Here is a 53,656-nt window from a genome sequence, read left to right as displayed (position 1 = left end):
GGGCGGGTTGCGGCCGGTGATGGGTGCGGTGGGCGAGCGGGGTGGGGCGTCGGGCTTGGGTGAAGTGGGTTCGGGGTGTGCGGATTCGGACCCGATGGGCGCGTTGGCGGCCTTGGCGGGCCCGGGGGACGGGTCGCCGGTTGTAGACGTCCCGGCGGGTGCGGCGGTGCGGGTGTTGGGCTCGGAGGTGGCCGGCTCGCGCCCGGTGGATTCGGGCGCCCCGGATGCGGTTGGGCTCGGTGCGTCGGTGGTCCGGGCGGGTGCCTCGGATGGATCGCGGCCGGCCGGCGGCACGATGGGCGCGGTGGCCGAGGTGTCGGGCTCGGACCCGGCCGGCTCGAGGCCGGTGGATTCGGTGGCGACCGCAGGTGTGGTCCGGTCGGGTGCCTCGGCAGCCGGGACAGACGCTGTTGGCGAATGGGTCCCATCTGCCGAGACGAGACGACACCGAGCGGCTTCACCGCAGGTGGCCGTGATCGAACCGGCAGGGTTCGGGACTTCGCCAGGAGCATCAGGCGGGACAGCCGGGGCAGGCGGGCCGCTGCCGGTGGGCGGCTCGGCGGGTGTGGTCGGGCCGGGTGTGGTCGGGGCCGGTACGCCGATTCCGACCGCACGTGTCGCGCCCGAGCCCGCCATGTCTTCCGCCACCCCGAGCGGACCAGGCGTGATCTCACCTTGTGCGCCGGAGCCCACCGCGCCGGAGCCCACCGCGCCGGAATCCGCCATGCCCGCCTCCGCCCCCGGCGCACTCTCGGCCTCCGGCGCTCTCCCCATGCCCGGTGCTCTCTCGACGCCCGCTCGCGCATCCACCCCCGGTGCGCCCACCATGCCCGGCTCCGCCTCCGGGTCCGGGTCCGGCTCCGCGTCCGCGTCCGCGTCCGCGTCCGCGTCCGCGTCCGCGTCCGCGTCCGCCTCCGCCTCCGCCTCCGTCCCCGCGTCCGGCTCCGTCCCCGGCTCCGTCCCCGCCTCCGGCGCGCCCGCCCTTGCTGCGTCCTTGTTCGGCGCCCAAGCCACCTTGCCCACCCGCGGTGGACCGCCCTGCGCACCCGCGGCCGAGGGTGTCGGGTCGGGGGTGTTGCCGGTGGTCGGGGTGGGGGATGTCGCTTCCTTGCGGGAGTTGGCGACGCTGTTTGCCTGGGGGGCCGCCGACCCGGCGGATCCGCGTTGTGCCGGGCATTTGCACTGTCCGCCGTTGGCCGTCGCGGTGGCGGCGGATTTGGTTGCCTCCGTGCTCAATTGCTCGTTGGATTCCTGGGATCAGGGGCCGGTGGCCGGCGCGCTCGAGGTCGAGGTGGTCGCCGCCCTTGCCGGGCTGGTCGGGTTCGGGCCCGAGGTGGCCGGCGGGGTGATCACCAGTGGGGGGACCGAGTCGAATCTGATCGGGTTGATGTTGGCGCGGGATGCCGTAGGGGGTGGGGTCGGGCGGCGGCGGATCCTGTGTTCGGAGGCCGCGCACTTCTCCATTCGGCGCTGTGCCGGGCTGCTCGGGCTCGGGCACGATGCCGTGGTCACCGTGCCGACCGGGGCCGACCATCGGATGGACCCGGCTGCGCTGGCCGCCGCAGGCCGACGTGTGCTCGCGGGCAATGATCGGATCGCCGCGATCGTGGCCACCGCCGGCACCACCGACCTGGGCACGATCGAGCCGCTGCCGGAGATCGCCTCGGTGGCCCGCGAGTTGGACACGTGGTTGCACGTGGACGCGGCCTACGGCGGCGGCGCGTTGTTCTCCGATCGACTGGCGCCGCTGCTCGCCGGGTTGGCCCGGGCCCACTCGGTGGGGCTCGATCTGCACAAGCTCGGCTGGCAGCCGATCGCGGCCGGCGTCTTTTTGACCCGCGACGCGAAGTTGCTCGCCCCGCTCGCCCAGCGCGCCGCCTACCTGAATCCGGACGACGACCAACAGGCGGGCTACTTCAGCCTGTTGGGCAACTCGCCGCGAACCACCCGGCGGGCCGACGTACTCAAGATCGCGGTCACCCTGCGGGCACTCGGCCGGGCCGGCCTCGGCGCGCTGGTGGACCGCTGCCACGATCTGGCCCGACACGCGGCCGAGGCGATCCGGGCCGAGCCGTATCTGGAACTGGTCGCCGACCCGGTGCTCACCTCGGTGCTCTTCCGCTTCCTGCCCCGGGGGTCGTCGCCACAGGGTGCGGCCGAGCGGGCCGAGACGGACCGGGTCAACGCCGCGCTGCGCCGCCGGCTGCTCTGCGCGGGGCGCGCCGTGGTCGGCCGTACCGAACTGGGCGAGGGCCCCGGCGCGGTCCGCCTCAAGCTCACCCTGCTCAACCCGAACAGCACCGCCGCCGACCTCGCCGCCTTACTGGCGGCCGTGGTCGAGGCAGGACACGCCGAAGCAGGACACGCCGAAGCAGGACACGCCGAAGCAAGACCCGCCGAAGCAAGACCCGCCGAGACGGGGCGCGCGGAAGACCCCGTGCCCGGTTGACGCTCCGTCAACAATCCGCGATCCCGCGCGCCTCGCATATTTCGGATCAACACCGACGAACAATCGACACGGGTCGAAATCTCCACAACCAGAGAGCCATCCCAGCCACGGGCATCGACCACGGGTCGATCGACACCACACGGAGCAGCGATGACCATCGCGGGTCCCGATCCGTCCGCCGTGCGGACGGATCCCGACACGGACCACCTCGACGCGCCGGACACTCGGCACGCCGCCGACGGGGCGACGGTCGAATGCCTGCTCCGCTGCTGGGTGCGCGAACGTGCGCTGCCCAGGCCGGAGTCGAGCGTGCTGACCGTCGAGCTGCCCGGGATCGGCCGGGCCCTGACCGTGCCGGTGCGCTACTGGTCGCCCTCGGGGTGGCACCGCTTCGGCACCGCGCACCTGGTCGGCGCGGGCCCGCTGAACGCGGTCACGCTGGCCCTGATCCTGGGTGACGAGGCGAGCGCGGGCGGGACCCACGCCGGCGAGGCCGCCGGCGACACCGCGATCCGGGTGGCCGACTCGGTCACCCACGTCGAGCGCTACATCGCCTACCGGCGCGCCCACCCCGAGGATCCACCGGAGCGGGCGCCGTTTTTGGCCGCCGAGCAGTCCCTGGTGCTCGGTCACCCGCTGCACCCCACGCCCAAGAGCCGGGACCGACTCGACCCGGTCGAGGACGCCGCGTGGTCCCCGGAGTTGCGCGGGTCCTTCGCGCTGCACTGGTTCGCCGCGGACGCCGACCTGGTGGCCCAGGACAGCGCCCTGGACCGCGAAGCGGCCGACGTACTGGCCCAGTTCGCGGGGGAGTTGCGCGCCGAGGAGGGCACCGTCCTGGTGCCCGCCCACCCGTGGCAGGCCCGCGACCTGCCCGGCCGCCCGCATCTGCGCCCGCTGTTCGACGCCGGCCGGCTGCGCGCGCTCGGCCCGGCCGGCGCGCCCTGGCATCCCACGTCCTCGGTGCGCACCGTCTACCGGCCCGACGCCGAGGTGATGCTCAAACTCTCCCTGGGCCTGCGGATCACCAACTCGCGCCGGGAGAACCTGCCCAAGGAACTGCTGCGCGGGATCGAGGTGCACCGGCTGCTCCGCTCCGGCCTGGAGCACGAACTGCGGGCCGTGCACCCCACGTTCGACGTCGTCCGCGATCCGGCCTGGCTCTCCGTGGCCGCGCCGGAGCCGTTCCCGCGCCAGGACCGGCCCGCCGCCGGATTCGAACTGGTGCTGCGGGCCAACCCGTTCGAGCCGCACGAGCGGGTCTCGTGTGTGGCCGCGCTGGTCGCCGAACGTCCCGGGATCGGCCCCTCCCGGCTGGCCGGCCACGTACGCGCGCTGGCCGACCGTACCGGGCGCACGATCGCCTCGGTCGCCGAGGAGTGGTTCGAGCGCTATCTGGCCCTGGTCGCCGAGCCGGTGTTGTGGCTGGACCGGCACGCGGGCATCGCCCTGGAGGCACACCAGCAGAACACCCTGGTCCTGCTCGACGCCGACGGCCTGCCGAGCGGCGGGCGCTACCGGGACAACCAGGGCTACTACTTCCGCGCCTCGCGCACCGCGGACCTGGCCCGCCGACTGCCCGCGGCGGGCATGGCCAGCGACACGATCGTGCCGGACGAGGTGGTCGACGAGCGGCTCGTCTACTACCTGGGTGTGAACAATCTGCTCGGCCTGATCGGCGCGTTCGGCGCCCAGGGCCTGGTCGCGGAACACGTGTTGCTGACCCGGCTGCGCGCGCTGCTCGCGCGGTACGCGGCCGATTCCGGCGCGGCCCGCACACTGCTGACCGACCCGCGCCCGCGCTGCAAGGCCAACCTGCTGACCCGACTGCACGGACTCGACGAACTCGTCGGGCCGGTGGCGACCCAATCGATCTACGTGCACATCCGCAACCCGCTCGCCGACGCCCCCGCGTGAGCCCGGACCCAGGAGGTTTCGCCCCCGCATGAGCCCGTCATCCCTCTGGTCCCCCGAGACGTCGTCCGCCGAGATCCGGCCTGCCGACACCGCGCCCGCCGCGAGCGCGCTCGCCGAGGCACAGACGTTGCGCCTGAACACCCGGCACCTGCGCGCGGGATCGACCGGTCCGCTCGCCGAGGCGGCCCGCTGGGGCGTGCTCCCGCTGCCGGTGGGCCGGTTCTCCCTGCACGAGATCCACCCCAAGCGCGATCTTCCGCTGCTGCACGCGTGGATGAACGACCCGGAGGTGGCCCGCTGGTGGGAACTGACGGGGGACGAGGAGGTGGTGCGCCGGTATCTGGCCGGCCAAGCCGCGAGCTCGCACAGCAGCGCCTACCTGGGCTGCCTGGACGACGAACCGGTCGGCTACTGGGAGCTCTACCGCGCGGATCTGGACGAGTTGGCCCGCCACTACCCGGCGCGCCCGCACGACGTGGGGATCCATCTGCTGATCGGTCCCGCGGCCCGGCGCGGGCGCGGGATCGGCGCAGTGCTCCTGCGCGCGGTCACCGAACTGGTACTGCGCGCCGCCCCCGACACGATGCGCGTGGTGGCCGAGCCCGACGTGCGCAACCAGGCGTCGGTACGGGCCTTCGGCCGGGCCGGCTTCCGGCACCTGGGCGAGCTGGAACTCCCGGACAAGACCGCCGCGTTGATGATGCGCCCGCGCACCCCGCGGGAAGCGGGCGGCCGACCGTGACCGAACTCCTGCCCGCCCCGCGCCGCGCGGTCGACCCCGGCGCGGTGGTGTACGACCTGGTGGGCGTCGGCATCGGTCCGTTCAACCTGGCGTTGGCCGCGCTGGCGGACCGGATCGAGCCGCTGCGCACGCTGTTCCTGGACCGGGCGCCGGCGTTCAGTTGGCATCCGGGCCTGCTGCTCGACGGCACCACCCTCCAGGTACCGTTCCTGGCCGACCTGGTCACCCTGGTCGACCCGACCAGCCCGTGGTCCTTCCTGGCCTATCTGCGCGCGCACGACCGGCTGTTCCCGTTCTACTTCGCCGAGCGCCTGCATGTGCCCCGGCGCGAGTACGACCACTACCTCCGCTGGGTCGCCGAGGCACTGCCGGCCTGCCGCTTCGGCAGCGACGTGGTCGCGGTGTCCTGGGCGGACGGCCGGTACCGGGTCGAGTTCCGCGACCTGGCCACCGGCGAACGACACCACGCGTACGCGCGCCACGTGGTGCTCGGCATCGGCACCGCGCCGGTGGTGCCCGAGCCGTTCGCGGGCCTGCTCGGCGACACCGTGCTGCACGCGGCGAACTACCTCGACCACCGCGCCGACCTGACCGACGCCGAGGACGTCACGGTGCTCGGCTCGGGCCAGTCCGGCGCGGAGGTCTTCCTGGACCTGCTGCGCCGGCGCACCGGCCCGGGGCAGCGGTTGACCTGGCTGACCCGCTCGCCCGCGTTCGCCCCGATGGAATACTCCAAGCTCGGCCTGGAGCACTTCACCCCCGACTACACCCGCTACTTCCACGCGCTGCCCGAACCGGTCCGAGACCGCCTGGTGCCCGCGCAGTGGCAGCTCTACAAGGCGATCAGCGCGGAGACCATCGCGGCCATCCACGACGAGCTGTACGAGCGCGGCATCGCCGGCGGCCGGGTGCGCGCCACGCTGATGCCCGACGTGACGGTCGGCTCGGCCCGGGTGACCGGCGAGGGGGTGGAACTGGGCTGCCGGCACGGCGAACAGGACCGGGGATTCGTGGTGCGCACCGATCGGGTGGTGCTGGCCACCGGCTACGCGCCGCGCCATCCCGCGCTGCTCGATCCGCTCGAGGAGCTGATCGTGCGCGACGACGCGGGCCGGCCGCTGATCGACCTGGACCACCGCGTCGTACTCGCCGAGCACGTCACCGGCGGGCTGTACACACAAAACGCCGAACTGCACACGCACGGCGTGGGCACCCCCGATCTGGGCCTGGGCGCGCACCGGGCCGCGACCATCCTCAACTCCGTGTGCGGCGGCGCGGTCTACCGACTGCCCAACCGCACCGCGTTCACCACGTTCGGCCCGGCCGAGGGCGACCCCGAGTCCGTTCGCCGGCCGCACCGACGGAGCGCGACCGACCCCGCAGAGGTAGGAAATGTCGCATTCGAACCCGGCAGCGGGGCCCATCGAGGCCGAACTGCCACACCAGGGCGCGCGACCCGGCGCGGCTGAGCCCGCCGCAGGCATCCCCCGACCCGCCGCCGATCCGCGCACGTGGCGGCGGGTCAACCGGGACCTGATCGCCAAGTCGCTCGCCGAGTTCGCCTACGAGGAACTGCTCACCCCCGTCGCCGACGGGGACACCTACACCGTGGCCGGCTCCGGTGACGTGCGCTACCGCTTCCGGGCCCGGCGCGGCGCCTACGACGCGTGGCACGTGGACCCGGCGTCGGTGGTGCGCGAGTGGGAGGGCGGCGCCGATCCGGCCGAGGACATGCTCCAGTTCCTGCTCGACACGCACACCGTGATCGGGGTGAGCGGGGACACCGCGGGCCACCTGGTGCGCGAACTCACCGCGACGCTGGCCGCCGACGCGGCGATCGCGGCGGGCGCGGTGGACGCCGCGACGCTCGCCGACCTGGGCTACGCCGAGTTGGAGGGGCACCAGATCGGCCATCCGTGGATCGTGCCGAACAAGGGCCGGGTCGGCTTCTCGGCGAGCGACGCGCGCGTGTACGCCCCAGAGGCGCGTCGCCCGCTGCGGTTGCCGTGGCTCGCCGTGCACCGGGACCTGGCGGTCTTTCGGGCGGTCCCTGGACTGACCGAACAGCGGTTGTACGAAGAGCAGTTGGACCCCGCGACCCGCGAGCGCTTCGGCCGCGTCCCGGCTGCGCGCGGCCGGGCGCCGGAGGAGTTCGTCTGGCTGCCGGTGCACCCGTGGCAGTGGGACGAGACGATCGCCACGTTGTTCGCGCCGGAGCTGGCCGCCGGCCGGATCGTGCCGCTGGGCGAGGCCGAGGACCGCCATCTCGCGCAACAGTCCGTGCGTACCTTCCTGAACCTGGACCGACCCGCCCGGCGCAGCGTCAAACTCCCCCTGTCGGTGCTCAACACGCTGGTCTGGCGCGGCCTGCCCAGCGAACGCACACTGGCCGCGCCCGCGGTCACCGCATGGGTGCTCGGCCTGCGCGACGCGGACCCGTTCCTGCGCGACGAATGCCGGATGATCATGCTCGGCGAGACCGCGTCGGTGACCGTGCGGCACCCGGTCCTGGAGGAACTGCCGGGCGTGCCCTACCAATACCGCGAACTGCTCGGCGCGATCTGGCGCGAACCGCTGGCCCCCCGCCTGGACCCCGGCGAGCGCGCCCGTACCCTCGCCTCGCTGCTGCACGTGGACCCGGCGGGCCGGCCGTTCGTCGCCGAGCTGATCGAACGCTCCGGCCTGGCGCCCCGGGTGTGGCTGCGCCGGCTCTTCCACGCGCTGCTGCCACCGCTGCTGCACTGCCTGTACCGCTACGGCCTGGTGTTCTCCCCGCACGGGGAGAACACGATCGTGGTCTTCGACGAACACGACGTCCCGGCGCGGCTGGCGATCAAGGACTTCGTCGACGACGTGAACATCAGCGACCGGCCGCTGCCGGAGCTGGCCGACCTGCCCGCCGCGGCGGCCGCCGTGCTGCTGCGGGAACGGCCGGACTACCTGTGCCAGTTCATCCACGCCGCGCTGCTCGTGGGCCACCATCGTTACCTGGCCGATCTGGCGGTGACCCATCTGGGCATCCCACAGGAGGGGTTCTGGGCGCTGGTCCGCGAGGAGATCCTGGACCACCAGGCGGCGTTCCCCGAACTGCGGGACCGGCACGAGCTGTTCGACCTGCTCACCCCGCGCATCGACCGGCTGTGCCTGAACCGCAATCGGCTGCTCCTGGACGGCTATCGGGACCGCCCCACGCGCCCGCACGTGGGCGCGCACGGGACCGTGCCCAACGCGCTGCACCCGTGAGCGCGACGGCGCGTCGAGCCGGGGTCGCGGACAACCTGTCCGGTTTGCCGATGGTGTGATCCCCATCACGGTGCCAGAATGCGGCGGGTGACCGACGTCGCCGAAAACGCGAGGCAACCACTGAGGGTCGCCGCCGCACAGGCCCAGGCGCAGCCGGGCGACATCCCCGCGAATGTCGCCACGGCCGCGCAACTCGTGCGCTTTGCTTCCTCGGCCGGCGCCGATGTGGTCGTGTTGCCCGAGCTGTTCCTGTCGGGATACGACCTCGACCTGTTCCTACCGGACGTGAAACCGTGCGACATCGTGCCCGGCGACACCCGGCTCGGCGAACTCCAGGCGGCCTGCTACGCCACCCGCACGGTCGCGGTGGTGGGCGCGGCCGTGCGGCGCGCGGGTGGGCGGACCATCTCGCTGGTGGTGGTCGGCCGGGACGGCGACGCGCACGTGGCCTACGACCGACAACACCTGTGGCGCGAGGAACGTGAGCTGTTCCGCCCCGGCGACCACGGCTGCACGATCGAGATCGCGGGCTGGCGACTGGGCCTGGGCAGCGGCTACGACGTGAGCTTCCCCGAACACGCGCGCGCGGCGGTGCACGACGGTTGCGACGCCTACCTGTGTCCGGGCGTGTACACGCGCGGCGACAGCGAACACCGGCGCGACCTCTACTTCGCCGCCCGGGCCCTGGAGAACACCTGCTACATGGTCGTCGCCAACCACATCGGCGACACCGTGCTCGGGCCCGCGTGCGGACGCAGCGGGGTGTACGGCCCGGACGGGCGCGTGGTGATCGAGGCGGACGGCGAGCGGGTCGACGTGGTCGCCGCGACCTTGCAGGACATCGAACTCGACGCCGCGCGCGAGTGTTTGACGATGCTCGCGGACCTGACCGGCGCGCGCCGGGCAGGGGCGGGCGAGCGCCGCGAGACGATCAAGCTCGACTGAGTCCGGACCGGGCGAGGCCGGCCATCGGGTGCGGCAGGCCGTACCCTCGTCGGACCACCGCGACCTACCGACGGGTAATGGCGGCGGGAACGACGAGAGGGGAGCGCACATGCGCACGACTCGCAGGGCGATCGCGGGGCTGGCCGCGCTGACGGCGCTCGTCGCGCTGTCCGCGTGCTCGGACGACTCGGGTGGCTCGGAGAAGTCCGCCGGCAAGTCGGCCGGCACGTCCGCCGGCCCGAACGCCGCCGGATCGCCCGCGCCGGCCGGCGGCAAGGCGGCGCCGTACGTGCCGCCCGCCTCGGCGAGCGGGGCCACCTACGTCGCGCTCGGCGACTCGTACGCGGCCGGCGTGAAGATACCGGCGATCGTGCCCGACGCGCCGCCCGGCTGCAGTCGCTCGGAGAGCAACTACGCGCACCTGGTCGCCAAGCAGAAGAACATCGCCGGCTTCGTCGACGTCACCTGCGGCGGCGCCCGCACCCCGGACATGACCGCCGGTCAGCAGACCAAGGGCTCGCCGCCGGCGCAGTTCGACGCGCTGCGCCCGGACACCGCGCTGGTCACCCTCGGCATCGGCGGCAACGACATCGGCTTCTCCGAGATCGTCGCGATGTGCGTGATCCAGAGCCACAGCACCACCTCCACCCAGCCGTGCACCGACAAATACGCCGCCGGCGGCAACGACGAGATCGCCAAGCGGATCGCGGACACCGCGCCGAAGATCGCCGCCACCCTGACCGGGATCAAGGAGCGCTCGCCCAAGGCCCGGATCCTGGTCGTCGGCTACCCGACGATCCTGCCGGAGAGCGGCCCCTCGTGCCCGGCCCAGGTGCCGGTCGCCGACGGCGACCTGCCCTACCTGCGCAAGGTGGTGCCCGCGCTGAACGAGATGATCGCCAAGGAGGCGGCCAAGCAGGGCGCGGAATACGTGGACACCTACACCGGCTCGGCCGGCCACGATGTGTGCAAGCCGGTCGGTACCAAGTGGATCGAGGGGATCAAGCCCGAGTCGCCCGGCGACCGGGTGCACCCCAACGCGCTCGGCCAGGAGGGCATGGCCAAGGCGGTGCTGGCCAAGCTCGGCTGATTTTGACAACCCCTCGGAAAACCCCGGGGAGAAGCCGGACGAAGCGGTCCGCGCGGTCGGTGATGTCGGTCGGAGCATCTAGGCTTGTCGCCCGATGAGCGACTCCGACCGTCCCGCGCTGACCGAACTCCTGCACGCCGCCGTCACCGCCGTCGGCGGTGCCGAGCGACCCGGCCAGGTCTCCATGGCCGAGGCCGTCTCCGGCGCCGTGGCCCGTGGCGAACACCTGCTCGTCCAGGCCGGCACCGGCACCGGCAAGTCCCTGGCCTACCTGGTGCCCGCGCTCGCCGTGCACCGCCACGTGGTGGTGGCCACCGCGACCCTGGCGCTGCAGCGCCAACTGGTCGAGCGCGACCTGCCGCGCACGGTCGAGGCGCTGCGCCCGCTGCTGCGCCGCACGCCGAGCTTCGCCACGCTCAAGGGCCGCGGCAACTACCTGTGCCTGCACCGCCTGCACGACGGGCCGCCGGACGAGGGCGAGGTGCTCTTCGATCCGACACCGACCAGCAAACTCGGCCAGGACGTGGTCCGACTGCGGGACTGGGCCGACGAGACCGAGACGGGCGATCGCGACGACCTGAGCCCCGGGGTCAACGACCGGGCCTGGGCCCAGGTGTCGGTGTCCTCGCGGGAGTGCCTGGGCGCCTCGCGCTGCCCCTACGGGGACGACTGCTTCGCCGAGGCCGCGCGCGAGCGGGCCAAGCAGGCCGACATCGTGGTCACCAACCACGCGCTGCTCGCGATCGACGCGTTGGAGGACGCGCCGGTGTTGCCCGAGCACGAGTTGCTGATCGTGGACGAGGCGCACGAGTTCGCGAGCCGGGCCACCGGCGTGGCCACCGCCGAGCTGAGCCTGAGCGCGGTCGACCGGGCCGCCCGGCGCGCCGGCAAGCTGGCCAACGAGGGTGCCGTGGACAATCTGGACGCCGCCTCGGAGGCGTTCAAGCAGACCATGGAGGGCCGGGAGAGCGGCCGGCTGCGCGAGGTGGACCCGGACCTGGGCTGGACGGTGACCGCGCTGCGCGACGCGAGCCGGGGCGTGATCACCTCGCTGGGCGAGGTCCGGGACAAGTCGCTGAGCAACGAGGACGCAGCCCGCCGGCAGGCGCTGGCCGGCGTCGAGCACATCCACGACACGTGCGAGCGGATCCTGCGCGACTCGCCGCACGACGTGATCTGGCTGGAGCGCAACGAGCGCACCGGCGCGGCGCTGCGGGTGGCCCCGATCGCGATGGCCGGGCTGCTGCGCGAGGCGCTGTTCGGGGATCGCACGGTGGTGCTCACCTCGGCCACGCTCAAGCTCGGCGGCGACTTCCGGGGGGTGGCGAGCAGTCTGGGGCTGACCGCCGAGGGGCTGCTGACCGACGATCCGGCGCCGGTGCCGACGGAGCCGGCCGTACACCCGGGCGAGGACGAGGAGGCGGCCGATCGGGCCGATCCGGATGCCGACGCCGAGCTCGCGCTGTGGCGCGGCCTGGACGTGGGCTCGCCGTTCGACTACCCCAGGCAGGGCATTCTCTACGTCGCCCGGCACCTGTCGCCGCCCGGGCGCGACGGGATGAGCACCGGCACGCTCGACGAGTTGGCCGAGCTGATCGAGGCCGCGGGCGGCCGGGCGCTGGGCCTGTTCTCCTCGCGGCGCGGCGCGGAGGCGGCCACCGAGGCGCTGCGCGAGCGGCTCGACGTGCCGATCCTGTGCCAGGGCGACGACTCGCTGGCCGAGTTGTTGCGCCGATTCGCCGCCGAGCCGCGCACGTGCCTGTTCGGCACGTTGTCGCTGTGGCAGGGGGTGGATGTGCCCGGGCCCTCGTGTCAGCTGGTGATCATGGACCGGATCCCGTTCCCGCGGCCCGACGATCCGTTGATGAGCGCGCGGGCGCAGTCGGTGCAGGAGAACGGCGGCAACGGCTTCATGGCGGTGTCCGCGACGCATGCCGCGCTGCTGATGGCGCAGGGTGCCGGGCGGCTGATCCGGGCGATGGACGACCGGGGGGTGGTCGCGGTGCTCGACCCGCGCCTGGCCACCGCCCGCTACGGCGGCTTCTTCCGGGCCTCGATGCCGGCGCTGTGGTACACCGAGGACCGCAATCAGGTGCGCCGCTCGCTGGCCGCGATCGACACCGACGAGCCGGCCTGACCCGGTTTCGGGTCGCGGAAACGACACGGGCGGTCGTCCGGCACCTTCACGCCGAACGACCGCCCGCGGCCGGTATCTCGCCGTCCGCGCCCATCTCAGACCCGGCGCATGACGGCCACCACGCGGCCCAGGATGGTCGCCTCGTCCCCCGGAATGGGCTCGTAGGCGGGGTTGTGCGGCATCAGCCAGCGATGCCCGTCCCGGTGCCGCAGCCGCTTGACGGTGGCCTCGCCGTCGAGCATCGCCGCGACGATGTCGCCGTTCTCGGCGACCGGCTGGCGGCGGACCGCGACGTAGTCGCCGTCCATGATCGCCGCCTCGATCATCGAGTCGCCGCTGACCTTGAGCAGGAACACGTCGCCGTCGCCGACGAGCTGACGCGGCAGCGGGAACACGTCCTCGATGGACTGCTCGGCCAGTATCGGCCCACCGGCCGCGATCCGGCCGACCACCGGTACATAGGACGCGGCCTGCGAGCCGCGCTCGGCGTGCGGCCCGGCCGGTGCCAACGGGCGACCGCCGTCGGGCGAACGCACCTCGTAGGCGCGCGGGCGATGCGGATCACGACGCAAATAGCCCTTGCGTTCGAGGGCCATCAGTTGATGCGCGACGGAGGAAGTGCTCGACAGGCCGACCGCCTCGCCGATCTCGCGCATGCTCGGCGGATATCCGCGCGACTCCACGGATGTGCGGATCACTTCCAGGACGCGCGTCTGGCGCGGCGTCAGCCCCCCCGCCGGACGCCGCGTCGACGTGCCCTGGACCTGCGCGTTCTCGGTGCCCGGGGCGGGCGCCGGGGCTGGCACGGTGGGGCTGTGCGGGTGTTTCGCGGGGAGAGTTTCGGTGCGGATTCCGGGGTGGATGGCTCCGGTGGCTTCTCCGGTCACGGCTGGCCCTTTCGACGGATTGCTCGCACGTGGAGAACGGTAGTCGGGTTCGAAAGGTTGCGCCAAACACACGTTCGAGTGAATTTAGGCCAATCCGGTGGCGATCATTCGGTTCCCGCTGTAGTAATCGTACATACATTCGAATTCAGTCCGGGAAAACCCATCGTCATCCGCGCGTCACCCGTCTGCCACGGGTGCCCGAAATGCCGCTTTGGCCGCTCGCGCGGCGCGACACGCGGCCGGCCGAGTCAATTTTCGCCGACCGCCGGGCGGTGACCTGCGGGGATGACGAGAGGTCACCGAAGGCTCTCCGAGTGTCTGCGAGTCGGCTTGCAGCGGTCCGGGTCGCGGTCTACCGTAGCCACTACATCTTGTGGTCGAGGGCATTGAAGTAGCCCACAAGTTGTGGTTGCCGTATATACCATATTCCCGGAGCGCACCGGACGGGCCCCTTCGTGGCGGCCCTCGGGGCGAGGGCGCGGCAACGATCGGGCACGCTTCGCCGCACCGCGCGCGACGCGCACGAGCGATCCGGGCAACACGAGCACCGCGCACGACCTGCGTCTGAACGAGGGGGAGAGGGAACGGCATGCACTGCCCCTTCTGTCGGCGAGCGGACAGCCGCGTCGTGGACAGCCGGACCACCGACGACGGCGCCGCGATCCGACGCCGCCGCTCGTGTCCCGACTGTGGACGGCGCTTCACCACGATCGAGACCGCCTCGCTCACGGTGATCAAGCGCAGCGGCGTCACCGAGCCCTTCAGTCGGGACAAGGTCATCGCCGGCGTGCGCAAGGCGTGCCAGGGCCGCCCGGTCACCGGCGACGCGCTGGCCCTGCTCGGCCAGCGGGTCGAGGAGGCCGTGCGGGCCACCGGGTGCGCCGAGTTGAGCACCCACGACGTGGGCCTGACGATATTGGGCCCACTGCGGGAACTCGACGAGGTCGCCTACCTGCGGTTCGCGTCCGTATACCGGGCCTTCGAGTCCCTGGAGGACTTCGAGGCCGAGGTCGCGCTGCTGCGCGCCGGTCGCGGCGACCCGGCAACGCCCTCGGTGCCCGCGGACGCGGCGGAAGTTCCCGCCGCGGACTGACCGCGAAGCACCACCCATCGCAATTTCGCAGCACATCAATTCGGTAGCACACGAACGACGGACCACCCGACCGGTCGGCCGGACCATCCCCTCGGGATGCCCCGGCCTGCCCACGGCGTTGTTCAAAAGAGGAGACGGTATGACAGAGACGACGAGCGGATCGGCACGCGGTTCCGGCCGGTCACGACCCGGCAAGGGCCTGCGGATCGAGCGCGTGTACACGACCCCCGGGGTCCACCCTTACGACGAGGTGACCTGGGAGCGTCGTGACGTCGTCATGACCAACTGGCGCGACGGCTCGATCAACTTCGAGCAGCGCGGCGTCGAGTTCCCCGACTCCTGGTCGGTGAACGCGGTCAACATCGTCACGAGCAAGTACTTCCGCGGTGCGGTGGGCACGCCGCAGCGCGAGTGGAGCCTGAAGCAGCTGATCGACCGGGTCGTCAAGACCTACCGCAAGTCCGGCGAGGAGAACGGCTACTTCGCCGGCCCCGCCGACGCGGAGATCTTCGAGCACGAGCTGGCGTACGCCCTGCTGCACCAGATCTTCAGCTTCAACTCGCCGGTCTGGTTCAACGTCGGCACCGCGCAGAAGCAGCAGGTCAGCGCGTGCTTCATCCTGTCCGTCGACGACTCGATGGACTCGATTCTGGACTGGTACAAGGAAGAGGGGCTGATCTTCAAGGGCGGCTCGGGAGCCGGCCTGAACCTGTCCCGGATCCGCTCCAGCAAGGAACTGCTCACCTCGGGCGGCAACGCCTCGGGCCCGGTCTCCTTCATGCGCGGCGCGGACGCCTCCGCCGGCACCATCAAGTCCGGCGGCGCCACCCGCCGGGCGGCCAAGATGGTCGTCCTCGACGTCGACCACCCCGACATCGAGGACTTCATCGCCACCAAGGTCAAGGAGGAGGAGAAGATCCGCGCGCTGCGCGACGCGGGCTTCGACATGGACCTCGGTGGCGCCGACATCGCGTCGGTGCAGTACCAGAACGCGAACAACTCGGTTCGGGTCTCCGACGAGTTCATGACCGCGGTCGAGGATGGCCGGGAGTTCGGCCTGCGCGCCCGGCTCACCGGTGACGTGCTCGAGACGGTCGACGCCAAGGGCCTGTTCCGCAAGATGGCCGAGGCCGCGTGGGCCTGCGCCGACCCGGGCATCCAGTACGACGACGAGATCAACAAGTGGCACACGTGCCCGGAGTCGGGCCGGATCACCGCGTCCAACCCGTGCTCGGAATACATGCACCTGGACAACTCGTCCTGCAACCTCGCGTCGCTGAACCTGATGAAGTTCCTGCGCGAGGACGACACGTTCGACGCGGTCAACTTCGCCAAGGTCGTCGAGCTGGTCATCACCGCGATGGACATCTCGATCTGCTTCGCCGACTTCCCCACCGAGAAGATCGGCGAGACCACCCGCGCGTTCCGCCAGCTGGGCATCGGCTACGCCAACCTGGGCGCGCTGCTGATGGCCACCGGCCACGCGTACGACAGCGACGGCGGCCGGGCCCTGGCCGGCGCGATCACCTCGCTGATGACCGGCACCGCGTACAAGCGCTCCGCCGAACTGGCCGCCATCGTCGGCCCCTACGACGGCTACGCCCGCAACGCCGAGCCGCACAAGCGGGTGATGCGCCAGCACGCCGACGCCAACGACGCGGGCAAGCGCATGGACGACCTGGACGCCCCCGTCTGGGACCTGGCGACCAAGGCGTGGAAGGACGTCGCCAAGCTCGGCGACAAGCACGGCTTCCGCAACGCGCAGGCCTCGGTGCTCGCCCCCACCGGCACGATCGGGCTGATGATGGACTGCGACACCACCGGTGTCGAGCCCGACCTGGCGCTGGTGAAGTTCAAGAAGCTGGTCGGCGGCGGCTCGATGCAGATCGTCAACGGCACCGTCGCCCGGGCGCTTGCCCGGCTCGGCTACCAGCCGGAGCAGGTCGAGGCGATCATCGAGCACATCGCCGAGCACGGCCACGTGGTGGACGCGCCCGGGCTCAAGCTCGAGCACTACGAGGTGTTCGACTGCGCGATGGGCGAGCGGACCATCTCGCCGATGGGCCATGTGCGGATGATGGCGGCGATCCAGCCGTGGATCTCCGGCGCGATCTCCAAGACGGTCAACATGTCCGAGGACGCCACCGTGGAGGAGATCGAGGAGATCTACTTCCAGGGCTGGAAGCTGGGCATCAAGGCGCTGGCGATCTACCGGGACAACTGCAAGGTCGGCCAGCCGCTCTCGGCCGGCAAGGGCGAGAACAAGGGCAGGGCCGACGACGGCAAGTCGACCGCGGCCCCCGTGGTGGAGAAGGTGGTCGAGTACCGCCCGGTGCGCAAGCGCCTGCCCAAGGGTCGGCCCGGCATCACCACGTCCTTCTCGGTCGGTGGCGCCGAGGGCTACATGACCGCCAACTCCTACCCGGACGACGGCCTCGGCGAGGTCTTCCTGAAGATGTCCAAGCAGGGCTCGACCCTCGCGGGCATGATGGACGCCTTCTCCATCGCGGTCTCGGTCGGCCTCCAGTACGGCGTGCCGCTGGAGACCTACGTCTCCAAGTTCACCAACATGCGCTTCGAACCGGCCGGCCTGACCGACGACCCGGACGTGCGGATGGCGCAGTCGATCGTCGACTACATCTTCCGCCGCCTGGCGCTGGACCACCTGCCGTTCGAGACCCGCTCGGCGCTCGGCATCCACTCGGCCGCGGAGCGCACCCGGCACCTGGAGACCGGCTCCTACGAGCCGGACGAGCCGGCCGCCGCCGAGGACATGCGCACCCTCGCGCAGTCCGCGCCGACCGACGCCGCGCCCAAGACCCCGGACCTCAAGCCGGTCCCGGCCGCGGTGCACTCCTCCACCGAGCTGTTGGAGGCCCGCCAGGGCCGCAGTGCGGACGCCCCGCTGTGCTTCTCCTGCGGGATCAAGATGCGGCCGGCCGGCAGCTGCTACGTCTGCGAGGGCTGCGGCTCGACCAGCGGTTGCAGCTGACCCTCGGGTAGACGCCGAAAAGGGGCGGGGAACCGGTATCGGTTCCCCGCCCCTTCCGGTTCGGCTCGTTCGGGTCAGCCTGCGAGCTGCTTGGCCTTCGCGTCGCGCTTGGCGAAGACCTCGTCGCGCATCGACTCCATCTCCTTGAGCACGTTCTTGCGCTCGCGCTTGGAGAGGCGGTCGATGTAGAGGTAGCCGTTGAGGTGATCCGTCTCGTGCTGCAGGCAGCGGGCGAAGTAGCCCTCGCCCTCGATCACCAGCGGGTTGCCGTCCTTGTCCACGCCGCGCGCGATGGCGCGGTCGGGCCGGGCCAGGTCCTCGTGCGGGCCGGGCACCGACAGGCAGCCCTCGCCCGCCTCCTCCAGGTGCCGCTCGGTCGCGGGCAGCTCGTCCAGGACCGGGTTGATCAGGTGGCCGACGTGGCGGTGGCCGTCCTCGTCCACGCAGTCGTACACGAACAGCCGGATGCCGACGTCGACCTGGTTGGCGGCCAGGCCCACGCCGTCGGCGACGTACATGGTCAGGAACATGTCGTCGATCAGCGTGTTCAACTCGTCCGTGCCGAACTCGGTGATCTCGGCGCAGGGCCGGTGCAGGACTTCCTCGCCGACCACGGTGACCCGCAGGACCTTGCCGCGCGCGGCCTCGGGCGCCATGGCGGGGTAGTCGTCCACCGGGCGGCCCATCACAAAGATCCGGCCTTCTTCGTGATCGTGGTGATCGTGGCTGGAGTGGTCGTGGTGCTCGGCCATCGGTTTGCTTTACCTTTCCACCAGGGCATGAACCCGAATCACCCTACCCGCACCCGTCACGGCAGTACGGCGGACGCCTTGGCGGTGATGGTGACCTCGCCGGGTTCGGTGACGGTGATCTCGGTCCAGCCGTCCTTGGTCTCGCCGATGCTCGTGTTGGGCTTGTTCGCGACGAACCAGCTGGTGCGGTGGATGCGCACGGTGAAGGTGCCCGCCTGCTGGGCGAGCAGGGTGAACCCGCTGGGGCTTATGTCCACCAGTTGGCCGGGCCCCTCCAGGAGCGGGACCGGGTCGGCGACCTCCCAGATCACCCAGTGCGGGTCCGACCACACCGGCACCAGCCAGTCGGCGCCGGCCCGCAGGATCTCCGCCTCGCGCTTGGCCGAGGGGTCCAGCGGCACGTCCGGCAGCGCGATGAACCGCACACCGGTCTCGCGCACCCACGCGTGGTACTGCGCCTCGTCCAGATTCGCGCCGTAGAGCACCGCGTTGTGCGCGCGGTCGAGCTGGCGCTCCCAGCCGCGGGCCAGCGGCATGTGCTCGGCGACGTAGACCGTCTCCCAGTGACCGCGGGTGAACGGGATCTCGATCCGGCCCACCGGCAGGTTGGCCCGCTCCAGGTAGTCGAGCATCCCGGTGTAGTAGGCGGACTTCTTGCCGGTGCTGTCCTGGTTGTTGAACGCGACCGCCTTGCCCGCCGAGGAGAACTGCCAGGCGAGCAGCGGAATCGCGAGCAGCACCACCAGGCGCCGACGGCCCAGCGACAGCAGCACCACGGCCATCAGCGGCCCCGCGCACAGCTCGCCGAGCCGGGCCACGTTGCCGCCGACCGCGCTGGGGATCAGGTAGAGCACGGTGGCGGAGAGCGCGTACAACCACAGGAAGCGTCGCGCGCTGACCTCGGTGCGCGGCACCAGGGCCAGACCCACGCCCGCGAAGCCCAGGATTGCGGCGAACCGCCACAGCGGGAAGGCGAAGTCGCCTCCACCGGGGAAGACGATCGACATCACCAGGCCGAGCACCGCGGGGGAGAGGCTGAATCGGGTCGCCCACACCCGCTCGGCCGGCACCCACGCGAGCGCGATCATCAGCAGGAACGCGGCGGCCAGCGGGCTGGCCAGGCCGCAGAACCCGGCCGCCACCGCCGCCCACGCGCGATGCCCGGACCGGGCCGCCAGGATCGCCATCAACCCGGCGGCGACGCCGAGCACGAACGGGGTGCGGCCGATCAGGTACTCGATGCTGACGATCACCGCGAACCAGCAACTGCCGACCCGCCGGGCCAGGTCGCCCCGGCCCAGGCGCAGCCGGGAGAACGCCCACGCGGCGGCCACGCAGGAGATCGCGGTGAGCAGCCGGGTGCCGATCCCGCCGGCCAGGATCGGGGTGATCACGCTGTAGCCGGGCAGCAGGTGCCCGCCGTACCACTGGTTGTTCCACAACACCGCGCCGTGGTCGCGGACCAGCCAGGCGCGGAAGATCTGCGCGGGCCAGTCGGCGCCGTTGATGCCGAGCACGGTCAGCAGGCCGACCAGGGCCAGGGTGATCACGTACGGATGCTCGGCGACCACGATCAGCAGCCCGCGCAGGTGCCGGCGCCAGGTGCGGCGGGTGGTGCCGCCCGCACCCGACGTGGGCTCCCCGAGGGGTATGCGGCCGTCCAGAGCGTGTGTCATGACAGCTCAGTTTTTCACGTCGTGACCGATGGGGTGCGGGTGGGCACCGAGGCAGGACACCGGATTGTCCGATGTATGTCGGGCCATGGCGCAATGTCCACCGGGGAATCACCGGTCCGGCGCGAAAAAATCCTTCGTTCGGATGAATCGTTGGTTCAGACCACAGGGCCGATCGGGTGGTCCGTCGCCTCATCCTCAGGGGGTGGTTCGGGCGGGTTGGGCAACCCCGCGCGGGCCCGCAGGTCGCGCGGGTCGCGCGGGCCCTCGATCCGGCGGATCACCGAGAGCGCGGCGGTGTGGAACGCCTCCAGGAACGCCTGCGCGGTGGAGGCGGGCCACTCGGCACGCTGGACCGCGTGCATGTTGTGGTCGGTGTCGCACCAGCACGCCACCTCGACGGTGGCGGTGACGCTGACGAAGGGGCCGTCCAGTTGCCAGACGTCCAGACCCAGTTCCAGCCAGTCGCCGTCGGCCTCGTAGAGGAGCAGCGCGGTGCCCAGGATGTGGGGGGACGGCTCGGGCTCGGGCTCGGGACTCAGCGGGTCCGGTTCGTTCCAGAACCAGCGCGCGGGGTCGTCGAGGGAGCGGCGCAGATCGAGCGCCCTGGCGGCGGCGACCAGGCGTTCACGGCCATGGTCGTCCAGATCGGGAAACAGCCGCTCGAACGGGATGTCCGAGGCAGGGCGCTCGGTGGCGGGCACGCGGGCATTCTGCCGTGGCGAGGGGTCTTCCCGTCAACGTCGGGTTGTGTGACCACCATGGAGGATGTCCGAATTTGCCCTTCCATGCCGGGACTGTGCCGTACCTATATCGCGGGAGAGGCGATTCATCGACACGATTCGCCATCGATTCGGCACCGACCGGGTGACGTTGGCGAGGCGGGTCCGGGTCGGGGTCGGGACCGGGCTTCGCCGGACGGCTTGGCAGACTGCCCGCACACACCACTTCGGGACAAACCACTTCGGTGGCCACGATGAGCGGAGTTCGTCATGCGGGTAGCGGTGTTCGCGGGATCGGCCTCGGGCGCGTCGCCCCGGTACCGGGAGGCGGCGATCGAACTCGGCCGCGGCCTCGCCGGCGCGGGGGTCGGGATCGTCTACGGGGGCGGGCACGTGGGCCTGATGGGTGCGGTCGCCGACGCGTGCCTGGCGGCGGGTGGCGAGGTGATCGGGGTGATGCCGCGCGCACTGGTCGAGCGCGAGATCGCGCACCGGGGCCTGACCGACCTCCAGGTCACCGAGACCATGCACGAGCGCAAGGCGGCGATGGCCGAGCAGGCGGACGCCTTCGTGGCGCTGCCGGGCGGGGCGGGCACCCTGGAGGAGCTGTTCGAGGTGTGGACCTGGCAACACCTGGCCATCCACACCAAGCCGGTCGCGGTGCTCGAGGTGGACGGCTTCTGGCGCCCGCTCCTGGACGCGCTGGACACGATGACCGGCAACGGCTTCCTCAAGCCCGAGCTGCGCTCGACCCTGCTGGTCGCCTCGGACAGTGCGAGCCTGCTGGCCCGGGCCAAGGCGTGGCAGCCGCGCGCGCCCAAGTGGGCCGGCGGCCCGGACCCCGCCGCGCCGCCGCGGCCGTGAGCGCCCCGGGCCGATCCACCCGGATCGGCCCGGGAGCGGTGTCTCGGGCTATTTGCCGCCCTTGCCCTTGAACAACTTCGAGTCGCGCGCCTCCACGGTGACCGGGCCCGGCCGGTCCACGGTGATCTCGCTCCACTCGTCCTTGGTCGCCTTGATCACGATCTCGGGCCGGTCGGGGGTGACCCAGAAGGTCGGGTGGATCTTGACCACGAAGGTGCCCGCGGTGTGCGCGTTGAAGGTGAACTTGCTGGGCGTCAGCTCGGTCAGCTCGCCCGGCCCGAGCACGATCGGGGTCGGGTTCTCCACCTCCCAGACCTGCCAGCGGCCGGCCTTGTCGGTGTAGACCGGCTTGAGCCACGGGATGCCCTTGCGGATCAGCTCGGCCTCGGGGATCGCGGACGGGTCGATCGCGATGTCGGGCAGTGCCACGAAGCGCACCCCGGTGTTGTCGATCCAGTCGCGGTATTCCTGGATGGTCAGGTTCTTCTGGTAGAGCACCTTGTTGTAGTTGCGGTCCAGCTGCCGCTCCCAGCCGCGCGCCAGCGGCATCTTCTCGGCGACGAACACCGATTCCCAATGGCCGCGCGTGAACGGGATCTCCACCCGGCCGAGCGGGTGGCTGTTGTTCTTCTGCAGGAAGTCGAGCATGCCCGAGTAGTACTGCGGCTTCTCGCCGGGCGAATCCTTGATGTCGTGGGTGATGGCCAGCGCGGCGGACTGGAACTGCCAGACCAGCAGCGGCAGGGTCAGCAGCACGACCAGGCGCCGGCGCCCGGCGGACAGCAGTACGACCGCCATCAGCGGTCCCGAGGTCAGCTCGCCGAGCCGGGCCAGGTTGCCGCCGAGCGAGGTCGGCACGAAGAAGAAGATCACCGCGGTGGCCGCGTACAGCCACAGGAACCGGCGGGCGCTCTGCTGCTCCTTGGGCAGTATCACCAGGCCGACCGCGGCGAACGCGAGGATCGGCAGGAACCGCCACCACGGGAACGGGAACATCCCCTCGTTGGGGAACGCGAGCGCGGCGACCAGGCCCAGGGCGGCCGGCGCGAAGCACAGTCGGGTCGGCCAGACCCGCTCCCTGGGCACCCAGGCCAGCGCCACCAACATCAGGAACGCGCCGGACAGCGGGCTGGAGAGGCCGCACGCCAGGGCGGCGAAACCGGCCCACAGCGGGTGCCTGCGGCGCGCGGCCAGTATCGCCAGCATGCCCGCCGCGACGCCGAGTGCGAACGGGGTGCGGCCGATCAGGTAGTCGACGCTGCACATCACCGCGAACCAGCAACTGCCCACCTGCCGGGCGAAGTCGTTGGCGCCGACCCGGAGCTTGTCCCAGGCCCACGCCGAGGTGACGCAGGAGATCGCGGTGAGGGTGGCGGTGCCGATCTTGGACGCGATCACCGGCGCGAGGATGCTGTAGCCGGGGAGCAGGTGGCCGCCGTACCACTGGTTGTTCCACAGGTAGGTGCCGTGGTCGCGGATCAGCCAGGTGCGGAAGTATTGTGCGGGCCAGTCGGGGCCGCGCACGCCGGTGACGATCATCAGGCCGATCAGGCCGACGGTGATCAGGTACGGACGCTCGACTATCGCGTTCGCGAGTGCCCGAAAACGACGGCGACCCGCCGGCGCTGCGGGTCGATCCGTCGTCGGGGATTGCACATCACTCGTCACATGACCCGAGTTTTCCAGACGCGGGCCCCGGCGTCGCCGGCGGGTGTCCGACATGAACGGTTTTGGAGGTTTATTCGCTTTGCCGAAGGGTGAGCGTGAGCAGCGCGCCGAGCGCGGACAGGCCCGCCGCCACCAGGATCGCCAGGTCCAGGCCGCCCGCGTCGACCAGGGCGACCATCAGCGCGGCGCCGATCGAGGCGCCGGTGTAACGGGTGGTGCTGTTGGCACCGGAGCCCATGCTCGCCCGGTCGGCGGGCACGCTCTCCACCGCGAGCCGGGCGAGGGCGGTGTTGATCAGCCCCACACCGAACCCGCCGACGAGCAGGCCCGGCGCCACGCGGAGCCAGGAGTCCGCGGAGCTCAGCCCGTACAGCCCCAGGAAGCCGACGGCGGAGATGACCAGACCGACGGCGAAACGGTGCCCGGCGTCGGGCAGCACGTGCACCCGGCCGAACGCGAACGAGGTGACCCCGGCGGCGGCCGACCACAGGGACAGCAACAATGCGGAGTCCAGCGCGCTCAGGCCCAGGGTGCCCTGGAAGACGGTGCCCAGGTAGGAGGCCACGGCGATCACCGCGACGCCGGTGATCAGCGCGCCGACGGTGGAGACCAGGAACGCCGGGCGGGCGAGCATGCGTAGGTCGAGCATCGGCGCCCGGCCGCGCAGGGCGGTGGCCGCGTAGCCGGCGAGCAGGAGTACGGCGGCCACGAGCAGCGCGTCGACGGCGGGTCGTTGCCAGCCCTGCCGGCCCTCGATCAGTGCGGCGGTCAGCGCGATCAGGCCCGGGCCCAGGGTCAGCGTGCCCCACACGTCCGGGCGGCGCGGGTGCTCGGCGCGCGACTCGGGCATCCGGCGGGCGATCGCGGCCACGCCGAGCGCGGCGAGCGCGGTGAACCAGTACGGCGCGGAGCGGTGCAGCGCGGCCAGTCCGGCGCCGGCCAGCGGGCCGAGCACCATGCCCGCGCCCATCGAGGAGCCGTAGGCGGCCATCGCCCGACCGCGCGCGGCGCCCTGGTAATTGTGCGCGAGCAGGCCGAGCCCGGCGGACATGATCGCGGCCCCGGCGACACCCTGGAGGGCGCGGCCGACGACGTAGAGCGGCAGGGACGGGGCGAGCGCGGTGAGCGCCGAGGAGAGCGCCAGGCCGAGGGCGCCGGCGGTGAAGACCCGGCGGCGGCCGAGGTCGTCGGCGAGGCTGCCGGTGATCAGCAGGGCGGCGGACAGGCCCAGACCGATGCTGCTGAGGATCCAGGCCGGACCGCCGGGGCCCGTGTGCAACTCGCGCACGGTGTCCGGGACGACCGCGATCGGCATCGTGTAGGCGGCGAGCAGGAGCAGTGTGCCCAGGGCCACCACCGCGACGGTGGGACCGGCCGGGCCGGTACCGGGGCCGGTGGCGGCGGGTGCGGGTGTGCCGGCTGCGGTGCGGCGCGGGGCGACGGAGGTGGTGCTGGACATGGCTGTGCTCCCCGGATTGCGAGTCCTGTTGCGGATCCTGCCGAGTCGGTTCGGTGAATGAACCGATGCTGCGGAAGCAACGTAGCACTCCTTGGTTCGATGAATGAACCAACCCGGGGTTAAAGTGCTCGTATGGCTCTTGGCAAGGACTACGGGCAGCAGGACTGCGCGCTCGCCCGCACTCTCGAACTCGTCGGTGAGCGCTGGACGTTGCTGATCGTGCGGGACGCCTTCTACGGCGTGCGGCGCTACAGCGACTTTCTCGCCCACCTGGACATCCCGCGCGCCGTGCTGTCCGGGCGGCTGCAGACGCTGGTCGAGGCGGGCGTGCTGGACAAACGCCGCTATCAGGAGTCCCCGCCGCGCGAGGAGTACGTACTCACCGAACGCGGCATCGACCTGTGGCCGATCATCCGCAGCATGGCCCGCTGGGGCGAGAAGCACGTGCAGAACGGCGTGGCCTGCCGGCTCTTTCGACACGAGGGCTGCGGCGGGGCGGTGGATCCGAGCGGGGTGTGCGCGACCTGCGCGGCGACGGTGGTGCCCGGCGACATCGAGGTGGTTCCCGGTCCCGGTGCCAATGTGCTGCACCGGGACGACGTGGTCACCCGGGCGATGCGCACGCCGCATCGACTGCTGCAACCGTTGCTGCCCTGACCGTCACCGGCTCGACCCCGGCGCTGGGGTCGCCGCGATGCCGGACCGGCGGTCGCCGGACCGGAACGCGGCGGATCCCGCGCGGGCCGCGGACCAGGCTCTAGGGTCGTCCTCGAACGGGTGAATATTCCTTCGAGGGAGAGCCATGGGCGCAGGGACGGGGCTACGCGCACTCGCCGGAGTGCTGCTCCTCGGCGTGCTCTGGGTCGTGCTCGCGCTGCCGCTCCTGGTGCTGGCCTGCGGGGTCGGCGCGATCGTCGACCAGGGCCGGTTCTTCAGCTCCGGCGCCGCCGTCTTGTGGGCACTGGGCCTGGTCGCGCTGGTCGCCCTGCTGGTCGAGCTGATCGGGCCGCGCCGGTTGCCGGCGGGCGTCGCGGTGGACGGCGCGGCGCAGCCGGTGTTGTGGGAACTGGTCCGCGACGTCGCGGCCGACCTGCGGGTGCCGGAGCCGGACGGGATCGTGCTCACCGGCGGGGCCGGCTGCGAGTTGCGGGTGGTGCGCCGGCCCGGGACCTGGCTGCGTCGGCACCTGGTGCTGGGCACCGCGCTGCCGCATGTGCTGACCGGCCGGCGACTGCGGGTGGCGATCGCGCACGCACTCGGCCACGCCCGGCGCCGCCGGCCGCCGCTGGTCGACCGGATCGCATGCCACGGGGTGGACACGGTGGTCGGGCTGGCCGACGCGTTCGCCGGGCACGGCGCGGCGGGTCGGGCGGCGGCCGGCTACGCCGGGCTGTACCTGCGCGTGTGCGCGCCCGTGCCGGCCTTCGAGGAGATGGCCGCCGATCGCGCCGCGGCCCGGGCGTACGGCACCGAGGCGGTGGCGGACACGTTGACCGACCTGGGGGTCGTGCGGGCGGACTGGGCGCGGTTCCGGGCGGAGATCCTGGTGCCGGGGATCGGCGCGGGTGCGGTGCCGCGCGACCCGATCGCCGGCTTCGGGGCCTTTCGCGCCGCGTGCGGCGGGGGTGACCCGGACGCCTCGACGGCGGCGCGGGTGGCGCGGCTGCGGGCCCGGCCACTGGACGGGCGGGGCGTCGCGGCGGGTACCGACCTGGCCGGCGGCACGGCGTTGGCCGAGCCGGTGCGGCTGCTGGGCCACGTGCATCCGTACCTGCTGGCCACCGACGACGACGGATACCTGGGGCCGCGCGGCTTCGCGGCGTTGGACGGGTTGGTGAAGCTGCCCGAGGAGGCGTTCCTGGAGCACCTGGTCGGCTTCACGCTGGCCCGGCGCGCGGCGGCGCTCGGCATCTCGGCGCGGCGGGCGGGCGTGGCGTATCCGGTGACCCTCGGCGGCGTGTTGGCCCTGCTCGTCGAGGGCCGGGGCGAGGAACTGATCGCCCACCACGGCCCGGACACCACCGAGGCGCTCACGGCCCTGCTCGAATGCGCGTGGGTCGACTCGGGGCGCGGCCGACTGCGACCCACCTGGGCCGGCACCGCGACCGTCACGGACCACGGCGGTGGCGACCTGGCCCTGCCGGCGGCGGCCGGCGCCGCGCTCACCGATCCCGCCGGCGCGAAAGCCCTTCGCGAACGCCTGCGGGCGGCCGGCGTCTCGACCCACTTCGAGCCGAGCCCTCCGATCTCGATCGCCACCGGACAACGCGAAACGGTGGTCGGCCATCGCTGAGCGGTGACCTACGGTGGTGACGTGAACAAGCCCAACGGGGAGCAGCCGGACCCGAACGACGCGGCGCCGACCGCAGTGGAGCGCACGGCGGCGCGGAAGGCGGTCGCGCAGAAGGTCGTGGCGCAGACGGTCTCGGGCGAGACGATCTTGGCCGAGACGGTTGCCGCTGTGCGCAAGCCGACCGTCGCCCCGAAGAAGGTGGCGGCGAAGACTGTTGGCGAGCAGATGATCGGTGAGAAGACCGTTGTCGGGCCGACGACCGTCGAGAAGCCGGCCGCGAAGAAGGTCTCCGCCAAGAAGGTCTCCGCCAAGAAGGTCTCGGCGAAGAAGATCTCGCCGAAGAAGGTCGCCGCCAAGAAGGTTGTTGCGCCGCGCAAGGCCGGCGGGCGGGTCGGGTCGCCGAATTACGACGTCGAGCGGGAGCTGGTCGCCCGGGGGGCCCGCGTGGTTGCCGGGGTCGACGAGGTCGGACGGGGGGCCTGGGCCGGACCCGTGTTGGTCGCGGCCGCGGTGACCGACCTTTCGGTGCCGCCGGTCGGGCTCACCGATTCCAAGCTGCTCACCGCGCGTCGGCGCGAGGAGGTGGCCGCCGCCGTCGAGCCGTGGGTGCGGGCGTACGCGTTCGGGGCGGCGGGGCCGGAGGAGATCGACGCGCTGGGGATGACCGCCGCACTGCGCCTGGCCGCCGAGCGCGCGTTGGCGGCGCTGCCGATCCGGCCGGACGCGATCGTGCTGGACGGCAAACACGACTTTCTCGGCCGGCCGTGGGCGGTGCGCTGCGTGATCAAGGGCGACCAGTCGTGCGTCGGCGTCGCCGCGGCCTCCGTGCTCGCCAAGGTGCATCGCGACGGGCTGATGGCCGACCTCGGCAAGGAATACCCGGCGTACGGATTCGAGAGCAACGCCGGCTATCCCGCCCCGGTGCACCGCGCGGCGCTGGCCGAATACGGCCCCACGCCGCACCATCGGATGTCCTGGGCCTACTGGGACGACCTGCCCGCCTGGCGGCACCTCAAGCGACCCCGCCTCGAACCGGCCGACGACCGCCAACTCGGCCTCGACCTGGGCTGATCGACCCGGCGCCCGGCCGGTTTCCGAACGGTCACGGTTGCCGGGGGTCGCTCGTGCGGCGCGCGGGCCCGGTTGTAGCGTCTCGTCCGTGACTGCCTCGATTCCTCCCGGCTGGTACGAAGACCCGTCCGCGCCGGGCGCCGAGCGTTGGTGGGACGGCGCGCAGTGGACCGCCTCGACCCGAGCCCGCGCGCACGGCGAGATCCCGCCGCCCCCGAGCGGCGCACCGCCGGCCATGCCGCCCGGCGGCTATCTCCAGGGTGGATATCCCGGCGGTCACCAGCCGGTCGCCGTACCGCCCGGCCCCCGGCCCGGCCGCGGTCGGGCGATCGGCCTGACCGTACTCGCCCTGGCCGTGGTCGGCGGCGTGGTCGCCGCGCTGATCGTGCTGCTCGGTGGGAACGACGGCGGCACCGGCAAGTCGGCGGCCGTGGACGGCACGCTGACCGATCCCGCCACCGGGATCAGCGTGCCCAGGTTCAAGGACTGGGTCGTACCGGACCCCGAGACCCCCGCCGATCAGGCGGTCGAGGAACCCTGCCCGAGCGCGTCCGGGTCCGGGTCGACCCCCACGCGCACCCGCTCCCAGACGGCGGCTCGCAAGTGCTACCGGGCCGGATTGTCGGTGAGCACCCAGAAGGCCGACTCGTTCGACGCCCTGATCGCCGGCTTCAAGAAGGACGTCACCGGGACCAAGAGCCGGATCAGGCCGGACGGTTCCCCCGAACTGGACAAGTCGATCACCGTCGACGGTCACCCCGCGTACGTGCTGCGGGCCAGGCTCAAGGGCGCGCCCACCGATCTGCACATGAACTCGGACACCGCGTGGGCGCAGGTCGTGGCGATCGACGCGAAGAACGCGGACGGCCGATACCCGTGTGTGCTGATCAGGCTGGAGATCTCCGCCCAGGCGCCGGACAAGTCGACGCTCGACACCGTCCTGGCCGGCATCCGGGTCGGCACTCCGAAGCCCTCGGGCAGCGCGTCCTGACCCTGCGTCATATCTGATGAGTCGTCACGAGCGGTACGGTACGCCCGATCGGTCGCGCCGTACCCCGCACCGGTCGCGAGCGCGTACCGTGGACGCGCGCCGCAGGTCGGGCTTGCCGGGATGCGACTGAAGGAGGCCGCACCGGGCACATCATCATTGGGGGGTGACTGTGCGCATCGGTGATCGCCTCGAATGCCCCGGCTACTCGGTGGTGGCCGTGGAGACGACGGGTTTGTCCCCACATCGACATCGCATCATCGAGATCGCGGTCGCGCAATGCGATCTCGACGGACGCGTGACCGAGTTCTTCACGACGCTGCTCGACCCGCAGGGTCCCGCCGGCGACTTCCAGGCGCACGGCCTGTTCGACGACGACGTGGTCGACGCCCCGACGTTCGCCGAGGTGGCGCCCTGGCTGGGCCGGCTGTTTCGGCAGCGGGTCGTGGTCGCGCACAACGCGCGCTTCGACATCGGCTTCGTCGAGCGCGAGTTCCAGCGTCGCGGCCGGCCCACCGTGCCGCCGTTGACCACGCTGTGCACGATGCGCGAGGCGCCGCACCACCTGCCCGAGGCCCCACGCTTCACGCTGCCGGCCTGCTGCGAGGCGGCGGAGGTGCCGGTGGACGACGGGCCCGGGGCGGCGGCCAAGGCGATGGGTACCGCGCGCCTGCTGGAGTACTACCTGCGCCGCGGCGCGGGCGAGGCCCGGCACTGGCAGCAGGCCCGCACGGTGGCGGCGTCGCTGAACTGGCCCCGGCGCGGCGCCGATCCGTCGCGGGTGTTCACCCGCGACGACGCGCACACCGCCCGGCGCGCCCGCGAGGAGGCCGAGCAGGTGCGTCGCCGGGACGCGGTGTCCTACCTGGAGAAGGCCCGCGCGTACGGTCCGCCCACCGGTGTGGGCGAGGTCGCGGACAGCTATCTCGCGGTGCTCGACGCGGCGCTGGAGGACCGGGTGATCACCCCGCAGGAGGCGATCGACCTGGCCGAACTCGCGGTGTCCCTGGGCATCTCCGAGGCCCGGCGCAAGGACCTGGACCGGCTTTACGTGACCGCGCTGGCCGCGTCGATGGTCGCGGCCGGGCCGGTGGACCGCGAGGAACGGGCCGATCTGACCCGGGTGGCCGCGCAGTTGGGCATCCCGCGCACCGCGCTCGACGAGATCGTGGGCATGGCCCGGGCCACGGTCGAGCAAGGGCACGGCGGGCCGCGCATACTCGCTCGCGGCCGACCGCTCGAATCGGGTCAACACGTCCTCTTCCACGGCTATCTCGCGGTCACCCGGGGCGAGTTGGAGCAGCGGATGGCCCGGGCCGACCTGTCCGTGGCGTCCGGCATCCACGACCGGGTCGACGTGCTCGTGGTGGCCGATCCGGACGAATCCGCGGACCGCACCTACTGGGCCCGCCAGCGCGGCATCCGGGTGCTGATCGAGCCGGTGTTCCTGGCCCTGCTCGCCGACCTGGAGCGCGGGCGCAGCAGCGCGGCCGACGCGGCCTCGCAGGTGGCCGCCGCCTCGCTGGCCCACGTGGTGCCGGGCGCACCGCGCACCACCAGTGGCTTCCTGCTGCCGCGCCCCAGCGCCGTGCCGCCCGCCGCCGCGGGCTCGTTCGCGCCGGACCCCTACCGACCCTACGACACCCCCGTGGACGGCGTCGCGGACGTACTGCCGACCGAAGCCGCCGCCTCGGCCGACGCGTTCGCGCCGACCGAGGCCTTCGTGCCGATCGAAGTCTTCGCGCCGACCGAGGCGTTCGAGGTCACCGAGGCGGCGACGGCACAGATCGCGCCGGCCACGCCGGTGTCCGGATCCGCGTCCGCCACCACGCCCGCACCGGTCCCGGGCACCGGCGCCACGCTGCCCAGCATCCCGCCGCCGCCGACCGCCGCCGATCTGCCGGTCGCAGCCGGGGCCTCGGCCGCCGAGGTGCTGGAGGCGACCGTGCCGGACGTACTCCCGCCGCCGCCCGAGGTGCCCGCCACCCACGACGCCAAGCCGGCCAAACGACCCCGCGTGCCGGGCCCGGAGACGCCACCGCAGCCGACGCCGGCGGTGCCGCCGCGCCCGGTCGAGCCGCCGCCGCGGGCCGCCGCGCCGGCCGAGACCGCGCCCGCGGGGACCGTACGGTCCGAGACCGCGCCGCCCGCCGGGCCGCCCCGGCCGGTGGACGCGCCGCCGCTGGCGCTCAAGCGCGGGCAGGCGGTCACCATCGAGGACCTCGGCCCGTTCGCGGGCACGGTGCGGATCGAGGCCGCGTGGTGGGCGCCCGGCCAGGTGGACGGCGACACGGTGGCGCTGGTCCTGGACGACGACCGGCGCGTGCGCGACGACGGCGACCTGGTGTTCTACAACCAACCGGTGCATGCCGGCGGCGCGGTGCGGTTGGCCGGCAAGCTGCAGACCGGGACGAGCAACGACGTGGAACCGGGCTCGGATTCGGTCGAGATCGACGTCACCGCGCTGCCCGCGGGCCGCAGTCGGGTCGTGGTCGCGCTCGCGTTGGACGCGACCAGTGGCACCACCTTCGCCCAGGTGCCGGTGACCGTCGGTATCGTCGACCCTGTGACCTGCCGTCGACTCGCCGAATTCCGGTTGAGCGGAGGCGATGAGACCGTCATGATCCTGGCCGAGGTCTATCGGCGCGGCGACTCCTGGCGCCTGCGCGCGGTCGGTCAGGGCTATGCGGAGGGCCTGGCAGCTTTGGTGATCGAGCACGGGGTGGTGGTGGACGATTGATCCGGCCGAGCTGACGGGGCATCGTAGGATGCGCCGTCGTATGCCCGGGCCACACCCCAGGAGCACCCTGGGTGGGCACGCCCCGCGCGGCTTTGATAGGACTGCCACCATGCCGCGCGTGTTCTCCGGGGAACGGGACACCACCGATCCCTCCCCGCGTCTCCTCACCGCCGGGCATCCCGGTACCGCCACGAACGAACCGAGCCTTCCCCAGACATGACTGTGAATCCGGTGACTGCCGAAAACACCGCGGACGCGACGTCCGCACCCGAAACCCCGTCCGTACCCCGTCCGTCCGGTGCGGTACCCAAGCCCGGACCGCGGCCGGGCCCCAAGCCCGGACCGCCCAAGCCCGCGGTGCCGCGTCAGGCGAGCGCCGCCAAGCCCACCCCCGCCAAGCCCGGCAAGCCCGCCCCGGCCGCGCCGCGCCTGACGCTGATCCCGGCGACCGAGGAGAACGTCTTCGACGTCGCCGACGACGCGGTGGACGCGCTCCTGGAGGCCGGTACCGAACCCGGCTCGATCCTGGTGCTGACCACGGGTGGGGCGCACCCGTGGCAGCAGCACGAGGAGACCTTCGGCGCCGCGCAGTACTGGCGCCAATACGACGAGGGCAAGGACGTGTTCTACGCGTCGCTGCCCGCCTCGCGTCCGCTGCGGCGGGCCGCGGTGGTCGTCGTGGTCAACGGGTTCGCCGACCCGGACGACGCGGGGCAGATCCTGACCGCGGCGCTCACGGCCGGGGCGTCGGTCACCGTCTGCGGCGACATCGAGCGCGTGCGCGCGCTCACCGGTGTCGCGTAGCACCGCGTAGCACGCAGGGGGCCCGTGCGCAGCCGGTCCGCGCGAACTCGGGCCCCCTGCCCCGCGAAACGCCACGGTCGGCTACGGTTCGTTGCCATGTCGGAATCGCCGTCGATCGCGCAGCTCCTTGACCGGTTCCTCAGCGACCAGGAGGACCGGCTGAAACTACAGCAGTACCGGGCCTGTAGCACCGTCATCGACATGTTGTCGGGCTATCTGAATCGGTACGCGTACATCACCCTGCTCGGAACCGAACGCCAGGAATGGGACCGGGCCTTCTCGGCCGGTGACGACCGGGCGTTCTGCAACATGTTCGGGGTGCGCAAGTTGATCGCCGGGATCAAGCCGTTCCACGCGCAACATCTGCGCACTCGGCTGCAAAGCCCGGAGCTCGTCCAGGACCACGCGCTGACGGTCACGACCGATCTGGTCGACTGGCTCGCCGCGCGCGGTCTCACCGCTTGATCGAACGCGTCCGTCAGGACGCGGAGGGTCGGACCAGGGGAGCGGGCCCCGTCTCCGGCAGATAACGCACCTGCGGCAGTTCGCTCGCGGGGCGGGCCGGGGCGATGCCCGCTGCCCTGATCGGCGTATCGGGGCCGGGATCGACCGGTCGGCCCGGCCGCAGCGCCGGAGTTCGCCCGCAGCGCCCGTCGGCCACCGGCCGCCAGCCGTCCTCGGCGACGATCACGAACGCGCCGCAGCGCAGGCCGTGCAGCACGCACGCGTCGTGCAGCCCCCACATCCAGCGACCGTCGTCCGGCTGCCAGTCCCGGCCGCCCGGGCGATGCAGCAGCAGCACCGTGGTGTGCGTGGGGGTGCTCCGGCGCAGGTCGTCCGGCACGATCAGGCGCAGGTGGGCCAGGATCAGATTGCGGCAGCGCCAGCCGTCGGTGTGCCCCTCGCCGATGTCGAAGGACGCGCCCGCGACCGGGCGTTCGGCGTGGTCCAGGACGGCGACCAGCGCGGTGCGCGCGGGCGGTCGGTGCAACTCGTCGAGCCGATTGAGCAGGGTGCGCGGGTCGCGCAGCAGCGGGATCTCGCGCGTGTGCCAGGACTCGGGGTCCAGCCGGCGGGACGAACCGGCCGAGGGTGTGCCGGTGGGGGCCGACGCCGAGGAGGCGGTTGCGGCGATGTGCACGGTCCTCCTTCCGTCCGGAACGGACAGCGGCGCGCGCTTTGACCACGGGTGGCGCGCGGCGGAGCAGCGCCGCGGGGCCCGCGCGGGAAAGTGAAGAGAACGCCTTGTCGATTCTTGCGTGCGCCCCGCGAACTCGGCAACACGTACAGGTGATCGTTCGATACGTCCGAGTGACCGGCCGGCGGCCGGCGGTGCCGAGTCACCCCTCCATCGTGAGCACCAGGGGCAACACCTCGACGGCGCCCGCCAGGCGCAACATGCGGGCCACCACCGCGAGGGTCCACCCGGTGTCGGTGCGGTCGTCCACCAGCAGGATCGGAGCGCGCACCCGGGCCACTTGCTCGGCCAGATCGGGCGGCAGCACGAACGCGTCGGCGATCGACCGCAGCCGCTGGGCACTGTTGCTGCGCGGCGCCGGGCCGCCCGCGCCGGGCGCGTATTCCACCCGGCCCAACCACGGCATCCGGCCGACCTCGGCCAGTCGCGCGCCCAGGCTGTCGATCAGCGCGGCGTGGGTGTGCGACGCGATGGTCACCACCGCGCCGGGCCGGCGCTGCCAGCCCCACGCGGCCAGGACCTGGACCACCGCGTCGAACGCGGCGTCGGGGATCGGCCCGTCGGGTGTGCCGGGGGCCAGGATCGGGCGCAGCCGGTTGCCCCAGCCGATGTCCGAGGAGCGCCCGAGCGCCCGGCCCGCGGCGGCCTGCTCGGACTGGGGGATGCGGCCCTTGAGTTCGATCCCGGCGACCGCCATGCCGGTGGGCCACATCCGGCGCGCCTCGACCTCGACGCCGGGCCGGCCGAGCGCCGCGCGGGCCGCGTCGCGCGAGCGGGGATCCACCCGCGCGTCGTGGCGCGGGCCCGCGCACGAGTCGCAGCGCCCGCACGGGCCCGCGCCCGGGTCGTCCAGGCAGCGGCGCAGGAACTCCATCCGGCAGATCCCGTCCGCCTGGTAGTCGCGCATGGACTGCTGCTCGTGTTCGCGCGCCGCGGCCACCCGCGCGTAGCGCTCCGCGTCGTGGACCCACGGCTGCCCGGTCGCCGTCCAGCCGCCGCGCACCCGCTTGACCGCGCCGTCCACGTCGAGCACCTTGAGCATCAGTTCCAGGCGGTTGCGGCGCAGCTCCACCAGCGGTTCCAGGGCCTGGGTGGACAGCGGGCGCCCGGCGGCGGCCAGGGCCGCGATGGTGCGCTCGACCTGTTCGCGGGCGGGGAAGCCGAGCGAGCCGAAGTAGCGCCAGATCGCCTCGTCCTCCTGGCCCGGCAGCAGCAATACGTCGGCCCGCTCGACCGCGCGCCCGGCCCGGCCGATCTGCTGGTAGTAGGCGATCGGCGACTGTGGCGCGCCCAGGTGCACGACGAAGCCCAGGTCGCCCTTGTCGAAGCCCATGCCGAGCGCGGAGGTGGCGACCAGCGCCTTGACCCGGTTCGCCAACAGATCGGCCTCGGCGACCCGGCGCTCGGCGTCCTCGGTGCGGCCCGAGTAGGACGCGACCGCGTGACCGCGCGAGCGCAGGAACGCGGTGACCTCCTCGGTCGCCGCGACGGTCAGCGTGTAGATGATCCCCGAGCCCGGCAGCTCGGGCAGGTGGGTGTCCAACCAGGCCAGCCGCTCGGCCGCGTCGGGCAGGCGCAGCACGCCGAGCGACAGGCTCTCCCGATCGAGTGGGCCGCGCAGGACGAGCGCGTCGCCGGCCGGGTCGAGCTGCTCGGCCACGTCGGCGCTCACCCGGGCGTTGGCGGTCGCGGTGGTGGCCAGCACCGGGACGCCCGAGGGCAGGTCCTCCAAGAGGGTGCGCAGTCGGCGGTAGTCGGGGCGGAAGTCGTGCCCCCAGTCGGACACGCAGTGTGCCTCGTCGACCACGAGCAGGCCGGTGCCGGCGGCCAGCTTGGGCAGCACGCCGTCCCGGAAGTCGGGATTGTTCAGCCGCTCGGGACTGACCAGGAGCACGTCCACCGTGCCGTCGGCGACCTCGGCCTGCACCGCGTCCCAGTCGTCCACGTTCGCCGAGTTGATGGTGCGGGCCCGGATCCCGGCGCGTGCGGCGGCGTCGACCTGGTTGCGCATCAGGGCCAGCAGCGGCGAGACGATCACGGTCGGGCCCGCGCCGCGCTCGCGCAGCAGGGCGGTGGCCACGAAGTAGACCGCCGACTTGCCCCATCCCGTGCGCTGCACCACCAGGACCCGGCGCCGGTCGGCGACCAGCGCCTCGACCGCCCGCCACTGGTCCGCACGCAGCCGCGCGGCGCCGCCCACCAGCTCCCGAAGCACCGCGTCGGCGCGGGCGCGCAGGTCGGTGGCGGATGCGGAACGGGCGGAATCGGCGGTGTCGCGGTCCTCGGTCATGCCCCCTTTGTAGCCCCCTCCCGACGAGAAGGGGAAAGGGAGTGCGCGGGTTTGTGCAGAAACGTGTCCGCTGCGCCTGTCGTCGACGACCTGCGCGGACCGGATCCGGGAGGTCGCCGACGAGGTCGCGCGTCGGGCGCGACGTGGACAGCCGGCGAACGGTGTTCCTGTCAAGGCGGGTAGGCACAGGGGCCGAGTTGTGCACAGCTCGACGGCTGGGGCCGGCCGCCGCCCGGGCCCGGGCGCAGGCTCGCGGCATGAACGACACCGACGGTTTCGACCGCACACCCTTCACGGCGATGTCCCCGCAGTCCGTCCTGCGGGTGCGTTCGCCCGCGGATCTGGTGGAGGCCGTGCCGTATCTGATCGGGGTGCGGCCCACGGACAGCGTGGTGCTGCTCGGCATCCTGCCCGGGGAGCGCTGCCGGGTCGGCCCGGTGCTGCGCCACGATCTGCCCGCGCCGGCCGACTTCGCGATCGCCGCCCGGCACTTCGCCCGCCTGCTGGTGCGCACGGGGGCTCGGGGGGTGGCGGTGGCGATATACCCGGACGGCGCCGTGGCGGGGGAGTCGGCGAAGCCGGCCGCGCCCGATTCGCCGGGCGAGGTCGGATCGGCGGTGGTCGAGCGGCTGCGGCCACTGCACGTGGCGATCGCCGGCGCCTGCGACCGGCACGGGATCGAGGTGCGCGAGGCGGTGTGCGTGACCACCGAACGCTGGTGGTCCTACGGCTGCACGGACACCCGGTGTTGCCCGCCCGAGGGCACGCCGCTGCGCACCGAGCGCAGCTCGACGGTCGCCGCCGCGGCGGTCTGGGCCGGGCTGCCCGAACCGGCCTCGCTGGCCGACCTGGTGCACCGGTTCCGACCGCCGGAGTATGCGATGCGCGAGCGGATACTGCGGGCCTACGCCGCCGTGCGGGCGGACCCCTCGGGCTTCGCGGTGCGGCCCACGCTGGCCGCGTTGGCCGGTCATCGGGCCCGATTTCGGGCCGGCGACACCGCATTGGCGCCGGACGAGGCGGCGCGGCTCGTGCTCGGGCTCGGCGACGCGCGGGTGCGCGACGAGGCGATGGCCTGGCACGGCGAGCTGCCGGGCAACACCGAGGACCTGGCCCTGCTCGCGCTGTGGACCGCGCTGGCCCGCCGGGCCTTCGCGCCCGCGTCCGCACCGCCGCTGACGCTGGCCGCCTGGGCGGCCTGGACGGTCGGCGACGGGGTGCTGGCCCGGGTCGCGGTGACCCGGGCGTTGCGCGCGGACGCCGACTACACGATGGCGCGGCTGCTGCATACGGCGATCAACAGCCCACTGAGCGCCGCCGAGGTGCGTCGGCGGATCTTCCGCGATGCCGTGACCAACCGGGCGCCATGACCGTTGGCCCTGGGACATGTCTTCGATCGGGCGGATCCGGGCCGGGGCGGGCCGGGCAGGGGTGGCTCCCGGGCGGTGTCGGCGGTGGGGCCGGATCCGCGCGGGATCGACGAGAAGGCGGGAGACGAGAGCGATGACCGTGGGTACGATCCCGCATCCCGTCGCGCACGACGCGCTCGTTTGCGTGGACGCGCCGGGCATGGCGATCAGCGGGCACGACGGGCAACTGCGCGGGGACGGCGTGCAGGGCATGTATCACGACGGGCGGCGCACCCTCTCGCGCAACGTGCTGACGATCGGCGGCATCGAGCCCGAACCGCTGTCCGGACACGTCGTCGCCGCGGGCACCGTGCGCTACCTGGCGATGCGCCGTTTCGCCGCGGACACCACGCCGGATCCCGCGCTGGTGGTCGAACGCACCCGGTTCGCCGACGGCCGGGAACGGATCGTGGTGCGCAACACCGGGCGCCGGCCGCTGTACTTCCCGGTCGAGTTGGCGCTCGGCGCCGACCTGGTCCCGCTGGACGCGCTGCGGGCCGGCCGGCGACCGGTCGAGTTGCCCGCCCGGGTCGCGGCGGCGGGCCTGGGCTGGACCGCGCCGGACGGGATGTCCGTGCGGGCCGCGGCCGAGCCCGCGCCGGACACGGCCCTGGCGGCCGGCGCGACGCTGCGCTGGGAGGTGGGTCTGGAACCGGCCCGTTCGTGGGCGGTCGAACTGCGTGTGTTCGCCGAGCCGGCCCCCGGGCGGGCGGGCCCGCGCGCGGTCTTCGGGCAGCCGCCGTGGACCGAGCCCCGGGTGCGCTGCGACGACGTGCGGGTGGCGGCCTGGGTCGACCAGGGGCTGCGCGATCTGCGGGCGCTGCTCGTGGTTCCCGATCCCGAGCTGTCGACCACGGTGCTTCCGGTGGTCGGCGCGCCGTGGCAGCTCGCCCCCGCCGGGCGCGACGCGCTGTGGACCGCGCGGATGTTGCTGCCGCTCGGCACCCGATTCGCGAGCGGGGTGTTACGGCTGCTCGCGGCGCGGCAGGGGGTCCGGTCCCTGCCGCGGCTCGGTGAGGACCACGGGCGGATCCCGCACACGTTGGGTCGACCCGGCGAGGGGGTGCGCTACGACTGCGCGGGTTCGACCGCGCTGTTCGTGACGCTGTTCGCCGAGGCGTGTCACTGGGGGCTGCCCGCCGCCGAGACCACCACCCTGCTGCCGGCGCTGGTCCGCGCGCTGGGGCATCTCTCGCGCACGTTCGGCGAGCGCTCGGGCGACCTCGTCCGGCTCGGTCCCGATGGGCCCGCGCCGTGCGAACTCCAGGCGCAGACCTACCAGGCCGCGCGGCACGGCGCGGACCTCCTGGACGCCCACGACCTGCCCGGTGGCGGCGCGCTGCGGGAGCGGGCCGAGCAGCTCGGGGCGGCCTTTCGGCGGGCGTTCCGGGCCGAGGACGCGGCGGGGGAGTACTACGCGGCGGCGCTCGACCCCGGCGGCCGGCCGATCCCGGTGGCCTCGTCGGCGATGGCCCACCTGCCCGCCAGCGGCATCCTGGACGACACCGGCAACCGGGCGGTGGCGCACCGGCTGACCGCGCCCGACCTGGACTGCGGCTGGGGCCTGCGGGGCAGCTCGGCCCGCACCCCCGGCTACCACCCGCTCGCGGCCCGCGGCGGCGTGGTGCGCACACACGACACGTGCGTGGCGGTGGCCGGATTGGCCGGCGCCGGTCACCTCGACGCCGCGCAACAACTGTTCGCCGGGTTGCTGGACGCCGCGCCCTGGTTCCAGTACCGAATGCCGGAGATGCACGCGGGCGAGCAGCGCGCCGAGGGCCACGCGCCGGTGGCCCATCCGCTGGCGTGCCGGCCGCTCGCGCGCGCGGCCGGGGCGATCCTGCCGGTCCTGGTGGCGTTCGCCGGGATCCGCCCGGATGTCCCGACCGGCCGGGTCACCGTGCGTCCGGGCGGGCCACTGGACCTGGGCGAACTCGAACTGCGCGACCTGCGGATCGGCGGCGAACCGTTCACCGTGCGGGTCAATCGGGCCGGCCAGGCGATCGTGGAGGCGGCGGCGGAGGGCCTGGAATTGGCGATCTGACGGGCGACCGGCGGGGGACCCGAGCGGCGAGGCCGAACCGGGCCGATCGGTGACGCGATGCCACCGACCGCGTGCGGTGGGTGGGCCGACGCTCCGGGATCGGTTTTATCGTCAGCCAGACAGCTAGTGGCCTCCGGGCACTAGGATCGCCCCATGCCGCGCTCCGAGACCTCGCTCTTTCCGCCTTTCGGAGTCACCGTGGATCTGGTCGTCCTCACGGTGCGCGAGCACGCTCTGAGTGCCTTGACCATCCGTCGGGGCGAACCACCGTTCCAGGGTGCCTGGGCGCTGCCCGGCGGCTTCGTGCGCGAGGGCGAGGGCCTGGAGGCCGCCGCGGTCCGCGAACTCGCCGAGGAGACCGGCCTGGACCGGCTGCCCGTGCACCTCGAACAACTCGCCACGTTCGGCGACCCGGGCCGTGATCCCCGGATGCGGGTGGTCAGCGTCGCCTATCTGGTGCTCGCCCCGGATCTGCCCGCCCCGCGCCCCGGCGGCGACGCGGCCGGCGCGCGCTGGTCCTCGGTCGGCGAACTGCTCGGCGACGGCAGTCGGCTCGCCTTCGACCACGGGCGGATCCTGGAAGACGGCGTGGAACGGGCCCGCTCCAAGATCGAATACTCCTCGCTGGCCGCCGCGTTCTGTCCCGAGGAGTTCACCGTGGGCGAGCTGCGCCGGGTCTACGAGGCGGTGTGGGGCGTGGCGCTCGACCCGCGCAACTTCCACCGCAAGGTCACCGGCACGCCCGACTTCCTGGTGCCCACGGGCGGTACCACCACACGACAGGGCGGCCGGCCCGCCCAGCTCTTCCGGCGCGGCTCGGCGGAGAAGCTCAATCCGCCGATGCTCAGGCCCGAGGCGTGACCCCCGGGCGATAGCCGCGGGGGTCCGAGGTTCGAGGTTCGAGGTCCAAAGGATGACCGGCCCGGCCCGGGGCCGGTCAGCCCTGGCCGCCGATGTCGAGTGCGACCGCGTCGTAGGCCAGCTGCGCGTCCCGGCTGCGATGGCGGACCAGGAGCGCGAGCAGATCCACCACCCGAGGCCGCAGCGACGGCCATCCGGCGGGATCCTGTGGTGCGTAGGCGATGCCCGCCACCAGGTCGTCGAGGAGCAGCCCGAGCCGGGTGTGTTCACCGCGCAGCCGCCACACCGTCTGCTCGAACCTGGGATCCGCGCGGCGCACCTCCTCGTAGAGACCGCCGGGACCTTCGGTGGCCGCGACGTGTTCGTAGAGATCGGCCCGCAACTGCCGCAGTCCCGCGCGCAGGGCGGCCACCCGGTGCGGGCCCGACCGGTCCTCCACCAGACCGTCACGGACGATCAACAACGCGTCGTCGAGGTCGCCCCGCCTGCGGCGCACGGCGTCCAGGACATCCGGATCGGGAAGAGACATGCCGACCTCCAGGGGCGTAATCGGCGGTATCTCGATGGTCCCCCCGGAGACGGCAACCTGTCCAGGTTCGATGGAATTTTCCGCAGCTCGCCGATATGCGTCAAATGCCGGGAAAATCATGGTTTCGTCGGTATGTTGCCAAAGATCCAAAGATCTCCCGAATCCGGGATGACCAGGAGCGATGGCGATGGCGATGATCCAGACACGTGCGCTGACCAAGAGATACGGCGGCATCGTGGCCGTCGACGACCTTTCCTTCGACGTACGCCCGGGGCAGGTGACGGCGCTGCTCGGGCCCAACGGCGCGGGCAAGTCGACCACACTGCGCCTGATGCTCGACCTCGAACGTGGTGGCGGCGAGACCCGCTACGACGGTCGGCGCTATCGCCGGCTGAGTCGGCCGGGGATCGAGGTCGGGGCCTGCGTCGGCCCGCCTGCGGCCCATCCGGGTCGGCGGGTGCGCGCGCATCTGAGGATGTTGGCGGCGGCGGGCCGGATCCCGGCGCGGCGGGTCGACGGGGTGCTGGACCTGGTCGGGCTGACCCCCGTGGCCGGTGCCCGGGTCCGGGTGCTCTCGGCGGGCGCGCTCGGGCGGCTCGCGCTGGCCTCGGCGCTGCTCGGCGACCCGGGCACGCTGATCCTGGACGAGCCGGCGACCGGGCTCGACCCGCAGGGGGTGCGGTGGCTGCGCGACTTCCTGCGCGCGTACGCGGCCGACGGCCGCACGGTCCTGGTCGCGGGCCACATCCTGGCCGAGACGGCGAACTGCGCGGACCGGGTCCTGGTGATCAGTCGGGGGCGGTTGGTCGCCGACGAGTCGGCGGCCGACTTCCGCCGGCGCGGGGCGGGCGAGGCGGTGTCGGTACGCACTCCGCAGGTGGCCCGGTTGTCCGCGCTGCTGCGGTCCGAGGGGGTACACACCACCCGCCCCGGCGGCACCACCCTGACCGCGATCGGCGCGGACCGCGCCCGGGTGGGTGAGATCGCCTTCCGCGGCGGCATCCTCCTGCACGAACTGCTGGACCGGCCCCCGGCCCTCGGCGACGCCTTCACGAACGCCCTCACTCGCACCCACGCCCGCCCCCAACCGACGCCCGAGGCCGAAGCCGACCCCGCGGCCACATCGGCTCCGAGGCCCACGCATCCGAGCGCCACATCCGCAGGTGACGCGCCCCTGCCGGACGCACAACCGACCGAGGTACTGGCGACCAGGCCGCTCGTGACCGACACAGGCTTGCCCCACGCACGGTCGACCGAGGCGCCGGCGACCGACGCACACCCGCCGGAGGCGCCGGCGACCGATGCGGAGCCGGCAGACGCGTGGCCGATCCGGGCACGGTCGACGGAGGGATGGGCGACCGGGGCACGGCAGACGGAGGTGCGGGCGAGCGACGTTCGGCCGATGGAAGCGCCGGCGACCGACGCGCTCGCGACCGATCCACGGTCGATGGACGCGTGGCCCGGCCACGCGCGGCGGACCAAGGTGCAGGCGACCGACGGGCGCCTGACGGGTGCGCAACCGACGGAGGCGCCGGCGACCGAGGCGCCGGCGACCGAGGCGCTCGCGAGCGACGCGGGCCCGACGGCCGCACGGTGGGCGGACGCATGCTCGGTCGAGGGACTGGCGACCGGTGTCCGCCGTACGACCGAGGTGCCGGCGAGCGACGCGGGCCCGACGGACGCACGACGGGCGGACGCACGCTCGGTCGAAGGACTGGCGACCGGCGCACGGCGCGCGACCGAACTGCCGGCGGGTGACGCGCGGCTCGCAGACGTATCGGCGGCCGAAGCGCAGGCGGGCGGCGCACGATCGACGAGCACGCGGCCGGCGGACGTAGCGTCGACCGAAGTGCTCACGACTGTTGTACCGCCTGCGGGCGCAGGGCCGGCGCACAGGTCGTCGGCCGAAGCGCCCGTGGTCGACGCGCGGTCGACGGAGGACGCGGCGGCCGACGTGTGGTCGGGCGGCGAACGGCCGGCGAGTGAAGTGTCGGAGAGCGAAGTGCGGTCGGCCGAGGCATGGTCGGCCGAGACGTGGTCGGCCGAGACGCGGGTGGCCGACCCCCGGCTCACCGACCCGCGACCGGCCGACCCGCGATCCCCCGACCTCCAACCCATCGACCTGCGATCTGCCGAAGCCCGACGTACCGACGCCCGACCGGCCGAGTTGCGGCCCGGCGGCTCGCGATCCACGGATCCCCGGCCTGCCGACGCGGGACCCCCCGACCCCAGACCCGCCGACCCGCGCCCCGTCGACGACGTCCAACCCGTCGATGCCCAACCCACCAACGCGCGGCTCGCCGATCCCCGACCCCCCGACCCCGGGTCCGTCGACGGGTGGCCCGGGGAGCCGCAGGCGGAAGGTGGGGTGGATGGTGGCTCTTCCGTGGAGGTGGCCGTCGTGGGGGAGGCGGGTCCGGAGGGTTCGGTCGAGGAGGCCGGTGGTCCGTTGCCTCGGCGGCGGCGGTTCGGGCGGACTTGGCGGGTCGGCGAGCGGAGTGACGAGGTGAAGAGCGCATGAGTGCGATTCGGTACGAGTTCGCCCGGGCGCGGAGTCTGCGGGCCACCTGGTGGGGTGCGCTCGGGCTGCTCGCGCTCGGTGCCGGGGCCACCTGGGTGGCGGTTCGCCAGGCCGGGGGTGTACCGATCGGGTCCGGTGCGGTGGCACACCTGGTCACGGCGGGGCCCGGACGCACCCCCGTACTGATCCCGGCGATCATGCTCGCGACCGCGCTCGCGTGTGCTCGGGAGCAGCGGCGGGACGTGCTGCCGACGCTGTTGCTCGCCCTGCCGCGGCGCAACCGGGTGTTCCTGGCCAAGGTCGTCGGCACCGCCCTCGCCGCCGCGCTGCTCGCCGTCCTCGCGGTGGCCGCGAACGTCGCCACCGCCCGCGCCGTGTTCGGCCCGACCTTCCCGGACAACGCGGCGTTGGCCGCCCCCGCGCCCCGCGTGCTGGCCGGATTCGTCGGCTACGTGGTGCTCGCCGCCCTGCTCGGCCTGGCCGTCGGCGTCCTCTCGCGCGGCGCGCCGCTGCTCGCGGTCGCCGCCGCGGCGCTGCCCGCGGGCGCCGAACGGCTGGTCGCGGCGGCCATTCGGGCCGGCGTCCCGGAGGCGCATCGGGACCTGGTCCGCTACCTTCCGTTCCGCGCCGCGGACCGGATGTTGGCGGTCTCCGGCGACGGCCTGTCCCCGCTCGTGGGCGCCGCGGTGCTCGGCGGCCTCACCCTCGGGTGCCTCGCCGTGGCAATGATCACCTTCGCCCGCCGGCGGGCGTGAGGGGGCCGGATGGACGTCACACTTTCGGACGATCGACCCGCAAGGTAGATCACCCTTTCGTGTGTTTTTCAGCCGAGAGCGGGTTTGCTGCTCAAGCCCGACCCGTTCGAGGCCGAGATGGAGAGCGTGAGTATCGCTGCCCATCAGACAATGACCCACGCCCCGGCGAGCGGCTCGGCCGACGCGTTCCGCGCCGGCGAGCCGGGCGCCGCCGGCACCGACCCGATGTCCCGCCGGCCGTACGTGTGGGACGGACCCGACCTCGAACCGGCCCGCGCCGTCCGCAAACCCGGCGTCGGCCGGGGCCGGGGCCTGCACGGCCAACTCGTCCAGCAGCTCGGCCAGATGATCGTCGCGGGCGAGGTGGGCGCCGAACGCCCGCTGGTGCCCGAGGAGATCGGCCAGCGCTTCGAGGTCTCCCGGACCGTGGTGCGCGAATCGCTCCGGGTCCTGGAGGCCAAGGGCCTGGTCAGTGCCCGGCCCAACGTGGGCACCCGGGTGCGCCCGGTGAGCGACTGGAACCTGCTCGATCCCGACGTGATCGAGTGGCGCGCCTGCGGCCCGCAGCGCGATTCGCAGCGCCGCGAACTGTTCGAACTGCGCTGGGGCATCGAGCCGCTGGCCGCGCACATGGCCGCGTGTCGCAACCACCCGGAGATCGTGCGCCGGCTCGGCGACGTCGTGGAGATCATGCAGCGGGCCGTCGCCCAGCCCGACCCGCTCACCTTCAGCCGCGCCGACGCCGAGTTCCACGGCCTGCTGCTCCAGGTCGCCGGCAACCGCATGCTCGACCACCTCGCGAGCATCCTGGCCGCCGCCCTCCAGGTCTCCGGCGGGCATGTGGCCGGTTGCGAGCACCTGTCCGAGGCGTCCGTGGCGCTGCACGCGCGCCTGGTCGACGCGGTCGCCGCCGGCGACGGCGAGAGCGCCGAGGCCGCCATGCGCTCGCTGCTCGCGGTGCATCCCGAGGTGGACCGGCAATTCCCCGCCCCCCGCGAGGGCTGACCGGCACTCGCGGACCAGCGCCATCCGAGCCCCGGGAGCACGCACGCATCGCCCCTTCGCCGACCCACCGCACGGGTCGACGAAGGGGCGCGCGTATGTCCGGACCCGCCCGCTTTCGCGGCGTACGGAGAGTTCGGGTCAATCCTCCCGGTGAGGGGGTTCGGCTGCGTACTCTCGATACCTGACTCGCCGGCCCGGAGTTGCCAACAGGTGGGGTTGTGAGGCAATGAACGACGACACAGTCGGAAGTGGGCGACCCGCGGACCTCGACGCCGCCCTGCTCGACACGTTGACCGACCAGGGCTCGACGGCGTTCGCCTTCTACGACCGGCAGTTGCGCTGTCGGCGGGTCAGCGGCGCGCTCGCCGGGCTGCACCGGCGCCCGGCCGAGGACCTGCTGGGCAGGCGCCCCACCGAGGTCTACCCGGCAGCGCGCGGCCGGCGGATCGAGGCGGTGGTGTCCCGGGTGTTGGCCTGCGGCGAGCCGTATGTCGAGCCGCACGCGACCGACCCCGACGGCACCGCGGACCCCGCCGAGCCGGCCGAGCCGGCCGACCGGACCGGCGCGGGCCGCGACGGCGGAGCCGAACGGGCGTACGAGTCACAGTGGTTGCCGGTGTGCGACCCCGGCGATCGAGGTGGCCCGGCGCTCGGCGTACTGCTGGTGGTGCGCGAGGTCACCGAGCAGCGCCGGTGCGCGGAACTGCTGCGCGCCGGCCAGTGGCGCACCGCCAGGTTGCAGGCGATGACCGCGCGGATCGCCGGCGCGTTGAGCGTGCCCGAGGTCGCGGAGGCGGTCGGCGAACTCGGCACCGGCATCGCCGCCGCCCGCTCCGAGGCGTATCTGCTGGACGAGACCGCACCGGCCTATCCGTGGCCGAACGTGCCCGCGCAGCGCACCGGCGCGCGTCGGCGCGGCCTGCCCGCCGGCTGGTCGGCGGACCTGGTGGCCGCGGTCACCGACGGCATCGCGCGCTACACCTCGCAGGACGGCCCAGGCGGTGCGCGGGCGATCCTGCCGCTGATCGGCTCCGGCGCGCCGCTGGGTGTGCTGCGCTACACCTTCGACGACGGCCGCGCGTTCGAGCCGGACGACCGAATTTTTCTGGAGGCATTCGCCGGGCAGTGCGCGCTCGCGGTCGAGCGCTCCCGGCTCTACGAGCGCGAGCATCGCACCGCGGTCGCGCTGCAGCGCAGCCTGCTGCCGGAGCGGTTACCGGCGGTGCGCGGCGTCGAGTTCGGCTTTCGCTATCTGCCCGGCGCCCCCGACTTCGAGGTCGGCGGCGACTGGTATGACGTGTTCCAACTGCCCGACGGGCGGGTGGCGATCGTGGTCGGCGACGTGATCGGCAAGGGGCTGACCGCGGCGGCCGGCATGGGCCGGGTCCGCTCGGCGCTGCGCGCGCTGGCCTTCACCGATCCCGAGCCCGCCGCCGTACTCACCGGCCTGGACCGGCTGTTCACCGCGACCGAGGACGACGAGTCGCTGACCACGCTGGTCTACGCGGTGGTGGACCCGGCGACCGGCCTGCTCGACCTCGCCGACGCGGGGCATCTGCCGGTGGTGGTGGTCTCCGCCGACGGCAAGGCCCGACTCGTCGAGATCGGCGAGGAGTCCACCCCCCTGGGAGTGGCCGAACCACGCACCCAGCACACCATCCGGCTCGATCCCGGAGACATCCTGATCGGCTTCTCGGACGGGCTCGTGGAGACTCGCGGACGCGGCATCGACGAGGGCCTGGACGACCTGGTGGAGGTGGCCCGAGGGGCCAACGAGGGCTTGGAGGCGCTGCTCACCTGCACCCTCGACGGACTGCTCGGCGATCGCGATCGGGACGACGACGTGACCATCCTGGGGGTACGGATCACCGGGGACGGATGAGCCGGATCCCTCACACAGGGTGTGGCGCGCACCGCAAGGGGGAATCGTGTGAGCTGCGCCACCGAACGGGTGCGTAACACTTCGTCGCCTGGCCCGATGAGTACGAAGGTGGCAGCCGTTCGGGAATAGCAAAAAAGGCCGATGCGCTGACTCCAGTGCAACCGGTTTGCCGGAACCACGCTGTCCGCCCGAGTGTCGTTCGCTTGGCGGCGTTTGCCTGTTCGACAGGCCGTGACGCCGTCCAGATCGTCGAGAGGTTGTTTGTGTCGGCCAGCACATCCCGTTCGCTCCCGCCCGAGATCGCCGAATTCGTCAACGTGAAGTCGTTGATCGAGCGGGGTGAGGCCCAGGGGTACATCGCCAGCGACGAGGTGCGCCAGGCGTTCGAGGCCGACCAGATTCCGGCCACCCAGTGGAAGAACGTCCTGCGCAGCCTCAACCAGGTTCTCGACCAGGAGGGTGTGACCATCATGGTCAGTGCCGCGGACTCGGCGGCGCCCAAGCGCACCCGCAAGAGCGTGGCGGCCAAGAGCGTCGCCAAGCGGACCGCGACCAAGACCGTGGTCTCCAACCGGGCCGCCACCGCGGGCACCGTGACGGCCGACGCGGAGCCGGCGCCGGTCGCCGAGAGTATGCCGACTCCGCCGGTCGCCGCGGTCGTCCCGGCCGGCGAACCCGACGCCCCCGAAGCTCCGGTCGCCGCGGCGGCGCCGCGCAAGGCCGCCGCGAAGAAGGCCGCCGGCACCGCCAGGAAGGCCGCGGCCAAGCCCACCGCCGCCAAGCCCGCCGCCGCGAAGAAGGCCGCGCCCAAGAAGGCCGCCGGCAAGGCCGGCGAACCCGACGCGGACGCCGAGGAGTTGCCCGACGAGCCCGAGGTGGTCGTCGAGGACGCGGCGCCCGACGAGCCGGAGAGCAAGGGCTTCATCCTCTCCGACGACGAGGACGACGCCCCCGCACAGCAGGTCGCCGCCGCCGGGGCCACCGCCGACCCGGTCAAGGACTACCTCAAGCAGATCGGCAAGGTCCCGCTGCTCAACGCCGAGCAGGAGGTCAACCTGGCCAAGCGGATCGAGGCGGGCCTGTTCGCCGAGGACAAGCTCGGCTCCGGCGAGAAGCTCCAGCCCAAGCTGCGGATGGAACTGGAGATCATCGCCGAGGACGGTCGGCGGGCCAAGAACCACCTCCTGGAGGCCAACCTGCGCCTGGTGGTCTCGCTGGCCAAGCGCTACACCGGCCGCGGCATGCTCTTCCTGGACCTGATCCAGGAGGGCAACCTGGGGCTGATCCGGGCAGTGGAGAAGTTCGACTACACCAAGGGCTACAAGTTTTCCACGTATGCCACGTGGTGGATCCGTCAGGCGATCACCCGCGCGATGGCCGACCAGGCACGCACCATCCGGATCCCGGTGCACATGGTCGAAGTGATCAACAAGCTGGCCCGCGTCCAGCGCCAGATGCTCCAGGACCTGGGCCGCGAGCCCACCCCGGAGGAGCTGGCCAAGGAACTCGACATGACCCCCGAGAAGGTCATCGAGGTACAGAAGTACGGGCGCGAGCCGATCTCCTTGCACACCCCCCTCGGCGAGGACGGGGACAGCGAGTTCGGTGACCTGATCGAGGACTCCGAGGCGGTCGTGCCCGCCGACGCGGTCAGCTTCACCCTGCTCCAGGAGCAACTGCACTCGGTGCTCGACACACTCTCCGAGCGCGAGGCCGGCGTGGTGTCGATGCGCTTCGGGCTCACCGACGGCCAGCCCAAGACCCTCGACGAGATCGGCAAGGTCTACGGGGTCACCCGCGAGCGGATCCGGCAGATCGAGTCGAAGACCATGTCGAAGCTGCGCCACCCGTCCCGCTCCCAGGTGTTGCGCGACTACCTGGACTAGCGGCCGGCCGGCGTGCACCGCAAAAAGCCCCGGATACACCATCCGGGGCTTTCGCGTATGGGTTCACCGTCACGGTCACCCGTTCGCCCGGGCGAATGATTCCCGACCGCCACGCTGGGGCACCGGACTCTACCTGACGGTAGCCGGCGAGAGGTTCCCCATGATGGTGCGAGAGCCCGAGCGGAACAGGCGCAGCGATATCCGGCGATACACACGAGGTTCGACGGTCGCGTTGGTCGTGGCCGTGTTGGTTGCGGTGCTGACGGGGGCCACGCCCTCCGGGCCGCCGCGCGGGGTGGTCGGCGGGTCGCCCGCGGACACCGCGACATATCCGTGGACCGTGGCCCTGTCCAGTCGCGCCGAGTACGGCTCCGCGCGCTCGGGGCAGTTCTGCGGCGGCACGGTGATCGCACCGACGAAGGTGCTCACCGCCGCGCACTGCATGTTCGATCGCAACGGCAGACGCGACGACCGCCCGGATCTGAAGGTGATTCAGGGACGCACCGATCTGCGCACCACCCAGGGCCGCGAGGTCGTGGTCCGCACGGGGTACGTGAATCCGGGCTTCGATCCGACGGTGCTCTCCGGCGACTGGGCGGTGCTCACTCTCGGCGAGCCGTTGGCCACCGGCAGCGCCGAGTTGGTCGCCCAGGGCGCCGACGTCTACACGAGCGGAACGGCGTCGACCGTCATCGGGTGGGGTGACACCACGGGACGGGGCGACTACTCCCCGATGCTGCGGCAGGTCACCGTGCCGGTGGTGGCGGACGCGACCTGCCGCAGCGCCTACCCGGGTGGGCGGTTGGGGACCTACGACGCGAAGGCCATGGTGTGCGCCGGCCTGCCGCAGGGTGGCAAGGACGCGTGCAGCGCGGACAGCGGGGGGCCGCTGCTGATCGGCGGCCGGCTCGCCGGGATCGTGTCGTGGGGCGACGGCTGCGCGCTCGCGGGCAAACCCGGGGTCTACACCCGGGTCGCCGCGTTCGTCCGAGACATCCGGGATGCCGCCGGATTGTGAGGGATATCACGCGCCTTCCGGGCTCGGACCCTCCGGTGGGCGACAGTGACAGACGCCGATGGCGGCCACCTCGCGGTGACCGCCATCGGCGCGATGTCTGCTCGTCGGGATCTCAGAGGGTCGGCTGTCTGGTCAGTTGTCGTCGTCCGGTGCGGTAACGGGGACCGCCGTGAGGCGGTCGGTCTCGTCCTGTATCTCCACGGCCACCTTCCGAAGTTCCGGCTCGAACTTGCGGGCGTGGTGCGCACAGAACAGCAGTTCGCCGCCGCTGGAAAGGACTACCCGAAGGTAGGCCTGGGCGCCGCACCGATCACAACGGTCGGCGGCCGTCAACGGACTGGCGGGTGTCAGAACCGAATTCACGTCGCCTCTTCTCTACTCGACGAAGCCTTCATCGATGTCCAACATCAAATCAGCCTCGAACGTTCCCGGGGTGATCGTGTCATGTTCAACAGCTTCTCGGCACACCCCTTCTGCAACTCGTTCCTTGTGCATAGGACGTGCCCTGTGCGCGTACGGTTCATGCCGGCCACCCGATCGGGTGGTCGAAGATGTGTTCGGATGCCGGCTAGGATGCGGCGGCGAGCCGTCGCCGGGCTGTCTTCGGGCCCCGGTAGCCTTGCTCTCCGGCGCGACGAGGGTGATCACCGGGGCCGTCTGCGCGGGCCCGGGCACCGCGAGTGCGCCGCACGGATCGACGCGTGTGCGGCGATCCGACTACTCGACTACATGCGAGGAGTTGCACCGCGTGACCGCCCAGACGACCGCGCAGTCCACCGCGCTCCTGGTGGGCGAACCCGACCACTCGAACTACACCGCGCGGCATCTCCTCGTCCTCGAGGGTCTCGACGCGGTCCGCAAGCGGCCCGGCATGTACATCGGCTCCACCGACAGTCGGGGCCTGATGCACTGTCTGTGGGAGATCATCGACAACTCGGTGGACGAGGCCCTCGGCGGCTTCGGCGACCGGATCGAGGTGCTCCTGCACGCCGATGGCTCGGTGGAGGTTCGGGACAACGGTCGAGGTATCCCCGTCGACGTGGAGCCCAAGACCGGCCTGTCCGGTGTCGAGGTCGTGATGACCAAGCTGCACGCCGGCGGCAAGTTCGGCGGCGGTTCCTACGCCGCGTCCGGCGGCCTGCACGGGGTCGGCGCCTCCGTGGTCAACGCGCTGTCCGCCCGCCTCGACGTCGAGGTGGACCGCGGTGGGCACACCCACGCCATCTCGTTCCGTCGCGGTGTGCCCGGCGAGTTCGCCACCCTGGACGCCGACGCTCCGTTCAGTGCCGGTAACGGACTGCGTCGGATCAAGAAGATCGCCAAGGCCAAGACCGGCACCCGGGTGCGCTACTGGGCCGACCGGCAGATCTTCCTCAAGGACGCCGCGCTCGACCTCGAATCGTTGTACTCGCGGGCCCGGCAGACCGCGTTCCTGGTGCCCGGACTGACCATTGTTGTTCGCGATGAGCGCAATGGTGCGAATCCGGGCGAAGTGGACGAACAGCTCTTTCACTACTCCGGCGGGATCAGCGAGTTCTGCGAGTACCTCGCTCCCGACCGGGCGCTGTGCGACGTGCTGCGCTTCACCGGCTCCGGCACGTTCAAGGAAACCGTGCCCGTGCTCGACGAGCAGGGGCACATGGTGCCCACCGAGGTCCAGCGCGAGCTGGGCGTCGACGTGGCGCTGCGCTGGGGCACCGGCTACGACTCGACCCTGCGCTCCTTCGTCAACATCATCGCCACGCCCAAGGGCGGCACCCATGTCGCCGGCTTCGACCAGGCGCTCCGGCGCACGGTCAACGACGTGCTGCGCGCGACCAAACTGCTGCGCGTGGCCGAGGACGACATCACCAAGGACGACGCGACCGAGGGTCTGACCGCCGTGGTCACGGTGCGGCTGGCCGAGCCGCAGTTCGAGGGGCAGACCAAGGAGGTGCTGGGCACCTCGGCCGCCGCGCGGATCGTGCAGAACGTGGTGGCCAAGGAACTCAAGGCGTTCCTGACCTCCACCGCCCGTGACCACAAGGCCCAGTCCCGCGCCGTCCTGGAGAAGGTCGTCTCCGCGGCCCGCACCCGGATCGCCGCCCGGCAACACAAGGAGGCCCAGCGGCGCAAGACCGCCCTGGAGACCTCGGCGCTGCCCGCCAAGCTGGCCGACTGCCGCAGCGACGACGTCGAGCGCAGCGAACTGTTCATCGTCGAGGGCGACTCGGCGCTCGGCACCGCCAAGCTGGCCCGCAACTCGGAGTTCCAGGCGCTGCTGCCGATTCGGGGCAAGATCCTGAACGTGCAGAAGGCGTCCGTGTCGGACATGCTCAAGAACGCCGAGTGCGCCGCGATCATCCAGGTGATAGGGGCGGGTTCGGGGCGCACGTTCGACATCGACCAGGCCCGCTACGGCAAGATCATCTTCATGGCGGACGCCGACGTCGACGGCTCGCACATCCGCATTCTGTTGTTGACCCTCTTCCAGCGCTACATGCGTCCGATGGTCGAGGCGGGGCGGGTGTTCGCGGCCGTGCCGCCGTTGCACCGGATCGAGCTGTCGCGCCCCAAGAAGGGCCAGGAGAAGTACGTCTACACGTACTCGGACGCCGAGCTGAAGAGCACGCTGCTCGAGTATCAGCGCAAAGGCATCGCCTGGAAGGACCCGATCCAGCGGTACAAGGGTCTGGGCGAGATGGACGCCGATCAGCTCGCGGAGACCACGGTCGACCCCCGGCATCGCACGCTGCGTCGGATCAACCTCGGCAACCTGGAGGCGGCCGAGCGGGTCTTCGACCTGCTGATGGGCAACGAGGTGGCGCCGCGCAAGGAGTTCATCACCAACTCCGCCTCGCTGCTGGATCGTTCGCGGATCGACGCCTGACCGCGGCGGAGCCGCGCACGCGTACCGACGCCGGGCCCGGCGGGATTCGTCCCGTCGGGCCCGGCGTTTTTCATGATCGGGACATCAGGGCCAAACAGTCCGGATATCTGCGATAGAAGGACGAATGTCACTCATTGGCGTGTGACCCACCCGTCTCCCGTATCGGGAGGGCGCGAATCCTCGTTGGCCAAACGATTCCACGACGCATGGCGGAGCCAGGGCTGCGGACGTGCCGGCGATTCATCCGTACCGGTGAATCGTGCCGAACCTGGCCGTGCGGCCCGCGCCCGCTGACCATGCTGAACACCGGTCCCATCGAACGTCCGTCCAGGGTGTTCGCGGCGGGGCGGAACCGCGCGGTACGGCGATCGACGAGGAGAGCTACTACGGTGACGACCAGTTCGTACCGACCCACACCCACCCGGGGTGTGCCGTTCGACGACCCGGAGCCGGATTCGCGCGCGGACATCTACCTACGCGTGCAGGCGAGCCCCGAGTTCCAGGAAATCCGGCGCGGCTATCGCGACTTCGTCTTCCCGACGTCGCTGGCGTTCCTCGCCTGGTACCTGCTCTACGTGTTCGCCTCCACGTTCGCGCGCGAGTTCATGGCGCAGCGGATCATCGGCACGTTCAACGTCGCGCTCGCGTTCGGACTGCTCCAGTTCGCCAGCACCTTCCTGATCACGTGGGCCTACGCCCGCAACGCGCGCACCAAGCGCGATCGGGCCGCGCTGGATCTGCGCTGGGAGACCCAGGAGATGTTCCGGTGAACGGCGTGCGGTTCGCCGCAGCCGCCGGGCATCGCGGCCTGACCGGCGTGTTGTTCGTGGTCCTGGTGGTGATCACGCTCGGGATCACCG

Annotated in this window: 40 protein-coding genes and 1 pseudogene (1 of these 41 only partly in view); 31 read left to right on the top strand and 10 right to left on the bottom strand. The window is 72.4% G+C overall.

Annotation, left to right across the window (positions count from 1 at the left end; genetic code table 11):
• Positions 1-19: 19 nt before the first annotated feature.
• From ABIA38_RS29005 to ABIA38_RS28970, 8 genes are all read left to right on the top strand, one after another.
• A complete protein-coding gene (locus tag ABIA38_RS29005) occupies positions 20-2,449 on the top strand; it encodes a pyridoxal-dependent decarboxylase (protein ID WP_424641817.1) in 2,430 nt (809 codons plus the stop codon).
• Positions 2,450-2,599: 150 nt separating this feature from the next.
• Positions 2,600-4,366, top strand: coding sequence for an IucA/IucC family protein (locus ABIA38_RS29000; RefSeq protein WP_424641808.1), 1,767 nt, complete (start codon positions 2,600-2,602; stop codon positions 4,364-4,366).
• A 28-nt stretch (positions 4,367-4,394) separates the two neighbouring features.
• Positions 4,395-5,108, top strand: a complete 714-nt coding sequence (locus ABIA38_RS28995; protein WP_424641807.1) for a GNAT family N-acetyltransferase — start codon at positions 4,395-4,397, stop codon at positions 5,106-5,108.
• Positions 5,105-6,577, top strand: a complete 1,473-nt coding sequence (locus ABIA38_RS28990) for a lysine N(6)-hydroxylase/L-ornithine N(5)-oxygenase family protein (protein ID WP_424641806.1) — start codon at positions 5,105-5,107, stop codon at positions 6,575-6,577. Before ABIA38_RS28995 ends, ABIA38_RS28990 begins: the two co-directional genes overlap by 4 nt.
• Complete coding sequence (locus ABIA38_RS28985) at positions 6,501-8,351, top strand: IucA/IucC family protein (protein ID WP_424641805.1); 1,851 nt, start codon at positions 6,501-6,503, stop codon at positions 8,349-8,351. Before ABIA38_RS28990 ends, ABIA38_RS28985 begins: the two co-directional genes overlap by 77 nt.
• Before the next feature lie 87 nt (positions 8,352-8,438).
• Entirely contained in the window at positions 8,439-9,296 is an 858-nt protein-coding gene (locus tag ABIA38_RS28980; RefSeq protein WP_424641804.1) for a carbon-nitrogen hydrolase family protein, read from the top strand.
• Positions 9,297-9,405: 109 nt separating this feature from the next.
• Entirely contained in the window at positions 9,406-10,386 is a 981-nt protein-coding gene (locus tag ABIA38_RS28975) for an SGNH/GDSL hydrolase family protein (protein WP_424641803.1), read from the top strand.
• Between the two features lie 94 nt (positions 10,387-10,480).
• Complete coding sequence (locus ABIA38_RS28970; RefSeq protein ID WP_424641802.1) at positions 10,481-12,523, top strand: ATP-dependent DNA helicase; 2,043 nt, start codon at positions 10,481-10,483, stop codon at positions 12,521-12,523.
• Positions 12,524-12,618: 95 nt separating this feature from the next.
• Here the strand turns inward: ABIA38_RS28970 and lexA are convergent, their stop codons facing one another.
• The gene (gene lexA / locus ABIA38_RS28965) at positions 12,619-13,329 is read right to left on the bottom strand and encodes a transcriptional repressor LexA (protein ID WP_424641801.1); all 711 of its coding nucleotides are present in this window, start codon (positions 13,327-13,329) and stop codon (positions 12,619-12,621) included.
• 670 nt (positions 13,330-13,999) lie between these two features.
• Here lexA and nrdR point away from each other — a divergent pair.
• Positions 14,000-14,503 (top strand): transcriptional regulator NrdR, encoded by a 504-nt coding sequence (nrdR, locus tag ABIA38_RS28960; protein WP_424641800.1) that lies wholly within the window; start codon positions 14,000-14,002, stop codon positions 14,501-14,503.
• Positions 14,504-14,642: 139 nt separating this feature from the next.
• Positions 14,643-17,495 carry a vitamin B12-dependent ribonucleotide reductase gene (locus ABIA38_RS28955; protein WP_424641799.1) on the top strand — a complete coding sequence of 951 codons (2,853 nt, stop codon included), beginning with the start codon at positions 14,643-14,645 and terminating at the stop codon, positions 17,493-17,495.
• A gap of 74 nt (positions 17,496-17,569) precedes the next feature.
• Here the strand turns inward: ABIA38_RS28955 and def are convergent, their stop codons facing one another.
• From def to ABIA38_RS28940, 3 genes are all read right to left on the bottom strand, one after another.
• Entirely contained in the window at positions 17,570-18,247 is a 678-nt protein-coding gene (def, locus tag ABIA38_RS28950; protein ID WP_424641798.1) for a peptide deformylase, read from the bottom strand.
• Between the two features lie 56 nt (positions 18,248-18,303).
• Positions 18,304-19,923 carry a hypothetical protein gene (locus tag ABIA38_RS28945; RefSeq protein WP_424641797.1) on the bottom strand — a complete coding sequence of 540 codons (1,620 nt, stop codon included), beginning with the start codon at positions 19,921-19,923 and terminating at the stop codon, positions 18,304-18,306.
• A 155-nt stretch (positions 19,924-20,078) separates the two neighbouring features.
• A complete protein-coding gene (locus ABIA38_RS28940; RefSeq protein WP_424641796.1) occupies positions 20,079-20,624 on the bottom strand; it encodes a hypothetical protein in 546 nt (181 codons plus the stop codon).
• Positions 20,625-20,912: 288 nt separating this feature from the next.
• Here ABIA38_RS28940 and ABIA38_RS28935 point away from each other — a divergent pair, with 288 nt between their 5' ends.
• Positions 20,913-21,506 (top strand): TIGR00730 family Rossman fold protein, encoded by a 594-nt coding sequence (locus ABIA38_RS28935; RefSeq protein ID WP_424641795.1) that lies wholly within the window; start codon positions 20,913-20,915, stop codon positions 21,504-21,506.
• A 48-nt stretch (positions 21,507-21,554) separates the two neighbouring features.
• Here the strand turns inward: ABIA38_RS28935 and ABIA38_RS28930 are convergent, their stop codons facing one another.
• On the bottom strand, positions 21,555-23,174 hold the full coding sequence (locus ABIA38_RS28930; RefSeq protein WP_424641794.1) for a hypothetical protein: 1,620 nt from the start codon (positions 23,172-23,174) through the stop codon (positions 21,555-21,557).
• 70 nt (positions 23,175-23,244) lie between these two features.
• A complete protein-coding gene (locus ABIA38_RS28925) occupies positions 23,245-24,633 on the bottom strand; it encodes an MFS transporter (RefSeq protein ID WP_424641793.1) in 1,389 nt (462 codons plus the stop codon).
• A gap of 132 nt (positions 24,634-24,765) precedes the next feature.
• On the opposite strand from ABIA38_RS28925, the gene ABIA38_RS28920 reads away from it, so the two are divergent.
• The 8 genes and pseudogenes from ABIA38_RS28920 (at position 24,766) to ABIA38_RS28885 (ending at position 32,994) form a co-directional block, all read left to right on the top strand.
• Positions 24,766-25,290, top strand: coding sequence for a winged helix-turn-helix transcriptional regulator (locus tag ABIA38_RS28920; RefSeq protein ID WP_424641792.1), 525 nt, complete (start codon positions 24,766-24,768; stop codon positions 25,288-25,290).
• Positions 25,291-25,435: 145 nt separating this feature from the next.
• Positions 25,436-26,926 carry a hypothetical protein gene (locus ABIA38_RS28915; protein WP_424641791.1) on the top strand — a complete coding sequence of 497 codons (1,491 nt, stop codon included), beginning with the start codon at positions 25,436-25,438 and terminating at the stop codon, positions 26,924-26,926.
• Positions 26,927-26,929: 3 nt separating this feature from the next.
• Positions 26,930-27,295 (top strand): annotated as a pseudogene (locus ABIA38_RS28910) (hypothetical protein); the annotation flags it as partial.
• Positions 27,296-27,349: 54 nt separating this feature from the next.
• Positions 27,350-27,997 (top strand): ribonuclease HII, encoded by a 648-nt coding sequence (locus ABIA38_RS28905; protein WP_424641816.1) that lies wholly within the window; start codon positions 27,350-27,352, stop codon positions 27,995-27,997.
• Positions 27,998-28,085: 88 nt separating this feature from the next.
• Positions 28,086-28,988, top strand: a complete 903-nt coding sequence (locus ABIA38_RS28900; RefSeq protein WP_424641790.1) for a DUF2510 domain-containing protein — start codon at positions 28,086-28,088, stop codon at positions 28,986-28,988.
• 163 nt (positions 28,989-29,151) lie between these two features.
• Positions 29,152-31,725, top strand: coding sequence for a TerD family protein (locus ABIA38_RS28895; RefSeq protein WP_424641789.1), 2,574 nt, complete (start codon positions 29,152-29,154; stop codon positions 31,723-31,725).
• Positions 31,726-31,956: 231 nt separating this feature from the next.
• Positions 31,957-32,529 carry a hypothetical protein gene (locus tag ABIA38_RS28890; RefSeq protein WP_424641788.1) on the top strand — a complete coding sequence of 191 codons (573 nt, stop codon included), beginning with the start codon at positions 31,957-31,959 and terminating at the stop codon, positions 32,527-32,529.
• Between the two features lie 96 nt (positions 32,530-32,625).
• Positions 32,626-32,994 carry a hypothetical protein gene (locus ABIA38_RS28885; RefSeq protein ID WP_424641787.1) on the top strand — a complete coding sequence of 123 codons (369 nt, stop codon included), beginning with the start codon at positions 32,626-32,628 and terminating at the stop codon, positions 32,992-32,994.
• Positions 32,995-33,007: 13 nt separating this feature from the next.
• Here ABIA38_RS28885 and ABIA38_RS28880 read toward each other — a convergent pair whose 3' ends face one another.
• Positions 33,008-33,670, bottom strand: a complete 663-nt coding sequence (locus tag ABIA38_RS28880; protein ID WP_424641786.1) for a hypothetical protein — start codon at positions 33,668-33,670, stop codon at positions 33,008-33,010.
• A gap of 199 nt (positions 33,671-33,869) precedes the next feature.
• Positions 33,870-36,017 carry a RecQ family ATP-dependent DNA helicase gene (locus ABIA38_RS28875; protein WP_424641785.1) on the bottom strand — a complete coding sequence of 716 codons (2,148 nt, stop codon included), beginning with the start codon at positions 36,015-36,017 and terminating at the stop codon, positions 33,870-33,872.
• Between the two features lie 257 nt (positions 36,018-36,274).
• Between ABIA38_RS28875 and ABIA38_RS28870 the strand changes: the two genes are divergently transcribed.
• The 3 genes from ABIA38_RS28870 (at position 36,275) to ABIA38_RS28860 (ending at position 40,331) form a co-directional block, all read left to right on the top strand.
• Complete coding sequence (locus ABIA38_RS28870; RefSeq protein ID WP_424641784.1) at positions 36,275-37,387, top strand: DUF4192 domain-containing protein; 1,113 nt, start codon at positions 36,275-36,277, stop codon at positions 37,385-37,387.
• A 133-nt stretch (positions 37,388-37,520) separates the two neighbouring features.
• Positions 37,521-39,470, top strand: coding sequence for a glycogen debranching N-terminal domain-containing protein (locus ABIA38_RS28865; RefSeq protein ID WP_424641783.1), 1,950 nt, complete (start codon positions 37,521-37,523; stop codon positions 39,468-39,470).
• A 153-nt stretch (positions 39,471-39,623) separates the two neighbouring features.
• The gene (locus ABIA38_RS28860; RefSeq protein WP_424641782.1) at positions 39,624-40,331 is read left to right on the top strand and encodes an NUDIX hydrolase; all 708 of its coding nucleotides are present in this window, start codon (positions 39,624-39,626) and stop codon (positions 40,329-40,331) included.
• A 76-nt stretch (positions 40,332-40,407) separates the two neighbouring features.
• Here ABIA38_RS28860 and ABIA38_RS28855 read toward each other — a convergent pair whose 3' ends face one another.
• Positions 40,408-40,860: a hypothetical protein gene (locus ABIA38_RS28855; RefSeq protein WP_424641781.1), complete on the bottom strand. Its 453-nt coding sequence runs from the start codon at positions 40,858-40,860 to the stop codon at positions 40,408-40,410.
• 187 nt (positions 40,861-41,047) lie between these two features.
• Between ABIA38_RS28855 and ABIA38_RS28850 the strand changes: the two genes are divergently transcribed.
• The 6 genes from ABIA38_RS28850 to ABIA38_RS28825 all read left to right on the top strand — a co-directional run bounded on the left by ABIA38_RS28850 (position 41,048) and on the right by ABIA38_RS28825 (position 49,927).
• Positions 41,048-43,381 carry an ATP-binding cassette domain-containing protein gene (locus tag ABIA38_RS28850; RefSeq protein ID WP_424641780.1) on the top strand — a complete coding sequence of 778 codons (2,334 nt, stop codon included), beginning with the start codon at positions 41,048-41,050 and terminating at the stop codon, positions 43,379-43,381.
• Complete coding sequence (locus tag ABIA38_RS28845; RefSeq protein WP_424641779.1) at positions 43,378-44,136, top strand: hypothetical protein; 759 nt, start codon at positions 43,378-43,380, stop codon at positions 44,134-44,136. Before ABIA38_RS28850 ends, ABIA38_RS28845 begins: the two co-directional genes overlap by 4 nt.
• A 150-nt stretch (positions 44,137-44,286) precedes the next feature.
• A complete protein-coding gene (locus ABIA38_RS28840) occupies positions 44,287-45,141 on the top strand; it encodes a FadR/GntR family transcriptional regulator (protein WP_360312855.1) in 855 nt (284 codons plus the stop codon).
• Between the two features lie 226 nt (positions 45,142-45,367).
• Positions 45,368-47,023: a SpoIIE family protein phosphatase gene (locus tag ABIA38_RS28835; protein WP_424641778.1), complete on the top strand. Its 1,656-nt coding sequence runs from the start codon at positions 45,368-45,370 to the stop codon at positions 47,021-47,023.
• Between the two features lie 257 nt (positions 47,024-47,280).
• On the top strand, positions 47,281-48,909 hold the full coding sequence (locus tag ABIA38_RS28830; RefSeq protein ID WP_424641777.1) for an RNA polymerase sigma factor: 1,629 nt from the start codon (positions 47,281-47,283) through the stop codon (positions 48,907-48,909).
• A 163-nt stretch (positions 48,910-49,072) separates the two neighbouring features.
• Complete coding sequence (locus ABIA38_RS28825) at positions 49,073-49,927, top strand: S1 family peptidase (RefSeq protein ID WP_424641815.1); 855 nt, start codon at positions 49,073-49,075, stop codon at positions 49,925-49,927.
• Between the two features lie 132 nt (positions 49,928-50,059).
• Here the strand turns inward: ABIA38_RS28825 and ABIA38_RS28820 are convergent, their stop codons facing one another.
• Complete coding sequence (locus ABIA38_RS28820) at positions 50,060-50,290, bottom strand: DUF7455 domain-containing protein (protein WP_020555816.1); 231 nt, start codon at positions 50,288-50,290, stop codon at positions 50,060-50,062.
• Positions 50,291-50,675: 385 nt separating this feature from the next.
• Between ABIA38_RS28820 and ABIA38_RS28815 the strand changes: the two genes are divergently transcribed.
• The 3 genes from ABIA38_RS28815 to ABIA38_RS28805 form a co-directional block, all read left to right on the top strand.
• Positions 50,676-52,796 (top strand): DNA gyrase/topoisomerase IV subunit B, encoded by a 2,121-nt coding sequence (locus ABIA38_RS28815; protein WP_424641776.1) that lies wholly within the window; start codon positions 50,676-50,678, stop codon positions 52,794-52,796.
• Positions 52,797-53,185: 389 nt separating this feature from the next.
• Complete coding sequence (locus tag ABIA38_RS28810; protein ID WP_424641775.1) at positions 53,186-53,566, top strand: DUF485 domain-containing protein; 381 nt, start codon at positions 53,186-53,188, stop codon at positions 53,564-53,566.
• Positions 53,563-53,656 carry the beginning of a solute symporter family protein gene (locus ABIA38_RS28805; RefSeq protein WP_424641774.1) on the top strand. The gene runs 1,520 nt beyond the window's last position, so only the first 94 of its 1,614 coding nucleotides appear in the window; the start codon lies at positions 53,563-53,565; the stop codon falls past the right edge of the window. Before ABIA38_RS28810 ends, ABIA38_RS28805 begins: the two co-directional genes overlap by 4 nt.

It is taken from the genome of Embleya sp. AB8 (genome assembly GCF_049739465.1).
Classification (GTDB): domain Bacteria; phylum Actinomycetota; class Actinomycetes; order Streptomycetales; family Streptomycetaceae; genus Embleya.
Note: the sequence above shows the minus strand (reverse complement) of the source record. Positions and strands in the feature narration are given on the sequence as shown.

Excerpts from the sequence above, each read along its gene's own strand:
- ABIA38_RS28945 (WP_424641797.1), bottom strand. The coding sequence starts at position 19,923 with ATGACACACGCTCTGGACGGCCGCATACCCCTCGGGGAGCCCACGTCG.
- ABIA38_RS28875 (WP_424641785.1), bottom strand. The coding sequence starts at position 36,017 with ATGACCGAGGACCGCGACACCGCCGATTCCGCCCGTTCCGCATCCGCC.
- ABIA38_RS28885 (WP_424641787.1), top strand. The coding sequence starts at position 32,626 with ATGTCGGAATCGCCGTCGATCGCGCAGCTCCTTGACCGGTTCCTCAGC.
- ABIA38_RS28985 (WP_424641805.1), top strand. The coding sequence starts at position 6,501 with ATGTCGCATTCGAACCCGGCAGCGGGGCCCATCGAGGCCGAACTGCCA.
- def (WP_424641798.1), bottom strand. The coding sequence starts at position 18,247 with ATGGCCGAGCACCACGACCACTCCAGCCACGATCACCACGATCACGAA.
- ABIA38_RS28850 (WP_424641780.1), top strand. The coding sequence starts at position 41,048 with ATGGCGATGATCCAGACACGTGCGCTGACCAAGAGATACGGCGGCATC.
- ABIA38_RS28860 (WP_424641782.1), top strand. The coding sequence starts at position 39,624 with ATGCCGCGCTCCGAGACCTCGCTCTTTCCGCCTTTCGGAGTCACCGTG.
- ABIA38_RS29000 (WP_424641808.1), top strand. The coding sequence starts at position 2,600 with ATGACCATCGCGGGTCCCGATCCGTCCGCCGTGCGGACGGATCCCGAC.
- nrdR (WP_424641800.1), top strand. The coding sequence starts at position 14,000 with ATGCACTGCCCCTTCTGTCGGCGAGCGGACAGCCGCGTCGTGGACAGC.
- ABIA38_RS28915 (WP_424641791.1), top strand. The coding sequence starts at position 25,436 with ATGGGCGCAGGGACGGGGCTACGCGCACTCGCCGGAGTGCTGCTCCTC.
- ABIA38_RS28955 (WP_424641799.1), top strand. The coding sequence starts at position 14,643 with ATGACAGAGACGACGAGCGGATCGGCACGCGGTTCCGGCCGGTCACGA.
- ABIA38_RS28935 (WP_424641795.1), top strand. The coding sequence starts at position 20,913 with ATGCGGGTAGCGGTGTTCGCGGGATCGGCCTCGGGCGCGTCGCCCCGG.
- ABIA38_RS29005 (WP_424641817.1), top strand. The coding sequence starts at position 20 with ATGGGTGCGGTGGGCGAGCGGGGTGGGGCGTCGGGCTTGGGTGAAGTG.
- ABIA38_RS28835 (WP_424641778.1), top strand. The coding sequence starts at position 45,368 with ATGAACGACGACACAGTCGGAAGTGGGCGACCCGCGGACCTCGACGCC.
- ABIA38_RS28825 (WP_424641815.1), top strand. The coding sequence starts at position 49,073 with ATGGTGCGAGAGCCCGAGCGGAACAGGCGCAGCGATATCCGGCGATAC.
- ABIA38_RS28840 (WP_360312855.1), top strand. The coding sequence starts at position 44,287 with ATGACCCACGCCCCGGCGAGCGGCTCGGCCGACGCGTTCCGCGCCGGC.
- ABIA38_RS28920 (WP_424641792.1), top strand. The coding sequence starts at position 24,766 with ATGGCTCTTGGCAAGGACTACGGGCAGCAGGACTGCGCGCTCGCCCGC.
- ABIA38_RS28870 (WP_424641784.1), top strand. The coding sequence starts at position 36,275 with ATGAACGACACCGACGGTTTCGACCGCACACCCTTCACGGCGATGTCC.
- ABIA38_RS28865 (WP_424641783.1), top strand. The coding sequence starts at position 37,521 with ATGACCGTGGGTACGATCCCGCATCCCGTCGCGCACGACGCGCTCGTT.
- ABIA38_RS28925 (WP_424641793.1), bottom strand. The coding sequence starts at position 24,633 with ATGTCCAGCACCACCTCCGTCGCCCCGCGCCGCACCGCAGCCGGCACA.
- ABIA38_RS28845 (WP_424641779.1), top strand. The coding sequence starts at position 43,378 with ATGAGTGCGATTCGGTACGAGTTCGCCCGGGCGCGGAGTCTGCGGGCC.
- ABIA38_RS28855 (WP_424641781.1), bottom strand. The coding sequence starts at position 40,860 with ATGTCTCTTCCCGATCCGGATGTCCTGGACGCCGTGCGCCGCAGGCGG.
- ABIA38_RS28970 (WP_424641802.1), top strand. The coding sequence starts at position 10,481 with ATGAGCGACTCCGACCGTCCCGCGCTGACCGAACTCCTGCACGCCGCC.
- ABIA38_RS28995 (WP_424641807.1), top strand. The coding sequence starts at position 4,395 with ATGAGCCCGTCATCCCTCTGGTCCCCCGAGACGTCGTCCGCCGAGATC.
- ABIA38_RS28975 (WP_424641803.1), top strand. The coding sequence starts at position 9,406 with ATGCGCACGACTCGCAGGGCGATCGCGGGGCTGGCCGCGCTGACGGCG.